Origin of the sequence: Bacillus ndiopicus, from assembly GCF_000612805.1 — a bacterium.
Classification (GTDB): domain Bacteria; phylum Bacillota; class Bacilli; order Bacillales_A; family Planococcaceae; genus Metasolibacillus; species Metasolibacillus ndiopicus.
In genome coordinates, this window is record NZ_HG964408.1 from 173015 (window position 1) to 230685 (window position 57671).

The following is a 57671-nucleotide window of genomic DNA, read 5'->3' on the forward strand; positions in this document are numbered from 1 at the left end:
ATTGAGAAAGGCTGTTATGTTGTTGATAATCATTGTGTGCGCACAGTACACGCAGAAACAAACGCCTTATTGCAATGTGCTAAATACGGTACGCCAGCGAATGGTGCAGATTTATATGTAACTCATTTTCCATGTCTGCCTTGTACGAAAACGATTATTCAAGCCGGTATAAAAAATGTCTATTACGCAAAGGATTATAAAAATAATCCTTACGCATTGGAGCTGCTAGCAAAAGCGAATGTCAATGTGAAGCATATCCCGTTCGACGAAGCGAAAATTGACTTTTTGCAGGATGAGAAATTGCAGTTGCTTATAGAGATGCTTGAAAAATTACGTAGCTATGGTGCTTCTCCAGAGGAATTAGGTCCCTTAGAGGAGAAGATAAATGAACTTTTTGGTCAATTACTTAAAAAATAAGTGGTTATATTATGCCATGGTAGTTCTCATTGCTGAAGGTGCAGCATTTGAATCACCATGGCTTTTTCTATGGCTAGCTGTACTATTAGCTTTTTGTTATTATAAGCGGCTACCGTTCATTCATTTAAATGCACTAACGATTGTTTGTGGAGTTGTTTATTGCTACACAGTATGGCAAATAACTATGCTCTATGAGCCCATTACAATGCCTATAGAGCTTAATTGGACGAGCGAATATAAGATAGACGGGGCATCCTTACGCGGCTTTATGAGGGACGAGAAGGGGCGTAAAATCTATGTGCAGTATACTTTTATTAGCGAGCAAGAAAAGCGTGATTATAGTGAACAGTCTTTAACTGGACAACGCTTTCTAGTAGAAGGTGTGTTAGTAACACCTTCAATGCCTGCACACGCTTATAGCTTTGCTATGGCTGACTACTTACGTAGCAAGCATGCGCGTGGGGTTTTGGAAATTTCCTCCCTGCACTTTATTGAAAAGCAGTATTCTTTAACAAGCCTTTTAGCACAACAGCGCTTTCAAATGCTGCGACATATTGAAAAAAGCTTTCCTCCATCACTTATTGCAGAGACACAAGCTTTATTAATCGGCTCACAGGAGCAGGTAGAAGTAGATTTGAATCGAGCTTATCAAAAGCTTGGCATTACCCATCTATTCGCAATTTCAGGCTTGCATGTTGCGCTTATTTCTATGTTATTTTTTGAAGCTTTGTTACGTTTACGTATACGCAAGGAACTAGCGACTTTATTGTTAATAATTATATTACCTGCATATGCACTAATAGCAGGTGGAGCACCATCCGTTTGGAGGGCAGTCCTTGTTGTAGAAGTCGTTATGCTAGCACGTTATTTAAAATGGCGACTGGGTGCTTTAGATGCACTCTCTATATGCTTTATTGTTTTTGTTCTTTGGGAGCCAGGTGCATTTTATCAAATCGGCTTTCAATTATCTTATTTAGCAACGTTAAGTTTAATTTTATCCTCCAGATTGCTAGCATCGATGCAAGGGCTACTTATGCAAACTTTTATGATGACATGTGCATGCCAGGTGCTCGTCTACCCGTTATTATTGCTTCATTTTTATGAAATCAGCTTATCCTCCTTTGTTGCTAATATTTTATTTGTACCATTATTCTCCTTTATTATTTTACCTATTAATATTTTATTGCTTATGATGACATATATTTGTAAGCCTCTTGCCACACTGTTATTTTGGATGTATGAGCCATGCCGTATGTTTTTGACGGAGTTTATTCTTTTTTTGCAAAATATGCCGTATCAAATGTGGGTTGCGGGTAAGCCATCTATAATCATCTTTCTTATGTTATTTTGTAGCACCTGTGCAACCTTGTATTATTTTCAGTTACAGAAATGGAGGTTTGCTTTGCTGTTGCTTATAGTACCAGCTCTTTTTACGCAAATGCTACCTTATACGAATAAACAACTGCTTGTGTCCTTTGTTAATGTAGGACAGGGTGACTGTGTTGTAATTGAGCTGCCTTATCGAAGGGCGGTATATGTTATAGATACAGGTGGTTTGCTGCGATTTGAGCAGGAGGCGTGGAAGCGGCGCAGCAACGAGTATGAAGTTGGTCGCCAAGTCGTTGTGCCATTTTTAAAAGGTAAAGGCATCGGAAAGGTCGATAAGCTTATTTTAACGCATGCTGATGCTGACCATGTTGAAGGGGCAGAGGAAATATTGCGCGAAATTGCAATACAAGAAGTACATGTATCACCTAGCTCATTGGAAAAAGTGGTAATGACTGATTTTTTACAGGAGGCAGGTAAGCAAAAACTGTTAATTCGAGAACAAATAGCAGGCGATGCTTGGCAAGTAGGTAAAGCCAGTTTCCGCTACTTATGGCCAAACGATGTTGATTATGAGGGCAATAATGATTCACTCGTCCTATTGATGGAGTTTGATGCTTTAAAAATATTATTGACAGGAGATTTAGAGCATGAAGGTGAAATGGCGCTAGTGAAAATTGCTGGTGATAAAATTCGCGATGTTAGCATATTAAAACTTGGTCATCATGGTAGTAAAACATCGAGCATTGAAGAATTTATTGAAGTGACCAATCCTCAACTAGCAATTATTATGGCTGGGAAAAACAATCGTTACAATCATCCACATCCAGAAGTAGTTGCACGTTTACAAAGCAATGATATTGCTTATTTAATAACAGGTGAAGTAGGCACGGTGACAGTGCAATGGGACGGTAACCAGCTCACATACGACACAATGTCGATGTATTTTCCAGAAAATTAAAACCAATGTTTTTAATATTTCAATAGAGCAGTAAAAAGTTGCCCAGAAAGCGGCACACTAGCCAGCTTTCTGGGCAACCATTTGCTTTGTGAATTAGCGTGTAGCTACTTCTACAATCATCGCGATGATGAACATTATTGTGAATACTCCGAAAGGTACAGCGAAGCCAATACCAGCGTCAATAGCATCATTGCGTTGAGAAGCGCGACCGCGGCCTTCGAATGGGTTTTCAGTAACGTAATTTGGATCGTTATGTCCTGCCATATATATCCCTCCTACTCTTTTTCAATTATAAGTCAAGCTATTGTAAAAATCTATATGCAATACAATTTTCATCGGCATAGTGTATGTTAAATTGTCGTAATTTAAACACATTCATTTAGCGGCTGTTTGATAATCTGTGACATCCATTAAATTGAGATAAGTGCTATACTAGAAAGGAAGAAGTAAAAGAGGAGTTTCGCGATGATTACAAAAATTTGGCAAGATATAAAGAAGGGCAATATTGCACCTGTCTATTTAATTGTTGGCGAAGAAACATATTTTATAGATGAAACGGTTAATCGTTTGAAGGAGGCCTTAAGCGGGCAAGAAGAGGTTGAGCTGATACCTTTTGACTTAGCTGAACGGCCTGTAGATTTTGTAATAGATGAGGCAGACACAATACCATTTTTTACAGATAAAAAGCTTATTATTGCTAAAAATGCTTCATTTTTAAAGGCGACAGAAAAAGGAAAAGAAAAAATAGAACATGATTTAAAGCGTTTGGAAACTTGGTTGTCTTACCCAACTGATACTGCGGTAACTGTTTTTATAGCGCCGTATGAAAAATTGGATGAGCGAAAAAAAGTAACAAAGCTAATGAAAGAAAGCTCTGTTTTAATTTCGGCAGAAACACCGAAAGAACAGGATTTATATGTTTGGATTAAGCTTGAAGTAGAAGCTTCTGGGAAAATAATCGGGGACAGTGCTACAGCGAAGCTTTTGGAAATGGTCGGTGCAAATATGCTGCAGTTAAAAATGGAGCTTGAAAAAATGGTGCTTTATTTAGGTCAAGAGCATGAAATAACAGAAGAGCTAGTCGAAGAGCTTGTGGCAAAAACATTGGAGCACGATGCTTTTAAAATGTTGAACGCTTATTTAGGGAATCGACAAGCGGAGGCATTAACGATTTATCATGATTTATTGCGTCAAAAAGAGGAACCAATTATGCTTGTCGGTTTACTAGCATCAAATATTCGCACGATGAGCCAAGCGTTCTATTTATTGACGAAAGGCTACCATCCGCAGCAAATTGCCAAACAGTTAAAAGTACATCCATATCGTGTGAAAATGATACTTGAACAGCGCAACCGCCCAGCAGCGGAGCGATTATTACAAGCCTTGAATGCATTAGCGACCGTCGATTTACAATTAAAATCTACGAGCAGCAACCGAGCTCGAATTTTAGAGCTATTTTTAATGAAGCCTCTTCTTTAAGGAAGAGGTTTTTTTGTTAGAAATTTGTGAATCGCTCGAATAGCAGAGAAAATCGCTCAAATAAGGTGGAGAATCGCTCGAATAGCAAGAGAAATCGCTCAATTAGGATAGAGAATTGCTCGAATAGCAGAAGAAGCCACTGAGATAAGAGAAATCGCTCAAATAGCCAAATCACCCAGCAGGTGATATTTCAAGCATAAAACGAAAAAAGGTCAGCAATGAATGCTGACCAATGTTTCATAACTTACGCTTTTTTAGCTAAACGTGATTTTGTACGAGCAGCCGCGTTTTTGTGGATAAGACCTTTACCAGCAGCTGTATCCACTGCTTTTGAAGCAGCAACTACTAATTCTTGTGCGTTTTCAGCACCAGCAGTTAAAGCTTGTTCAGCTTTTTTCACAGCAGTACGCATAGCAGATTTCGCTTGAGAGTTTGCTTCGTTTGCTTTTGCGTTTACTTTAACGCGTTTAATAGCAGATTTAATATTTGGCATAACTTTCACCTCCTAAATATTAGGTACGAGATGAGTATCTTCTCACTTAGTTCATGTGTCAATACAACAAAAATCATTCTACCAAACAGTAGCCGTAATTGCAATACATAAATGCAAAGAATATTTACTTGACAGTTTGACCACACTAAAAAATGAGGTGAAAATATGGAACAAGTACATTGGGGTAGAACAGATTTAGTAGATGAAACAGACGAAGTGTTAACGTATGAAACGCAGCAACAAAAGGAAAAGACGGCACGTAAAAGTGGCATTTTGATGGAGGAGCTGCGAGAACAGCGCGTTGAAATTACTAAAGTAACAGTATCGAAAGAAGGGGAACAGCAAATTGGCAAAAAGCAAGGTACCTATATTACTTTGTCTATTCCGACACTTTACCCGAGCGATACAGATGGTTTTACACAATTGCAGCAAGTTTTGCAAAAATATATTGCCATGCTACTAAGCGAGATTAATTACAAATCTCCAAATAAAATACTTATTGTTGGGCTCGGTAATAAAACAATTACGCCAGATGCAATTGGACCAATAGCAATTGATGAGCTACAAAGTGCATTTTCTGAGAATCCTAATGAACAGTTCGTTATGTATGCACCAGGGGTAACAGGGCAAACGGGTTTTGAAACGAGTGAATTTGTAAAGGCGTTAGCAGAAAAAATTCAACCAGCAGCGGTCATTGTTATTGATGCACTTGCCACAAGAAGCAGCAAACGTCTATGTCGCACAATTCAGCTAACAGATACAGGTATTCATCCAGGCTCAGGTGTTGGCAATCAACGCGCGGAAATATCTAAGGAAGTACTAGGTGTGCCTGTGTTAGCAATTGGTATTCCAACGGTTGTAGAAGCAACGGTGCTAATAGCAGATGCTGTCGATACAGTATTTCGTTCAATAGCATCGCGTATTAGCGAGCGTGAAAAACCATCAGGTAAGCTTTCTGTAACAGGCTGGCGATCTGATACAAAAGATGCTGATTTAACATTAGTAAAGCCAATTTTCGGTGAATGGTCGACATGGTCTATTGAAGATAAAAGGAAGTTATTTGAAGAAGTGTTCCATGCACAGGAGCGCTTTATCGTTACACCGAAAGAAGTCGATATATGGCTTATGCAGTACGCATTATTAATTTCAAACAGTTTATTCCATTTAACGACAACCGATTCATAAGTTCTAAACATTCCCCTCCCTCCATAGAGTAGTGGAAGGAGGGGATGCAAGCTATGAAAGTTATGCAACGCTTTATCATACTGCTCTTTGCTTTATTTTTGCTACCAATTATTATGGGACAGCTTCCTTTTCCGAATAATCAAGTAGTTGTAAAGGAACCCACATCTACACCTGTACCTGAAAAGGCGGTTGTTTATGCTGCTGCCACAAATGTAAATCCGCGTCCCATAAATACCACAACGAAACCTTTAGAAGTGCTTTTTGTTTACACACATTCTCATGAAGCCTATAAGCCTGCTGTTGAAAATAAAACAGGAATGCAGGCAGTATATGATGAGCAAACGAATATTTTTACTATGCAACAGGCAATGCTCAATCATTTTCAACTGAATAATTTGCAAGGAACGGTGTTAGATGTTGATGTGATGAATGTAATGAAGCAGCAAGGTGCGGATTTTCCTCAAGCATATCGGGTTGTACGCCCATATATTCAGGAGGAGCTTGCAACAAATTTATATGATTTAGTTATCGATTTTCATCGTGATGCGGTTGGTAGAAAGGCGACAACGTTAGAAACACCTGAGATGAGCTTTGCTAAAGTCGCATTTGTTGTCGGCTTAGATCATCCAGGCTACAAGGGAAATTTAACATATGCAGAGGCGCTTCATGCAGCGATGGATAATATTGTACCAGGTATTTCAAGGGGCGTGATGAAAAAGTCAGGTGCGGGCGTAGATGGCGTGTATAATCAAGATTTATTTAATAAAATGCTACTAGTGGAGCTTGGTGGCATAGATAATACCGAAGAAGAAATTTTGCGTACAGTGGCAGTGTTAGCACAGGCAATTGCGAAAATCAATGCCAATGAACAAATATAGCATGCGGGGCTATACGACGAAGGGTTTGCCAAGGGGGATGAAGTCCCCCTTGGTTTTAAGTATTCAATAATCCCTTAACTCCCGGTTAATTTCTAGTTGAGCTTTAGAGCTATTAGCAAAATTAAGCCAATTATCCAAATCAGTATTCTCCTTATCGGCAACTAAAAGCTCTACAACATCTAAATTCGAAACATTTGTTGAGAGCGGTTTTTCCATACCGTTAATTTTAGCTTTAAACATACACTTAGCAAGTGTAGAGTCAAGAGCGAATGCAAAGTCAATAATAGTTGAGCCCTGCGGTATATGGATAGGGTCTAATTTAGGTGTAAATACAGTTATTGTGTCTTGCAATAATTCTGAAGTGATTAAATCATAAAATTCAAGAACATCTTGTGTAAGCAGATGATTTGTTTGTATAAATGTATTCATCATATGCTGGGCATTTTGCTCCGTTGCATTGTTTGTAAGGAAGTAAAAAACGCCTTTTTTCCTTCTAAGACGATTTTCTGCCGTTTCAATAAATATGGCCACTTGATGATGGTTGATTGTAATCACAGTTTTTAAATATTTGTTTAATGAGTCATTGTCGATTGCCATGTTATTTTCAAATTGATGAGAAATTGGTTGATATATTTGATGGATAAGACCTAGTATTTTATAGCAATTTAAAGAATTAGAAGTAGTAAGGATGAATTTAGATATGGCTTCTAAATTCTCGCTATCCTTTAAGTTTGAATATGCGCTATACATAGGCTCCATTTCATAATTTACGGTTAAATTTATATTTGGCTCGAGTGATGTTTTTAGTGTTTGAAAAATATTTTGAGACAAGCTTTCTAAAAGCTGTTCGTATTGCTTTAATGTAAATATAACCCGATCATATTTTGAAGGCTTGAGGTATAAAAAACTTAAATCCTCCAATTCGTGTTGGATATCGAATAATTTTAATTTTTTACATAAGGGAGAAAAGATTTTCAATGTTTCGCTTGCATAAGGAACTTGCTTTTGCGCGGTTTTTACTTGTAAAGTCCTCATATTATGAAGGCGGTCTACCACTTTGATAATGGCTACCCGTACGTCTACTTGTGTAGCTAATAATAATTTTTTTAAATTGACAGCTTTATATTCATCTTGCCCAGCAATGTCTTTCTTATCAACTTTTGTTAGGCCATCGACAATATTGGCTACTTTTGTGCCAAATAGCTTTTCTATTTCTTCGCTTGTGTGATGCGTATCTTCTACTACATCATGCAGTAATGCGGCAATTAAAGTGGTAATATCAGCTTTATAATCTAGCAATATTTCTGTGACAGCAAATGGGTGAATAATATATGGCTCCCCACTGATTCGGTACTGTCCAGCATGGGCTTTCTCTGCAAAATCCATAGCCTTTTGCAGCTCTTCCATTTCTGCTTGGCGAATATAGGAGGCTTTTTTCAATAATACTTCTTTCATAATTTTCACCTTCTTATTTAATTTTTAAATTCATATTTATCATGCTTCTAATAAGTAAGTCAATAGACTCTCTATTTTTTATAATAGAGCAAGGCTATTATATGTAAATGCAGTGGAATATAGCTTTATCTCCATGTTTTGTCTATGTTACTATTTGAGTACAATGAAAAGAAAGAAGGTCCTACCATGGTTTTTAGCATAGAGCTTATACTTACAATCATATCTCTAATCATGATGGGGACTATTTTTATCACCCTTTATCGCTTTAGAAAAGTACCTGGCGTTGTATATATGATGAGCATTGTTATTTGCAGAATCGTATATGCTAGCAGTTTGATTTTAGAAAAAAGCAGCTATTTGCTAGCTGAAAAGATTTTTTTCCGTAATATCCAACAAACATCGCTTGTGTTAATGATTCCTTGCTTTGTGATGGCTGTCTATTTATTAATTAATCGTCAAAAAACGCCTAAAGCTGGGTGGAAAATCGCGCTATTTTCCATTTTCATCTTTTGGCTCTTGCTAATATGGTTGAACCCTTATTTACATATTGTGTATCACACAAGCACATTAGTAGATGGTCAGTTACTAACAGTTAGAACGTTGTATGCGAGTAGCTTTAATATTTTTTGTTATGCGATTTTAACGATTTGCTTCTATCACCTCTATAGTTATGTCCGGACGATTCGCAGCGACTTTCGCAAGCCAGGCATGTTTGTACTATTGCTAACTTCCTTGCCGTTTGTGCTGGAAATGATTCGCTTTGCTAACCCAAAGTGGTCAACACAGCTAGGCACATTGTCTACTTTTTGCAGTGTAACGGGTTTATTAATTTTGATTATTATTTTAAAAACAAAATTTTTTGCCATTGTGCCAATTACAAAGCATATTGTCTTTGACCGTTTCCCAGAAAGCATTATCATTATGAATGCTTCTAGTGATGTGATGGAGAGCAACGTAGAGGGAATTCAATTTTTTAAGGATTTGGGCTATAGCGATATTTATAATCAAAAGGCTTCAGAATTACTTACACAGTGGCCGGCATGGTATCGATTAACGCATGAAATGCAGCAAGGCGTAGTCGATATAGAAGTTTGGGTACATAAGGTCAGGAAAATATATCGCGTTCATGTTTATCCATTGCAAATAGGGCAAGGTAGTGTGTCACTCCTTATAGATATAACGGAACAACAGCAGCAAGCAGAGGAAATTGCTTATTTAAACAAGCTGAAAGACCAGCTTGTTGCGGTCGTGTCGCATGATATACGTAGTCCATTAGCGATGCAATATCAATTAATCGAGTTGCTAGAGGAAGATCGTGCGCATTTTGCTACAGACCATCAAGAAATTATTACAAAGCTTGGCGAACAAATCCGACATACACTTGATATGTCCAATAATTTACTAGAGTGGTTTCGCAGCCAGCGAGACGATGTCGCATTGCGTCCACAAACGCTCCAGCTAGCAAACGTCGTGGAAGAGTGTTGCCAATTAATTGCGCTACACTGTGAGATGAAAAATTTACATGTAGTGAATAACATCGTAAAAGATACATATGTGTATGCGGATAGAGAAGTAGTATCGCTCGTCCTTCGCAATTTACTGTCCAATGCAATTAAATTTACACAAGCTGGTGGAACGATTCATATCAATGCTCAATTATCTGGAGAAATGGTTATCGTATCTGTTCGAGATAATGGGCTGGGCATGGAACAACAGCAGCTTGAACAGCTATTCAACGGTCATCAAATACCTTCGACGGTGGGCACTGCTGGCGAAAAAGGTGCCGGTCTAGGCTTATTAGTGAGCAAGCAGTTTATTCAATTAAGTGGCGAAAGTATATGGGCAGAAAGTAGTGTAGGGCAAGGCAGTGTCTTTTATTTTACGCTAAGGGGTGGGGAATAGAATGAGAGTATTGATTGTAGATGATGAACCAATTATGTTGCTAACAATGAAACGGATGTTAGCTAGCATAGAGGGCGTGGAGCTTGTTGGTAGTTTTCAGCAAATGAATGAGGCATTGACTTTCCTTCGCCAGCATGAAGTTGACATCGCCTTTTTAGATATTGAAATCGCTGAAGACAATGGCTTAGAGCTAGCACATAAGTTGCGCTCACACAATAGTGACCTTGATATTGTTTTTACAACCTCACATGCGGATTACGCGATGCAGGCATATGATGTTTACCCACTGGACTATATGCTAAAGCCTGTGTCAAAAAGCCGCCTGAGTCAAACGATTGCGAGAGCCTACAACAAACGTCATCGTACCTCTGAAGAACCTATGCTAAATCGCTTAAAGGTGCAAGCGTTAGGCTGCTTTGAAGTTAGTAGCTCACAGCAAGGAGAAGTAAAGTGGATATCAAAAAAGAGCAAGGAGCTATTTGCTTTTTTGCTCATACATAGAGGGAAAAATGTCGGGAAAATGAAAGTAATAGAGGCATTGTTTCCAGAAATGCCTTTGAAAAACGCGGAAACTTATTTGAATACAGCTGTTTACCAATGTCGAAAAGCGTTAAGTGAACATGGCTTTAAAGAGCAGCTAATAACAGCGCAGGAAAAATATCGCTTAGCGCTAGATCACATGGAAATCGATTTTGTGCAATTGGAGCAGGGGCTAGACCTACTTGCACAAATTAACAAAAATAATGAACAGGCAGCACTAGAACTGGAAAAGCAGATGGTGGGTGAGTTATTTGAGGAACAATCCTTCTTATGGGCAGCTTTAGAACAGGAAAGCTTGAGCTTACTTTACACAACTTTTGCTAAACGTCTTGCACAGTGGCTTTGGCGCTGTGAAAACTATAGTAAGGCATTAGAGATAACGAAGAAAATAGGAAAACGTGATGGGTTTGATGAGGAAGCTAATCAGCTTTTGCTTAATATTTACGGAGCGATGGGCGATAAGCAAGCTCTTCACCAACATTACCATCAGTATGTAGAGATGATGCAGCGAGAGTTTAATCTGCAACCATCAATGGCAATGCAACAGTTGTATCAACAGTATAAGTGATGACATGCTAGTTACTCAACATGGTTTGGGTAACTAGCGTTTTTAAATTCTTTCATTTTTCTTTCATTGGCATATGGTAGCCTTTTTTATAGCCTCGTAGGTTAGAAAAAGAAGGAGGGGATTTGTATGAAAAAGTTTGGGCTATTGCTCACGATGCTATTAATTATGCTATATGGGAACAGTTCACCTGTTGATGCAGCAGAAGAAAATGGCTTTCATTATGACATTATTGGTGGGGAGGTAGTGATTACAGCTTATCAAGGACCACCAGGAGAGATTGTCATACCAGCTACACTTGGTGGAGAACCTGTTGTACGCATTGGAGTAAAAGCATTTCTAAATAAGGGATTAACGAAGGTGGAATTGCCAAATACAGTTAAAGCGATTGAGATGGAGGCATTTGCTAAGAATGAACTAACAACAATTATTCTTCCTGACTCTGTAGAAATTTTAGATTCAGATGCATTTCGAGAGAATCAGCTAGAAACGGTACAGCTATCCACTAAACTAACAGCGATTGGGATATATGCCTTTGATGATAATATGCTAACGACTGTGAAGATTCCGCATGGTGTTACAGTCATAGGGGAAGGTGCGTTCAGGGATAACCCTCAATTAACAACAATTACATTGCCTGACACGCTGACAACGATAGGGGGAAGTGCTTTTTCTAACTGCGGATTAATGGAACTTGAACTTCCTAGTAGTGTTGAAACGATAAAGGAGTATGCGTTTTACGGGAACGATTTAACAACACTAACTCTTCCTGATAGTGTTACAACAGTGGGAAGTTACGCATTTAAGAGTAATCAATTAGCAACTGTCTATCTCTCCCCAAATATAAACACTATAGATGTAGAAGCCTTTTCTGAAAATAAACTAACAAGCGTGGTGATTCCAGCAGGTGTTGAAATAATAGGGAACGGTGCGTTTTTAAAAAATGGTATAACAAATATCGATTTGTCAGCAAATACTGTGAAAGAGATAAGAGAAAACGCGTTTCTTAATAATCAGTTATTGGAGCTTACTCTTCCTCCGAGTGTCACAACTTTGGGGGCTAATGTGTTTATGGGGAACCAACTAACAACTGTTAATTTCTCGCCAAATCTCAAAAAAATTGCACCGTATGCTTTTCATAATAATAAACTAACGAACATAGCGCTTCCAGAAGGTGTGGAAATAATAGATCAGGCCGCATTTGCAAGAAATATGATAACGAATGTCGATTTTTCAAATACTATTCAAACAATAGGGCAAGCTGCATTTAGTAATAATTATTTAACAAACATAATTTTCCCTAGTTCTTTGAGTAATTTAGGGCATTGGGCATTTCAAGAAAATAATTTGGACACAGTGATATTTAATAGTAATCCATCTATTGGTCAGGAGCCTTTCCAAAACCAAGGAAGAAGCGGTGCAGGGGAAATATACAGTGGGATGTTTACAGAAAGAGAATTTATAAATCAATGGGATTCTACAGCTTCGTTTACTCCACCATTAACAATTTATGCAAAATATGAATTTCAGGTTTCCTTTGATTCACAAGGAGGAACAACAATCAATCCGCTGTATATAGTTTCTAAAGGGAAAATAACAGAGCCAGTTGCACCAAGCAAAACAAATCTAATATTTGATGCTTGGTATAAAGATATGGTATTTAACGAAAAATGGGATTTTGCGACAGATATTGTAACAAAGCCATTGACACTTTATGCGAACTGGGTTCCTCAATATAGTATTACATTCGAGACTGATGGGGGCTCCACTATTGTTTCACAAAATATTGCACAAAACGGAAAAATTGCATTACCTGCACCGCCCACGAAGGAAGGATATACATTTGAGGGGTGGTACAAGGAAGCAGGATTGAACACAAAGTGGGATTTTGCAAATGATAAAGTAACAGCGAATATGACGCTCTATGCCAAATGGTTATTAAATACTTATACAGTAGGCTTTAATACAAATGGCGGATCTTTGGTAGCAAGTCAATCTGTTGCGTATCAACAAAAAGCAACAGAACCTGCAACGCCAACAAGAACAGGCTATACTTTCGCTGGTTGGTATAAAGATGCGCAATTGACAGAGCAGTGGAATTTTACAACGGATGTTGTAACGCAAAATATAACATTATATGCAAAATGGACAGCAAAACCTATAGTAACACCTCCAGTTAGTGGAGGTGGAGGTAGCACCCCGTCAATTACGTATACAGTTCAATTCCAAACAAATGGTGGTACAGCAATTACGGCACAGACAAAAGACTATAATGATAAAATTGTTGAACCAGTCCCACCAACAAAAGAGGGCTATACATTTGTAGGCTGGTATACAGATAGCGCTTTAACAAAGAAATGGGATTTTACTAAAGATACTGTCCAAGGAAATATGACATTGTATGCAAAGTGGATTGAAAATGTAGAAGATACGACTATACCAGTAGAAAATCCGGATAACACAACTGAGCCAGAACAAGAATTACCTGCATGTACAACTCAATTTACAGATATTGTGACGCACTGGGCAAAGGACATGATTGAAGATATTGCAGGACGTTGTTGGATTAAGGGCTACCCAGATAGCACATTCAAGCCAAACGACCCAATTCAACGTCAGCATGTAGCTGTGATATTTGCCCGAGCATTTGATTTGCCAGCAACTCGTGAGATGCAGGACTTTACAGATGTTTCAGCAAATCACCGCTATTACGATGCGATTGCGAAAATGTATCAAGCGGGAGTTTTTGATGGGGTAGATGGCAAATTCAAACCAGAGGCACCAATGACACGTGCGCATATGGCAAAATTACTTGTGGAAGCATTCGATTTAACATCGGATGGCACTAGTACATTCCAAGATGTACCTGCCACACATTGGGCAAAAGATTATATCGCTATACTAGCAGATAATGAAGTCGCGTTAGGTGATAATGGCAACTTTAAGCCAAATGACCCTGTGACACGCGCTCAATTTGTAGCGTTTATGTATCGAGCATTACATTTATAATTTAAAATAGCTACTCTAGCGATTTTTTTGCTTGAGTAGCTGTTTTTATGTAATTCGATTCTTTCATTTTTCTTTCATTTGCATATGATATCTTCTTTTTGAAGTGATGATTGAACTAAAGGGGGAATGGATATTGTTCCACATGGATAAAGAAAGTGATTGATAACGAATGGATGAGGAGGAAGAGGATGAAAAAATCATTGCATCAAACTGTATTGAAGCTATTAGTTTGTCTATTAGTGGCGCAGGCTTTTTTTGGTAGCCTTCCAATGGAGGCGGCTTCTGTACTAACAGTGGAATTACAAACAAATGGGCAGCCTTACTATGAAGAAGAAGTTGCAACAGATCCAGTGACTATTTATGTTACTGTTAGTACTTCAGACAGTGCCAATGTGCAAATTTCACAGGATTTAGGTGCATCATGGCAGCCATTTGATCGCAATTTACCACTGATACTAGAGGAAGTAGGAACGCATTATATATGGCTACGAATTGAGGGGCAAGAAGAGGTGGAAAAGCGACAGGTTCGTATCGCTCCATCCCCAAAGGCATTGGCAGCACTAGCTACTGTGGTTGTTTATGTGGATGCAGATGCAAGTGGAAATAATGATGGATCGAGCTGGGCAAATGCCTTCACAGATCTACAGAGTGCTTTAGCATCAACTGTAGGGGGTGAAGAAATTTGGATTGCTGAAGGGATATATAAACCAACAGCAGGTGTAGATCGCGGAATTTCTTTTAAAATGAAAGATAATGTAGCTATTTATGGTGGATTTGCAGGGACAGAACAAATTAAAGATGAGCGCAATTTGGAAGATCATCCAACGATTTTAAGTGGAGATATTGGCGTAGCGAATGATAAAACTGACAATAGCTACCATGTGTTTCATAATGCCTTATTAAATGAAACAGCTATACTAGATAGCGTCATCATTAGAGACGGCGTAGGAGAATTAAATGGAGGAGGCATTAATGCTCGTTATGGGGGCGGTATGTTCAATGAGACGAATAGTAGCCCCACATTAAACAATGTTCAGTTCGAAGACAACGAGTCTTTATGGGGGGGAGGTATAGCTAATTTGGATGCCAGCAGCCCATCATTGAACAATGTTCGATTCAAAAATAATAGAGCTAGTTATGATGGGGCCGGTATGCTTAATGAGGATTCTGGCAACCTAATATTACAAAATGTTCAATTTGAGGATAATAGAGCTTCGAATAGTGGGGGAGGCATAGCTAATAAGGGAGACTCTAATCTTACACTAATGAACGTCCAATTTAAAAATAACCAGGCAAGTGGAAACGGAGGTGGCATACTTACCGCAGGTGATAGCTTAACGTTAATTAATATACAGTTCGAAGCCAACACAGCTTATAATGGCGGTGGTCTAATTAGTTTTGGTAGTGGTGATTTAGATTTAACAGAAGTCTTCTTTGAAAATAATACAGCCATTAGGGATGGAGGCGGTATGTATAACGGTAATCTTGGCAATTCGAAATTAGTAAATGTGCAATTTAAAGGCAATGAGGGGGATAATGGTGGTGGTATGTATAGCGGTTATGGTTCCCCAAAGCTAATAAATGTGCAATTTGAAAACAATAAGGCTGCTAACGATGGAGGCGGCATGTATAACGAGGGTAGTAGTCCAGAGTTAGATAATGTCCAATTCAAAAATAACGTATCTGACGAGGATGGGGGCGGTATGTTTAACCGCAATAGTAATCCAGTGTTAGAGAATGTCCAATTCGAAGGTAATACGGCCGTTGAAGATGGGGCAGGTATGTTTAACACTGATGCTAGTGAGTTGACATTAACCGATGTAATGTTTAAAGACAACGTAACGAACCTTAATGGAGGCGGCATCTATAATCGTGAAAGTAATCTAAAGTTAGAGAACGTGCAATTTAAAGACAATATGGCTGATGAAAGTGGAGGCGGCATATTTAACACTAATGTTAGTGAGTCAACGTTGATTCATGTAATGTTTGAGGGAAACAACGCTAACCTTGATGGAGGGGGCATTTCTAACGAGAGTAGTCATCCTACGTTAATAAATGTGCAGTTCAAAAGCAACACAGCTACTGATTATGGAGGCGGTCTAAATAATATTGACAGTAATCCCGTACTAATCAATGGGTTATTCCAAGAGAATACGGTTTTAAATGGTGAGGGAAATGCCATATTTAATGCTGGAAATAGCAAAACTATATTAACCAATGTGACGATGACTCATAATGGTGCGCAAAATAACACATATGCAACGATTTATAGCAATCCTGCTAGTGTTACAGACATTCGCAATAGCTTGATTGTAGGAAATAACGGGGTAGCAATAGATGGTTCAACGACAATGGCTTATAGCATTGTCGGAGATGCTGAAGATGCTATATTCTATGATGCAATAGGTCAGGTTTCTGGGGAAGTCTTTAAAGCAACAGAGATTTTTCGAGATTTTGCACAGGTTGATTTGCGTTTGCGTGAAGGCTCTCCTGCGATTAATAAAGGCAACAATGCCTTCAACAGTGAATTAAAAGACCTTGCTCGCAATCCTCGTGTGCAAGGAGCAAGTATTGATTTAGGCGCATATGAAACTGCCCTCTATACAATTATCTATGATAAGAATGGTGCAACGAGCGGGGACGTACCAACTGATGCACATGAGTATGTTACAGATGCTAGCGTAATTATAGCTGATAATATAGGGCAACTGAGGAAAGCAGGATTTATTTTTGCTGGATGGAATACAAACAGGGATGGTAGTGGCGTGGATTATAAAGCTGGTGACACATTTAACATGGGTGTAGCCAATATCACACTCTATGCAAAATGGGAAGTAGCCTACCATACACTAGCCTTTGCTACAAATGGCGGATCTGTGATAGCAAGTCAATCTGTTGCGTATCAACAAAAAGCAACAGAACCTGCAACACCAACAAGAACAGGCTATACTTTCGCTGGTTGGTATAAAGATGCGCAATTGACAGAGCAATGGAATTTTACAACGGATGTTGTAACGCAAAATATAACATTATATGCAAAATGGACAGCAAAACCTATAGTAACACCTCCAGTTAGTGGAGGTGGAGGTAGCACCCCGTCAATTACGTATACAGTTCAATTCCAAACAAATGGTGGTACAGCAATTACGGCACAGACAAAAGACTATAATGATAAAATTGTTGAACCAGTCCCACCAACAAAAGAGGGCTATACATTTGCAGGCTGGTATATAGATATTGCCTTAACAAAGGAATGGCATTTTGATACAGATGTTGTGAAAGAAAGTATGACATTGTATGCGAAATGGGTGAAAAACGCGGAGGATGAAGTGGAACAAGTAGAGCCGCCAATCGAAAAACCACCAGTGTCTACATGTCCGATTCAATTTATCGACATTGCTACGCACTGGGCAAAGGACATGATTGAAGATATTGCAGGACGTTGTTGGATTAAGGGCTACCCAGATAGCACATTCAAGCCAAACGACCCAATCCAACGTCAGCATGTAGCTGTGATATTTGCCCGAGCATTTGATTTGCCAGCAACTCGCGAGATGCAGGACTTTACAGATGTTTCAGCAAGTCACCGCTATTACGATGCGATTGCGAAAATGTATCAAGCAGGAGTTTTTGATGGGGTAGATGGCAAATTCAAACCAGAGGCACCAATGACACGTGCGCATATGGCAAAGGTACTTGTGCAAGTATTCGATTTAACATCGGATGGCACTAGTACATTCCAAGATGTACCTGCCATACATTGGGCAAAGGATTATATCGTTATACTAGCAGATAATGAAATCGCGTTAGGTGATAATGGCAACTTTAAGCCAAATGACCCTGTGACACGCGCTCAATTTGTAGCGTTTATGTATCGAGCAATGCACATTATCGAAAAATAAAAAAACTGTCGGGGAAGCATTTAGTAGCTTTCTCGGCAGCTTTTTGCATTTTCACGCTATCGAAGTGCTTGATATTCTAGCATGTATTTAATACTTGTCGTATACTAAAATAGAAAAATGGTATCTGGAGGAAGTATGAAAAAGAAAAATAGTAAATGGAAATTTGTTAGTTTAGTCGCGATGATTTTTGCTTTATGTCTATCAACAATCGCCGTTAACCCAGCAGCAGCAAGCACTGCACAGCCGAAAAGGGAAATGCGTGCTGTCTGGATTTCAACGGTGCTAAATATTGATATGAAAGCAGGTATGAATAAGGAGCAATACACAGCTTGGGTGCGTAAAACATTAGATAAGTTAAAGGCAAGCAAGTTAAATACAGTTATTTATCAAGTAAGGCCGACAAATGATGCGATGTATCCGTCAGAGCTCGCACCATGGTCTTCATACATAACGGGGAAAAAGCAAGGAACAAACCCGGGCTACGACCCGCTTGCAATTATGGTAGAGGAAGCACATAAGCGAGGCATGGAGTTACATGCATGGATGAATCCGTATCGTGTTACAATGCCTAGCCAAAAATTAACAGACTTAGCTTCAAATAATGTGGCAAGAACAAATCCAAGCTGGGTTGTTAAATATGGCAAGCAATATTATTTAAATCCTGGTTTGCCAGAAGTGCAAAACTATTTAGTGGAAACGGTAAAAGAGCTAGTAGCCAATTATGATATCGATGCAATCCATATGGATGATTATTTTTATCCATACAAAATTGCGAAAGAAGCCTTCCCAGATCAAGCAGCCTATAAAAAATATGGTGGTTCCTTTAAAAAAGTGGAAGACTGGCGACGAGATAATGTCAATCAGCTCGTAGAAAACCTGTATACAACTATTAAAGAGACAAAGCCACATGTACAATTTGGTATTTCACCATTTGGCGTATGGCGCAATAAATCTCTGGATAAAACAGGAAGTGATACGAAGGCAGGCGTCAATAATTATGACGATTTATACGCGGACGTAAGAACATGGATTAAAAATGGCACGATTGATTACATTACACCACAAATTTATTGGTCAAGAACGTTATCTGTTGCGAAATATGGGACGTTGCTAGATTGGTGGAGCCATGAAGTGCGAACTTATGCAAAGGTCCATCCAGTTCAATTGTATATTGGTCTTGCTGATTACAAAGTTGGCAATGACAGTGATGCAGCATGGAAAAATAAAATGGAATTGCCAAGTCAAATAATAGCGAATCGCTCGGAAAAGACAGCAGCCATGGGGCAAATGCATTTTTCTTTAAAAAGCATACAAAACAATAAATTAGGTTATGCAACGATTGTCAACGAGCAGCTATATAACTATACAGCGTTGACACCAGGGACAACTTGGGATAATGAAACAGCACCAACAGAGCCAACTTTTGTGCAAGTGACGAAGGAAGCAAGTGGTCGCAAAATTGAAATTATAGATGAAAACACGACACAGGCACGCAAATATGTGATTTATCGTTTTGAAGGGGATGTTGAAGGGGCTTACGATGACCCTAAAAATATAGTGGATGTTGTTTATAATATGAATGGTACTACTACGTTTGTGGACAAGACAGCTTCTGCTAAAAAAAGCTACACATACGGCATTACAGCTATATCTGCTACAGGTGTTGAGAGCGAAGTGGCTTTTGTAGTGTCAGAAGGCAAGTAGTTAGGTCCTTTATCAAAAATCATTAAAGCGCTTGAAATGGATACAGGAATGGCTGGAAATTTTAAATGCCGGCTATTCCTGTATTTCTTATGAAAGGAGAACATATGATTATTTGGCTTAATGGAGCTTTTGGCTCAGGTAAAACGACGGCAGCCTATGAGTTAAACAAACGCCTGCCAAACTCTTTTGTGTATGATCCTGAAAATGTTGGCTATTTTTTAAATAAAAATCTACCAAAAGCAATGTTGAAGGATAACTTTCAAGATTTCAAAGAGTGGCGTTCAATGAATGTGGATATGCTGAGATTATTCCTGAGGGAATATGAAGGGCCTATTATCGTGCCAATGACAATTATAAAAAAGCAATATTATGATGAAATCATAACCCAGCTGCAAGAGGAGGGTATTACAATTCATCATTTTATTTTATATGCAAATAAAGCAACTTTGACGAAAAGGTTAAATACAAGATTAGAATTGCCGAATAGCTGGCCTCGACAACAGATAGCTGCCTGTCTACATGGCTTTGAGTATGAGGTGACAGAAAAGAAAATAGTGACGGACAACTTAACAGTCAATCAAGTAGTCCAAGAAATAGCACAGTTAGCGAATTTAGAGCTACTTGCTGATAATCGAAGTAAATTTCAAAGAAAAATAGAGCACATTAAAATATTATTAAAGCATATTCGGTAATTTACTTACATGCTATATTACAAACTATTTAGGCTTTGAATTGGACATATTAGTGCCATATATGGCTCTGAAATGTTGATACCATGGCATTTCTATTCAGTCTAATGTTGTGCTTTGTGTATTATTCATAGTATAATTTAAAATAGTTTACATTTAGGAGAGAACATACTATATGAACCGAGAAGAACGTTTAAAACGACAAGAAAATATCCGAAATTTCTCGATTATTGCCCATATTGATCACGGGAAATCGACATTAGCGGACAGACTTTTAGAAGCAACGCAAACAGTGACACAGCGCGAAATGAAATCACAGCTACTGGATTCAATGGATTTAGAGCGTGAGCGCGGCATTACGATTAAATTAAATGCTGTACAATTGAAATATTTAGCAAAGAATGGAGAAACATATACATTCCATTTAATCGATACACCTGGGCACGTCGATTTTACCTATGAGGTATCACGTTCCTTAGCTGCATGTGAAGGGGCTATTTTAGTAGTTGATGCGGCGCAAGGTATTGAAGCGCAGACACTTGCGAATGTTTATTTAGCATTAGATAATGATTTAGAAATTTTACCTGTTATTAATAAAATCGACTTACCAGCAGCTGATCCAGAGCGTGTGAAGCAGGAAATTGAAGATGTTATTGGCTTAGATGCATCAGAAGCTGTTTTAGCATCTGCAAAAGCTGGTATTGGTATTGAAGATATTTTAGAGCAGGTTGTTGAGAAAGTGCCTGCACCAACTGGTGATCCTGAGGCACCATTACAAGCATTAATTTTTGACTCTGTTTATGATGCATATAAAGGCGTTATTATTTCAATCCGAATCGTTAATGGTACAGTGAAGCCAGGCGATAAAATTCGCATGATGGCTACAGGTGCTGAGTTTGAAGTAATTGAAGTGGGAATTCATACACCAAAGGCAGTACCTCAAGCAGAATTAACAGTAGGTGATGTAGGTTACTTAACAGCATCTATCAAAAATGTAGGCGATACACGCGTTGGGGATACGGTGACATTTGCAGGTAATAAAGCGGCAGCAGAGGCATTGCCAGGTTATCGTAAGTTAAATCCAATGGTATTCTGTGGTTTATACCCAATCGATACAGCAAAATATAATGATTTACGTGAAGCATTAGAAAAATTAGAGCTAAACGACTCTGCATTACAGTATGAGCCAGAAACTTCACAGGCGCTTGGTTTCGGTTTCCGCTGTGGCTTCTTAGGCTTATTGCACATGGAAATTATTCAAGAGCGTATAGAACGTGAGTTTAATATTGATTTAATTACGACAGCCCCTTCTGTTATTTATGAAGTATTTATGACAGATGGTTCGTCAATTCGAGTGGATAACCCATCAATGATGCCTGATCCACAAAAAATTGACCGCATTGAAGAACCGTATGTAAAAGCGACAATTATGGTGCCAAACGATTATGTAGGTGCAGTAATGGAGCTTTGTCAAATGAAGCGCGGTAATTTCATGGGAATGGATTATCTTGATACATCTCGTGTCAGCATCCAATATGAAATTCCACTTTCTGAAATTGTCTATGACTTCTTCGACTACTTAAAATCAAATACGAAAGGCTATGCATCATTTGACTATGAGTTAATTGGTTACAAGCCTTCGAAACTTGTGAAGATGGACATTTTATTAAATGGCGAACAAGTGGATGCATTAAGCTTTATCGTGCACCGTGATTTCGCATACGATCGCGGTAAAGTAATTGTAGAAAAACTGAAAGAATTAATTCCTAGACAGCAATTCGAAGTGCCTATACAAGCAGCAATTGGACAAAAAATTGTTGCACGCTCTACAATCAAAGCAATCCGTAAAAACGTACTTGCCAAATGTTATGGTGGAGATATTTCCCGTAAACGTAAGCTTCTGGATAAGCAAAAAGAAGGTAAGAAACGCATGAAGCAAGTAGGCTCTGTAGAAGTTCCTCAGGAAGCATTCATGGCTGTTCTGAAAATGGATGATTCGAAATAGGAAGCGTCTCATAATTAAAAGCGAATAAAGAGTAAATTCCAATCACTTATTAAGAAGGATTGGCTAAACATTAGAAAAACCAGAATGGAGAGATTCATTCTGGTTTAATTTTCGTGTTCACTACAGTTTTGAGTGGTTTATTTAATGTTTATACCTAATAAAGTGGTAATGCAAAAAAAATTCTACTTATCCTAGGGAAACATTTGGTTTCCGAAGCCAGGAGAAAATGGCCTCATGCCTGGGAAAAACGGATTCGCACCTGGGAAAAATGGACCCATACCTGGGAAAAACGGATTCACACCTGGGAAAAATGGACCCATACCTGGGAAAAACGGGCTCATACCCGGAAAAAATGGTCTCGTACCTGGGAAAAACGGATTCATGCCTGGAAAAAATGGTCTCATGCCTGGGAAGAATTCGCGACTTTCATTAAAACGCATTGGATTTACCATTTTTTAACTCCCTTCGATTGATATAGTATAGGCTATGTTCCAACAATGAGGTGACTTAGACAAAAACACAGGTTTTGGATTTTTGCAGCGGGTGATTTTGCTTTGTTTAAAAATTGCTTCTTTTAACAGATATAGATCGATATGTTGAGCGTTAAAGGTAGTTGTTATGATTTCGTTCTAATGTATTTTAAAGTTAAGATGGAAATTTTTTTATTATCGGTGTGAGCACTAGACAAATACAATTTTTTGTTATATAATAAAATCAATAAAGTCGATAGTAAAGAAAACATGAAATCACATATTACAAAGAGTAATCGTGTTTTGATAGATACTTTTTGTAATATGTGATTTTTTTTTTCAAGTAACAAGATTTTATTGAATATGATTAATGGAGGTCATTCAAATGACACAAGGTACAGTAAAATGGTTTAACGCAGAAAAAGGTTTCGGTTTCATCGAAGTAGAAGGCGGACAAGACGTATTCGCTCACTTCTCAGCTATCCAAGGTGAAGGTTTCAAATCACTTGAAGAAGGTCAAAAAGTTGAATTCACAGTAGAAGAAGGTCAACGCGGACCACAAGCTGCAAACATCGTAAAACTTTAATTTTTAATGAAAAACCACTCTTAATTGAGTGGTTTTTTCATTCCCCTCTTATTCATGAATAATATAATGTTTCAAGATAATATGTAGCAAAAGCCATGCTAAAAATCCCCACTTTCGTATTTTTCCAATTGATGTACAATAAAGGAAGAATTTTTTTATCTTGCTTCAGCGGCAGATTTTCATTAATCCACAAAAGAAGAAGCTTGGGGTAGTATGTTTTTAAATATATTTAAGGCGTAATAATGCCTAAGAAAAAATTAAGCTATCCATATCAGTATAAGAAAAGGGGATGTGCAAAATGAAACAAATTATTGCAATGGGTGGTGGTGGCTTTTCAATGGAGCCGGATAATCCACTACTAGATCAGTATATTTTGAAGCAAAGTGGGAAAGAGATGCCGAAAGTTTGCTTTTTAGCAACAGCAAGTGGTGATTCAAAAGATTATATTGCACGATTTTATCAGTTTTTTGAGCAACAGCCATGCCAACCTAGTCATCTTTCTTTATTTAATCCATCTACAAGGGATATAGAGTCATTTTTACTTACACAGGAAATTATTTATGTTGGTGGTGGCAACACGAAAAATTTATTAGCACTATGGAAGGAATGGGGCGTAGATAAAATTTTACAAAAGGCTTGGGAGCAAGGCATCATATTAGCTGGAATTAGCGCAGGCTCGATATGTTGGTTTGAGGAAGGGGTAACAGATTCTTTTGGTGAAGGCTTGGAGCCATTACGATGTCTAGGTTTATTGCAAGGGAGCAATTGTCCTCATTATGATGGAGAAGCGAATCGTAGACCTAGTTACCAGCGATTAATTGCAACAGGGCAAATTCAGTCTGGTTATGCGACAGATGATGGTGTAGCGATTCATTTTATCGATCAAGATATACATAAAATTGTAAGCTCAAGACCAAATGCGCAAGCTTATAAAGTAGCAAATGATGGGAAAGTGATAGAAACTGCACTTCCTACAAGTTATTTGGGTATGGAGATATAATTAATTTTTTGAATAAGTCAAAAGTAACGATTCGCCCAATTAGCAGGGGAATTCGCCCGTTAAACAGATAGATTCGCCCGATTCATAGTAAATTTCGCCCGCAAGCTTAAGCAAAAGCACAATCGAATTAACAGGCGCAAGAAATCTCCATTCTAAAATGGATTTCTCGCGCCTATTAAGTGCTATCTCCATTACTTCACAAAATAAAATAAAAGTGATGACAACGCTGCTAAAATGAAAACTGTGGTGATAACAAACATATGGCGTTTTTTTCCCATAACAACAATTGCGACATATTCGCGAATCATGGCGTTTGGCCAATAATAAAAGGCCGTTTTAGCGCCGATACCTTGGCTATTTAGCCCAGCCTGTTTAGCATACAAGCCAGCTCTAAATAAATGGAAATTATTCGTAGTAAAAATACTTTTATATTTTTCATTTGGCTTTAATGAATCCATTAAGTGCTTAGAAAATAGCATATTTTCATACGTATTTACAGACTTATTTTCCTGCAATGTATGCTCCAACGGAATGCCCTTTTCCAGTGCATAGCTTTGCATTGCTTCTGCTTCGGAAAGCCCTTCATTTGGACCTTGACCACCAGAGAAAATAATTATCGGTGGCGTTGTGACCTTCGCTTGTCTATGAAAAAAATCGATTGCCTTATTAATTCTATTCGCTAATAGTGGAGGTACCTTATCATTAATTAAGCCGCTGCCCAACACGATTATGAAATCTTGATTCAAGCGCGGTCTATTAAATTGATATAAAAAATAAGCCGATAAAAAATTTGCGGCATGGAGTAAAAAGTACATAATTATCAAAGAAGCAGCAGCAAAAAATGGCTGAAATTCTAATGAGAATCGACCGGATAAGTTAAATAGCCCAATAAAGAAGTACGCGACAATTGCAATACCTAAAAGCAATGTTAAAGAATTGGCAAAGCGTCGTCCCTCTTTGCGCATTAAAGTACGTGCATTTAAAAACAATGCAACTGTAAAGGCAACCATAACAAATGGAATTAAAAGGATAAGAGCAATTGCAGGAATAACGATAATCCACTTTAATATAGTTTGCTCAGATGCTAATGATGCAATAGAGCAAAACGCCAAAAATGTAAGGAGAAAAATGTTAAATAAAAAGCCATTCACAATCTTTCTTGGGTCTATTAAATAGGAAATAAGAAAAACGATAAATAAAACGAGTGGAATAACTCCAAAATATAAATACAAAATTCGACACCTCCACTAGTTATGATGAAGGCAAAAGTGTTATTCGTCAATGGCTTGTGGTAAACCTCATAATTTAATTATCATGTTTTATCGCTGTCGTTTTTTCGTTATAATTGTAAGAACTTGAATAATTAATAAAAAGGAGTATGAGATGAAAAATAGTTTAAAGCAAATTTTTAATATTTATACGGGCGATATAAAAAATATAGCGACCAATTGGGTGGCAATTGTTTTAATAGGCGGATTAGTGTTTTTGCCATCACTCTATGCGTGGTTTAATATTTATGCCTCGTGGGACCCATATGGGAAAACGAATCAAATGCAAGTGGCAATTGTTAATGAAGATGAGGGCTCGACTGTACGTGGAGACGATATTAATATAGGGAATGAGCTTGTCGTCCAATTATCCACAAATAAAAACTTTAATTGGAAATTTACAAATCGTGAGGAAGCGCTTGATAAAGTAACGATGGGGGATTATTTTGCGGCTGTAATTATTCCTGCCGATTTTTCCTCGAAGTTAGCGTCCGTATTAGCGGAAACGCCAGAGCAGGCAACAATTGAATACTACGTAAATGAAAAAATCAACTCAATAGCACCAAAAATTACGGAAAAAGGTGCAAGTGGTATTGCTGAGCAAATTTCAAGCGAGTTTATTGCGACAGTGAATGGGACTATTTTTGATATTTTTAATGAGCTTGGTGTTGAAATTGAAAAGGAAGTACCTAACTTTGAAAAGTTTGAAGAATATGTTTTCTTAATCGAAGAGCACTTACCTGAAATTGAGCAAACGTTAAACAAATCTGCCGAGGATAGTGAAAAAGCGTCTGGGCTTATTACAGAAGGCTTAGCTATGATGCCGAAAGTACAAGAAACGACGAACAGTGGCTTGGCGACAGTGCAAAGTGCCCAGATGTTATTGCACGAGGCTGAAGTAACGCTTAATAATTTATCACCAATTGTTGAGAAGGATTTACAGAGAGTCCAAAAGATTTCGAAGGATGTCGAAAGCTTTTTATCGCAACTGGGCAATATCAATATTGATACAACAAAACTAGATAAAGCGTTAGAGGATTTGCAGAGCCGATTAACAGTTGCTCAAAAAGGTATTGATGAATTAATCACACATGTTGAAGCGATTGGAGAAATTGGGCAAAAGGCAGAAGAGACACGATTATCGCTGAAGCAAAAGATGCAGCAAACAATTAACGAATTACGCGCTCTTAACCCTATATCAGATGAGGACAAGCTTGCTAATAGTAAACTTATTCAGGAGCTTGAACGAATCGCTGAACAAGCGGAGAGCTTGCCGAATGCAAAAGAGCGCGAGCAACTGGTGTTGAATAAACTATACAACTTAAAATCAGTCATGACAGATTTCTCTCGCCAATTAGATGCGCTTGGCAATATTGATGTAAATGATGCTAAATTGAAAGAAGGTTTGAAAAGTTTACAGCAAGTAGCGGCTGACGTAGATGTTCAAATTGATAATTTTTTATCGCAATATAAAAATACACTTGAACCAAAAATAAAAAGAATGCTTGCTGATGCAAACAGTAGTTTGACTGGCGCGTCAGAAATTTTAACAAAAGTTCAAGGCTTAGTTCCCGAAGTGACGCAAATATTGAAAAATGCCGATGAATCTTTAGCAAAAGCAAACGACATGCTTGCTAAAATTCAAGCTGACTATCCTTCATTAAGCGAAAAAATTAAAGATTTAGCAGATAAATTACGAACAATTGAGAATGAAGCGAATATACATGAAATTATTGAATTACTAAAAAATAATGCTGCAGCTGAGCGCGATTTCTTTGCGGACCCTGTAAAAGTAGAAAATCATAAACTATTCCCTATCGATAAATATGGTACGGGTATGATTCCATTCTATACAGTTTTATCAATTTGGGTAGGTTGCCTATTACTGATTTCATTATTATCTGTTAATATTCATCACGGTGGAGAGTATTCGATTCGCCAAGTGTATTTTGGCCGTTTACTAACATTTGGTACATTTGCGTTACTACAAACTTTCATTATTACAATGGGTGATATTTTCTTGTTTGATGGTACACTAGCATCACCTGTCTTGTTTGTTATATTCGGGCTGTTTATTTCGAGCGTCTTTATTACGGTTGTTTATACATTAGTATCGGTATTTGGTGATGTCGGAAAAGCAATGGCCATCGTTATGCTTGTATTGCAAATCGCTGGTTCAGGTGGGACATACCCTGTTCAATTATTACCGAAGTTTTTCCAAAATATTAACCCATTCTTACCGTTCACATACGCGATTGAACTAATGCGTGAAGCGGTAGGAGGCATTATTTGGTCAACGGTTACTTTGGATATAGTAGTATTATTTGTTGGAGGAGTGCTATTCCTGTTATTTGGTACATTCTTTAAAAAGATTTTAAGCGAGAAGACAGAGGCGTTACTGAAAAAATCACGCGAGACGGATATTATCCATTAGATTTGATTCAGCAGAAGGCTTTAGCGGGTGTCCAAACGCCCGCTATGGTGGTCTGTGAATGATTTCGTAGTTCTAAGCTACAACTGCTAAAAAAAGAGGGAAGTGATTTTATTGGCAAGAGGTGTTTATATTCATATTCCCTTCTGTCATCAAATTTGTCATTACTGTGATTTTAATAAAGTATTTTTTAAAAATCAGCCAGTAGATGCATATATTGAGGCGCTTGGACAAGAAATAGCGATGACTGTAGAGCAGCATCCAGATGCTTTTAAGCAAATTGAAACGATTTTTTTAGGTGGAGGCACACCAACATCGCTATCAGCTACACAAATTAGCCGATTACTTGAAATTATTCGAAACTTTATCCCGATGCAAAACGTAAAAGAATTTACATCGGAAGCAAATCCAGACGAGTTAACGCAAGATAAATTGCAAGCGCTATATGCTGGTGGTGTTAACCGATTAAGCATGGGCGTACAGTCTTTTGATGCAAGCTTGCTAGAAAAAATCGGTCGTACGCATAGCAATGAACATGTCTACAAGGCGATTGAAACAGCGAAGCAAGTAGGCTTTGATAATATAAGCATCGATTTAATGTATGGCTTGCCAGGGCAAACGATGGAACAATGGCAGCAAACATTGCAAACAGCCTTGGCGCTGAAGCTACCGCATTATTCAGCTTATTCATTAATCGTTGAGCCGAAAACAGTATTTTATATTCAATATGCAAAAGGTAAATTACATTTACCAACACAAGATTTAGAGGCGGATATGTATGACGTACTAATGCATGAAATGGAGGTAGCAGGCTTAGCTCAATATGAAATTAGCAATTTTGCACGAGAAGGCTTTGCCTCAGTGCATAATAAAATTTATTGGGATAATGATGAGTATGCGGGCTTCGGTGCGGGGGCTCACGGCTATTTAGCGGGTGTGCGCTACTCCAATCATGGACCAATCAAAAAATATATAGAAACAGTTCAATCTGGTATGCGTCCAATAATTCATGAGCATACAGTAACGTTAGAAGAAAAAATCGAAGAGCAAATGTTTTTAGGCTTACGCAAAGTAGAAGGTGTAACATTTGAATCGTATGAAAAGAAAATGCATGAGCCGATGGAAAAGCGCTTTGGTGATGTAATTGAGCAACTTGTAAAAGAGGAGCTTTTACAGCAGGACCAACATGGAATTCGTTTAACAAGGCAAGGGCGTTTTGTAGGTAACGAGGTATTTCAACATTTTTTATCTTAAATCAGCAAATCTTTAAAGGGAGATAAAACGCCTTCTAAATAATAGAAGAATTACAGCCTCTCTAAATTGCCCGTTAGCTTGAAAAAATTCAAGTATATCATAGCTTCAGCGTATGTGACTGAAAGATGGAGCGATATGGTTGACATTAAATTAGAGATTTGTTAATTTATAATTAGTATTAGCACTCCATCGAAACGAGTGCTAACAGAGGTGATCAAAATGCTAACAAATCGTCAGTTGCAAATTTTACAAGTAATTGTAGATGATTTTGTAACTTCTGCTCAGCCTGTTGGTTCACGTCAAATATCGAAGAGAGAGGGTATTACTTATAGCCCAGCAACGATTCGTAACGAAATGGCGGATCTTGAGGAGCTTGGTTTCTTGGAAAAAACTCACACATCTTCAGGACGTGTCCCATCCGAAAAAGGCTATCGTTTTTATGTCGATCATTTATTACAGCCTCATATGATTCGTGATGAAGAAATAAGTCAAATCCAATCAGTTTTCAATCATCGCATTGGTGAAATGGAAGGACTTATTCGAGAGTCAGCTAATATTTTGTCGGAATTAACGACATATACAGCGGTTCTACTTGGTCCTGATGTACAACAGCACAAAGTGAGGAAATTTCAAATTGTGCCGTTGACAGAGCAAACAGCTGTTGCAATTGTTGTAACAGACAATGGTCATGTAGAAAATCGAGTCCTTACTTTGCCGCAAGGGTTTAGCCCTTCGGATATTGAAAAGATGGTCAATATTTTAAATGACCGCTTAATTGGTGTGCCGCTGCATGAGCTACACATCAAGCTTGAGGCTGAAGTGCTAAGCATATTAAAGCAGCATATTGCAGCAGCAGAAACTATCGTTCAATCACTAGTAGATGTTTCTATAAGTCAAAAAGAAGGAAAAATCTACTATGGTGGCAAAACGAATATGTTGAATCAGCCAGAGTTTCATGATTTAAATAAAATTCGTATGCTAATGGATTTGATGGATAAAGAAAGCCAATTGCAATCTTTATTTCAGCCAAATCAAGTAGGTATTCAAATTCGCATTGGTTCTGAAAACAATAATTTAGCAATGGAAAACTGCAGTGTTATTACAACAGCATTCTCTACAGGAGATGAGCAGCATGGTGCCATTGCGATAATTGGGCCAACACGTATGGACTATCGACGTGTCGTTACTTTATTAGAGATGATGCGAAGTGGTCTATCGAATGCTCTAACGAAACATTAGCAGCGTTTTAAGGAGGATATAGAGTGTCAGAAAAAGTGGAAAATCAAGAGCTAGAGCAAGAAAATGTGGAAGAAGTTACTGCAGAAGAAGCAGTAGTCCCACTAGATGAAAATGAGCAAAAAATAGCTGAGCTTGAAGCGAAAGTAGCAGAGCAAGAGGATCGCTATTTACGCTTACGTGCAGACTATGATAACATGTTACGCCGCAACAAATTGGATAGAGAGGCTGCAGAGAAATTCCGCGCACAAAGCCTGTTAACAGATTTAATCGCTGTACTTGATAATTTAGAGCGTGCTTTACAAGTTGAAGTAACATCAGAAGAAGCAACTTCATTATTTACAGGAGTTGAAATGGTTTATCGCCAATTTGTGGATGCGACAGCAAAAGAGGGACTTGAGGCGATTGCAGCTGAAGGTGAGCAATTTGACCCGAATTTCCATCAAGCTGTTATGCAAGAACAAGATAGCGAGAAGGAATCAGGTGTTGTTTTACGCGAATTGCAAAAAGGCTACAAGCTAAAAGATCGCGTGTTACGACCAGCGATGGTTTCAGTAAACGAATAAATTCTAACTTCATTAACAAGCGCATAATTGACAGTAAAACACTGCATATTCTTATGCGTTCATAATAAATTAATTATACTTGTGTTTAATTACTAGGAGGAAAATTTCAAATGAGCAAAATTATCGGTATTGACTTAGGTACAACTAACTCTTGTGTTTCTGTATTAGAAGGCGGAGAACCAAAAGTAATTCCAAATCCAGAAGGTAACCGTACGACTCCATCTGTTGTAGCATTTAAAAACGGTGAGCGTCAAGTTGGGGAAGTAGCAAAACGTCAATCTGTAACAAATCCAAACACAATTATTTCAATTAAATCAAAAATGGGTACTGCTGATAAAGTAACTGTTGAAGGTACAGACTATACACCACAAGAAATTTCTGCAATGATTCTTCAATACTTAAAAGGCTATGCAGAAGATTACTTAGGGGAAAAAGTAACGAAAGCTGTTATTACAGTTCCTGCTTACTTTAACGATGCACAACGTCAAGCGACAAAAGACGCTGGTAAAATTGCTGGTCTTGAAGTAGAGCGTATTATTAACGAGCCAACAGCAGCGGCACTTGCTTACGGTTTAGATAAACAAGATGAAGATCAAAAAGTATTAGTATTTGACCTTGGTGGTGGTACGTTTGACGTATCGATTCTTGAATTAGGTGACGGTGTATTCGAAGTACTTGCAACAGCTGGTGATAATAAGCTTGGTGGTGACGACTTCGATGACAAAATCATCGCTTACTTAGTTGAAGAGTTCAAAAAAGAAAATGCGATTGATTTATCAAAAGATAAAATGGCTATGCAACGTTTAAAAGATGCTGCTGAAAAAGCGAAAAAAGATTTATCAGGCGTAACATCAACACAAATTTCTTTACCATTCATCACTGCAGGTGCTGATGGTCCGCTTCACTTAGAAGTTACATTAACTCGTGCGAAATTTGATGATTTAACTCGCGATTTAGTAGAGCGTACAATTGTTCCAACACGCCAAGCATTATCTGATGCAGGTCTTTCAGCTTCTGAATTAGATAGAGTAATTCTTGTTGGTGGTTCTACTCGTATTCCTGCAGTAGTAGAAGCTATTAAAAATGCAACAGGTAAAGAGCCACATAAAGGTGTAAACCCAGACGAAGTAGTAGCAATGGGTGCGGCTGTACAAGGTGGCGTTTTAACAGGTGATGTAAAAGATATCGTATTATTAGACGTAACACCATTATCATTAGGTATCGAAACAATGGGTGGCGTGTTCACACGTTTAATCGACCGCAACACAACGATTCCGACATCGAAATCACAAGTGTTCTCAACGGCTGCAGACAACCAACCAGCAGTAGATATTCACGTATTACAAGGTGAGCGCCAAATGGCAGCAGACAACAAAACATTAGGTCGCTTCCAATTAACGGATATTCCGCCAGCACCACGCGGTATCCCACAAATCGAAGTAACATTCGATATTGATAAAAACGGTATCGTATCTGTAAAAGCGAAAGACTTAGGTACAAATAAAGAGCAAACGATTGTTATTCAATCTGATTCAGGCTTAACAGATGAAGAAGTAGAACGCATGGTAAAAGACGCAGAAGCAAATGCAGAAGCAGATGCGAAGCGTAAAGAAGAGGCGGAATTACGCAACGAAGCGGACCAACTTGTATTCCAAGTTGATAAAACAGTAACAGATTTAGGTGAGCAAATTTCAGAAGATGAGAAAAAATCTGTTGAAGATGCACGCGATGAATTAAAAGCTGCGTTAGAAGCTGGCGAAATCGAAGGCATTAAAGCTGCGAAAGAAAAATTAGAAGGCATTTTACAACCTCTAATTATGAAAGTTTATGAGCAAGCTGCTGCAGCTGCTCAGGCTGCACAAGGTGAAGCAGGTACAAATGCTGACACGAAAGATGATGGCGTTGTGGATGCTGACTTTGAAGAAGTAAAAGACGATAAGTAATATTAAGAAAAGCCAAAGACCGCTCGCGGCTTTGGCTTTTCACTGTTCAAAAACTGCAACAAGGGCTTGAGTATTTTTTCAATTGGAATGAATAAATTTAGAGCAGTTTTTGTCGTTGCATGGTAAAATAAACTTTATGCAAAAAAGATCGGAGTGTAATTAAATGAGTAAGCGCGATTATTATGAAGTGCTAGGCCTTACGAAAGGTGTAAGTAAGGATGAGATAAAAAAAGCATATCGAAAGCTGTCAAAGCAATACCACCCAGATATTAATAAAGAGCCAGGTGCAGATGAAAAGTTTAAAGAAATCGCAGAGGCATATGAAGTGCTGTCAGATGATCAAAAGAAAGCTCGCTATGATCAATTTGGTCATGAAGATCCGAATGCAGGCTTCGGCGGTGGTGGATTCAGTGGTGGCTTTGGTGGTTTCGAGGATATTTTCAGCTCATTTTTCGGCGGTGGTCGACGTCAAGACCCGAATGCACCACGCAAAGGTGACGACCTTCAATATCGTATGAATATTAACTTTGAGGAAGCAGTATTTGGGAAAGAAGCAGAAGTTGAAATCCCAAGGGATGAGCCTTGTGATACGTGTCATGGCTCGGGAGCAAAGCCAGGTACAGAGCCTCAAAAATGTTCTCATTGTAACGGAGCGGGGCAAATTAATCAAACAGTTGATACGCCATTAGGTCGTATGGTAAATAAGCGAAGCTGCCCAAGCTGCCGTGGAACAGGTAAAATAATTGTAGATAAATGTACAACATGTCGCGGAGCTGGCACAGTTCAAAAACGTAAAAAAATTAAAATAACAGTTCCTGCTGGTGTAGACGATGGTCAACAACTGCGTGTGGCAGGTCAGGGTGAGCCAGGTGTTAATGGTGGACCAGCTGGCGATTTATATATTGTTTTCTCAGTTCGTAATCATGAGTACTTTGAGCGTGACGGTGACGATATTTACTACGAATTAAAGCTAACATTCCCACAAGCATCTTTAGGTGATGAAATTGAAGTGCCAACAGTACATGGTAAAGTAAAATTGAAAATTCCAGCAGGTACACAGTCGGGCGCACAATTCCGCATTAAAGATAAAGGAATTAAAAATGTACATGGCTATGGAACAGGTCATCAGTATGTTGTTGTAAAAGTTGTAACACCAACAAAGCTAACAGAAAAGCAAAAGCAATTGTTACGTGATTTTGCAGAAATTAGCGGCGATATTCCTGAAGAGCATGGTAGCTCATTATGGGATCAGTTAAAAAAGAAATTAAAAGGTGAATAAATAAAGAGGAGTGGTTGCAAGTGAAGTGGACAGAATTGTCGATTTTAACAACGCATGAAGCGGTAGATGCTGTATCAAATATTTTGCATGAGGCAGGTGCAAGTGGTGTTGTTATAGAGGATTCAATCGAATTAACGAAGGAAAGAATAGATCAATTTGGTGAGATTTATGCACTAAATCCAGATGATTTCCCGAAAAATGGTGTAGTAGTGAAAGCTTATTTATCTGCCTCAAGCTTTTTAGCTGAAACGGTTGAAGAAATCCGACTTGCAATCGCGAATCTTGTTAATTTCAATATTAATATTGGTGAAAATTTATTAACGACGAACGAAGTGCATGAAGAGGACTGGGCAACGGCTTGGAAGCAATATTATCATCCAGTAAAAATTTCAGAACGCTTTACAATCGTTCCGACATGGGAAGACTATACACCTGTTTCGACAGATGAGTTAATTATTGAGCTTGACCCTGGGATGGCATTCGGAACAGGAACTCACCCAACGACAGTAATGTGCTTGCAGGCACTAGAAAAAGTCGTTAAAAAAGGGAACACAGTTGTTGACGTTGGCACAGGGTCTGGTGTCTTGTCGATTGGTGCTGCAATGCTTGGTGCAAAAAGTGTGCATGCACTTGACTTGGATGAGGTTGCTGTAAGATCTGCGCAAGAAAATATTCAGCTAAATAAAGTGGAAAATATCGTCGAGGTGTTCCATGGCAATTTACTGGACACAGTTAAAGAGCCAGCAGATGTTGTTGTTGCGAATATTTTAGCAGAAATAATTATGAGCTTTACGGATGACGCTTTTTCAATTGTAAAGCCTGGTGGCGTTTACGTGACATCTGGTATTATTGGAGCAAAAAAGGACGATGTCAAAGCAGCGCTTGAAGCGTCGGGCTTCCAAATCGAAGAAGTATTAATGATGGAAGATTGGGTAGCGATTATTTCCCGCAGACCATAAAAAGCTTGAAAACCAGCAGCTTGCATATGTAGCTGTTGGTTTTCTCTTCATATTAAGGAGCGATAACATGCAACGATACTTTGTAAATGAACAATTTGATGAAAATGAGCAGCTAGAAATCGTCGGGGAAATTGCTAAGCATATAAGTAAAGTAATGCGTATGCAAATAGGGGACGAAATTATTGTTGTGACAAACGATAAAGCGTTTATTAGTGAAATTATAGAAATAGAAGCAGCCGTAGTCGTTCGAAACACAGGCCGTGAAATTCCATCGCCTGAAATGCCAATAAAGGTTGATATTGCATGTGGCTTACCTAAAGGAGATAAGCTTGAGCTTATTGCACAAAAGGCCACAGAGCTAGGTATGCATTCATTGATTCCATTCGCTGCAGAGCGTTCTATCGTGAAGTGGGATGATAAAAAAGGTGAGAAAAAGACTGAGCGCCTTCAAAAAATTGCGCAGGAGGCAGCAGAACAATCACATCGTACATATGTCCCGCAAATTTGCCAGCCTATTTCATTTAAAGAGTTGCTTAAGCTAATTTCTAAGTATGATGCTGTTTTCATAGCAGATGAAGAAGATGCAAAGCAATTACAACGCACAAAGTTTGCGGATAAGCTGAAAAAAGTGTATGATAATAAATCGGAATCAATATTATGTATTTTTGGTCCGGAAGGTGGCATATCACGTCAAGAATCTGCTAGTTTACTACAAGCAGGTGCTGAAACGATGTCACTTGGTCCTAGAATTTTACGTGCAGAAACTGCGCCTTTATACGCACTTTCTGCAATTTCATATGAATTTGAATAAGAGAAAGAGGTGTCGAAGCCTTGAAAAAAGTAGCCTTCCAGACTTTGGGATGTAAAGTCAATCACTACGAGACCGAGGCCATTTGGCAATTATTTAAAGAGCAAGAATATGACCGCATCGATTTTGAACAACAGGCAGATGTATATGTAATTAACACATGTACTGTAACGAATACAGGTGATAAAAAATCGCGCCAAGTTATTCGCCGTGCTATACGTCGTAATCCTGATGCAGTTATTTGTGTAACGGGCTGTTATGCTCAAACATCACCAGCAGAAATTATGGCGATTCCTGGTGTTGATATCGTTGTCGGTACACAAGACCGCCACAAAATGCTTGGGTTAATTGAACAATATCGTGAAGAGCGTGAGCCGATTAACGCAGTGCGCAATATTATGAAAAATCGTGTGTATGAAGAATTAGATGTTCCAGCATTTACAGACCGCACACGCGCCTCGTTAAAAATTCAAGAGGGCTGTAATAACTTCTGTACGTTCTGTATTATTCCATGGGCGCGTGGCTTAATGCGCTCACGTGATCCACATGAAGTTATTCGCCAAGCGCAGCAATTAGTTGATGCGGGCTATTTGGAAATCGTCTTAACAGGTATCCATACTGGTGGTTATGGACAAGACTTTAAAGATTACAATTTAGCACAACTATTGCGCGATTTAGAGTCACAAGTAAAAGGCTTAAAGCGTCTACGTATTTCTTCTATTGAAGCATCGCAATTAACAGATGAGGTAATCGAGGTGTTACGTAATTCAAATATTGTCGTAAATCATCTTCATATCCCGATTCAATCGGGCTCAGATACTGTCTTAAAGCGTATGCGTCGTAAGTATACGATGGAATTTTTCGCGGAGCGTATTACAAAATTAGCAGAAGCATTACCAAATTTAGCAGTAACATCTGACGTTATCGTGGGCTTCCCAGGTGAAACAGAGGAAGAGTTTATGGAAACGTACAATTTTATTCGCGACCATAAGTTTTCTGAGCTACACGTATTCCCGTACTCTAAACGTACAGGCACTCCAGCAGCACGCATGGAGGATCAAGTAGATGAAGAAATTAAAAATGAGCGTGTTCACCGTTTAATTCAATTAAACGATCAACTGGCAAAAGAATATGCATCACGTTTCGAAGATGAAGTGATGGAGATTATTCCAGAAGAGCGCTTCAAAGAAACAAACAATGAAAATTTATATGTCGGTTACACAGACAATTATTTAAAAGTTGTTTTTGAAGGTACGGAAGATATGATAGGAAAGCTTGTTAAAGTAAAAATTACAAAAGCGGGCTACCCATACAACGAAGGGCAATTTGTCCGCGTGTTAGAAGAACAAATGCAATAATCAGGAGCACGGCCTACATCATGTAGGACGTGCTTTTTGTGTGCTGATAGTATGTAAAGAAAGCCGCTGATATAATTAAAAAGTTGCTGATATATCCCAAAAGTCGCCGATAAAACCAAGAAATTCGCTGATATATTTCGAAAGTCGCCGATAAAATCAAGAAAGCCGCTGATATATTTCGAAAGTCGCCGATAAAACCAAAAAAGCCGCTGATATATTCCGTAATCAGCCCTAAATATACGCAGGTTTTTTTCTTGCATGTCGCGGCTTGCCTTCTTCTCGAACATACGCTAAAGTTAGAAAGCATCAAATTTAAAGGAGGAACTTCCATGGAGCAAACGTATATTGAAATTGTCAATGCACGAGAAAACAATTTGAAAAATGTGAGCCTACAAATTCCGAAAGGGAAAATTACTGTTTTTACAGGGGTTTCTGGTTCAGGGAAATCATCAATTGTCTTTGATACAATTGCCCAAGAGGCTGGTCGTCAATTGAATGAAACTTATAGTAGCTTTGTGCGAACATTTTTACCGAGATATCGTCGACCAGAAGCGGATGCGATTCATAATTTATCGACAGCAATTGTTGTGGATCAAAAGCGCTTTGGCGGTAATGCACGTTCGACATTAGGTACGGCTACAGATATTAATTCGCTGTTGAGATTGTTATTTTCACGCTTTGCTACGCCAAGTATCGGCTATGGAAATGCTTATTCCTTTAATGATCCGAGCGGAATGTGTTTGCAATGTGAAGGCATTGGAAAAATTATTACTTTGAATATCGATACAACATTAGATAAAGAAAAATCGTTAAATGAAGGAGCTATTTTGCTGCCAGGCTTTGGACCAGGAACGTGGCAATGGAAGGCATATGCTGAATCGGGCTTTTTTGATAATGATAAAAAAATTAAAGATTATACAAAAGAAGAATTACACCAATTAATGTATGCGGAGCCGCAAAAAGTTGTCGTGACGTATCAAAACAGCGAAATGAATGCGACATATGAAGGTATTGCTGTGAAATTTATGCGTCAAAATGTCAAGACAGACAAGGATACGACAAAAGCGGCTGCAAGTAAGCTAGAGCAATTTACGACGATGCGTAGCTGCCCTACTTGTGATGGTAAGCGCTATAACGAAAAAGTGCTTTCTTCAAAAATTTTAGGTTGCTCCATTTATGATATGACCGCGATGCAGCTAGATGAGTTAACGGCTACTTTGCAAGAAATTGAAGAGCCCTTAGCGAAAGAATTAGTAGAGGGTATTACAGAAAGATTGCAAAGTTTATGTGATATTGGTCTTGGCTATATGACGCTAACGCGAGAAATGCCGACTCTATCAGGCGGTGAGTCACAGCGTGTCAAAATGGTTAAATATTTATCCAGCAACTTAACTGGTTTAATTTATATATTTGATGAACCGAGCACAGGTTTGCATCCTCATGATGTTTATCGTTTAAATGATTTGCTTGTTAAATTGCGAGATAAAGGCAATACAGTTTTAGTAGTAGAGCATGACCCTGACGTGATTCAAATTGCCGACCATGTTATTGATGTTGGTCCTGCCGCTGGTTCGCATGGTGGGCAAATTATGTTCAGTGGCAGCTATGAGGAACTTTTAAAATCCGAAACATTAACGGGACAGTATTTAAAAACGAAAGCAACAATAAAGGCAGACCCACGTCCAGTATCAGAGTTTTTAGAAAGCGAAAAAAGCACATTACACAATTTAAAAAATGTCAGCTTGCGCGTGCCGATAGGTGTATTAACTGCTGTGACAGGGGTAGCTGGTTCAGGAAAAAGTACGCTAGTGCATGAAGTATTTGCTAAAAAGTATCCTGAAGCTATCCGCATTGATCAAAGCCCTGTACATGCTAATAGTCGCTCCAATCCAGTTACTTACACAGGTGTTATGAATTCAATTCGTAAAGCCTTTTCGGATGCAACAGGCGCTGAGGCAGGTTTATTTAGCTATAATTCAACAGGTGGCTGCGAAAGCTGTGGTGGTACAGGAACGCTTGAATTAAATTTATCGTTTATGGATAAAGCTGAAGTAATTTGCTCCGAATGTAATGGTACTCGCTACAAGCAAGAAGTACTGCAATATACGTATAAAGACAAAAATATTGTTGATGTAATGGATATGACAGTGGCAGAAGCAGTGGAATTTTTCGAGGCCAAAGATATTAAGCGTAAATTAACAAGTTTAAATACAGTTGGTTTATCTTATTTAACTTTGGGACAACCATTAAACACGTTATCTGGTGGGGAATGTCAACGCTTGAAGCTGGCAAAGGAAATGTCTACAAAGGGCAATCTATACATTTTAGATGAGCCAACAACAGGCTTACATATGTCAGATGTAGCAACGATTTTAGATATTATGAACAAACTTGTAGACAAAGGCAATACAGTGATTGTTATTGAACATAATTTGGATGTCATTCGCCAAAGCGACTGGATAATTGATATAGGTCCAGAAGGTGGAATCGGGGGTGGAGAAATTTTATACGAAGGGCCACCAGAAGGTATTGCAAATTGCGAACGTTCAATTACGGCAAAGCATTTAACTGAAGAGATTAAATAAAGATAGAAAAGTGAGGAAGAAATCCTCACTTTTTTATATAAAATTGCTCTTTTATGTGCAAACTATGATATAGTTGTACGTACAACATATATTTTAAAGGAGCTATCATGATGACTCAAAATTATGCAAAAATGATTGACCATACTTTATTAAAGGCAGATGCTACGCGTGAGCAAATTGCAACGATTTGTGCAGAAGCAAAGCAATATGATTTTGCTTCAGTTTGTGTAAATCCAACATGGGTTAAGTATAGTGCAGAGCTTTTAGCAGGAACGGATGTAAAAGTATGTACAGTAATTGGCTTTCCATTAGGTGCAACAACTTCAGCAGTAAAAGCTTTTGAAACGAAGGATGCAATTGCCAACGGTGCTGGTGAAATTGATATGGTGATTAATATTGGTGCACTGAAAAATGGCGAATATGAGCTTGTGCGCGATGATATTAAAGCGGTTGTAGAGGCTGCGAACGGCACGCTTGTTAAAGTGATTATTGAAACATGCCTACTAACAGACGAAGAGAAAGTGAAAGCTTGCCAATTGTCTGTTGAAGCAGGTGCGGATTTTGTAAAAACATCAACAGGCTTTAGCACAGGTGGCGCAACGGCTGAAGATATCGCATTAATGCGCAAAACGGTTGGACCAGATTTAGGTGTAAAAGCTTCTGGAGGCGTTCGTAGCTTAGAAGATATGAAACAAATGATTGAGTACGGAGCAACTCGTATTGGGGCGAGTTCTGGTGTAGCAATTATGAATGGCTTATCTTCTAATTCTAATTACTAAATATAATAGTTTTTGTTGACTGGCTGCTAATGTTGCGTTATAATTTTTTAGTACACACCGATTAAATATTGGTGTTGTATTGACGTGTGTTCGGAGGGAGGGAAAGAGAGATGTCAAAAACTGTCGTTCGAAAAAACGAATCGCTTGAAGATGCTCTTCGCCGCTTCAAACGTACTGTATCAAAAAGTGGTACAATTCAAGAAGTTAGAAAGCGCGAGTTCTACGAAAAACCTAGCGTAAAACGTAAAAAGAAATCAGAAGCTGCACGTAAACGTAAGTGGTAATTTTTTTCCTAAAATCCCTACGTTCAAAACACGCAATTTTATGATTCACTGAGCAGACAACAATGATACGCCCCAATTTTTACATTGTAAAAATTGGGGCGTTTTGCCTTTTTTGAGCCTAAAATCACGCTTTTATGTAAAAAAACGTCTACTATATCAAGATAAAAAAATATATTTTATAGTTGTTTAATTCTATAATATTCTTGAAAATACATAATTTTTGTTCGGGAAAAATTAAATTATTATTGAAAAATGTATAGTATTATGGTTATAATAATGACAAAAATTCAGCACAATTTTGTGTATTTTGTAACAGGGGGTTTTTGGCCTGTCAAAACTAGAAAAGCTTTGCAGAAAATATACAAACCTACCAAAGGCAGATATTGCAAAGCTCCAGCAAATAGAAACTACACTGGCATATTATGCTGAATTGGCAGAATGCTATATGTTTATTGATTGTATGGTTGAGAAACAATCTCATGCTATCGTAGTAGCAGAAGCATTTCCTAAAAAACAAAATAATTTATATGAGCAATCCGTAATTGGCAAAATTGTTTTTGAAAGCTTCGAACCAGCCGTATTTTCTGCTTTTAGAAAAGGGAAAAAGGCGTCTGTTTCAAGAGCAATTACACAGGAAGGGATTACGGTAGAGCAAAACGTTATACCTATTTTTAATGATAATGAGCAAGTGATTGCAGTATTGATTAAGGAAAAGCGGATGGAAGCGAAAGAGCAGAACAATGAAGTGGTTCAACAAATGCCATTTGCATTGATTGAGCATATTGTAAAGCCTGATTTCCAACCAGTTCCTGTCGTTTCTGATTTGCTAGTAGAGTCTATTATTTTAACGAATCATGAAAATAAAGTGATTTATACAAACCCTGCTGGTTATCGTTTTATATCAGAATTATCAGGGCGTGATTCTTTTGACAATATTGCATTAAATGAGGTTTTCCCATTTTTACAGGAAGTCTATGATAAAGACGACGATGTCTTTTTCTTAGAAATTACGATTGATGGGAAATCATTTATAGTTAAAAAAATTCCGATTCGCAATCAAAGTGAAAAGGTGACATTGCTTATCATTCACGATTTAACAGAGCTTAAATTGAAAGAAAATGAGCTACTGATGAAAACCTTCGCTATTCGAGAAATTCATCATCGTGTGAAAAACAATTTGCAAACGGTAACAAGCTTACTTCGTCTGCAAATGCGAAATGCTATATCAGCTTCGCACACGGCAGCCTTTCAAGAAGCATTAAATCGAATCTATAGCATTTCCTCGGTATATGAGCTTATACTAGAAAATGAGGATAACGCAGAAGAAAAGGTAGATGTTATCGCACTAGCAAAAAAAATTGGTGACAAAATGATTGATACAGCAAATACAGCTAATGTTCAATTAAAGGTTCATCATAATAATTTACAGCTGTTTTGTCATTCTAAAAAAGCAGTATCGCTTGCACTCATTATTTGTGAATTATTGCAGAACGCATTGAAATATGCTTTTATAGGTCGTCAAGAAGGTTTAATTAATATTCAATTTTACCAAAATGATTCGGTCATTTCGCTCCATATTTCCGACAACGGCGTTGGAATGCATGAAGCGAAGCCATCATTAGGTATGGAGATTGTTACGCGGCTAGTTGAATACGACCTAGCGGGTACTTTTACGATTATCCCTAGCGATAGAGGTACACATACTCAAGTTCAGTTCCCTGTATGTGAGGAGGTATTTGTTCTAAATGACTAGGAAAGTAATGATTGTTGAAGATGAATCGCTTATTGCAATTGATTTGCAGTTTATTTTAGAAGATAATGGCTACGAAGTTGTAGCGCATGCTAAAAATGGAGAAACCGCTATTGAATTAGCATATCTCCATAAGCCGCAGTTAATATTAATGGATATTAAAATGCCTAAACTAGACGGTTTAAAAGCTAGTAAAATTATTGAGCAGCAGTTTGGTATACCTATTCTTTTTATCTCGGCTTATAGCGAAAAAGAGTTGTTATCATACATGAAGCAGGATAATGTACTTGGCTATGTAATGAAGCCTTTCTCAGAGAAAAATGTACTACCAGCGTTGGAAGTCGCTTTTCATCAAATTGAGAAATTTGACCGTTTAAATGGCAAACTGCAACAAGTCCAAAATCAAATGGAAAAACGTAAAGTCATTGAGCGAGCAAAGGGGTTGCTCATGCAGCTAGAAAATATTAGCGAAGAAGAGGCTTACAAAAAAATTAGAGATGAGAGCATGCGGACGCAGCAGGAAATGGTGCATATCGCACAGCAAATTATCGGGTACCCAACAAGTAAATAGCTAAGCAAAGGCGCTTAAAGAAAAGTATTTTCTTTAATGCGCCTTTTTTATATAGATAAAATAATAAAGGGGTGTATAAGTCTATGGAAATGATAGGAACGGTTATCGTTTATATTATTATGATTTGTGCAGTTTTAGGAGCAATCGGTGCAATCCGAGATGCTGAGTATGGGATAGGGAAAGAGTTCATGAATGGTATACATACAGTAGGTCATATTTTCGTGCCTGCAGCAGGTATTATGGCATCCATTCCATATTTAACTTGGTTTATTAGTAATTTTATTAGCCCGATATTTGAAATGATTGGTGCGGACCCAGCAATTGCTGCAACGACAATCTTAGCCTCTGATATGGGTGGTTATCAGTTAGCAAATGCATTAAAAACATCATATGAAGGTTGGGTAATGGCATTAGTTGTCGGCTTTATGTCAGGAGCAACAATCGTGTTCTCTATTCCAATGGGACTTGCCATGTTAGACAAACGCGATCATAAATATATGGCATTAGGTATCATGGCTGGGGTTTTAACAATTCCGATTGGTGCATTTATTTCTTCAATTATGATTGTGACATTTAATACGGAAGTTCGTGAAGTTATTAGTACGACAGAGGCGCCTGCATATGTCTTTGCAATTTCTGTTTTACAAATTTTAATTAATCTATTACCGCTATTTATTTTTGTTATTTTAATTGCGTTAGGCTTAAAGCTTGTACCGAATGCGATGATTACAGGATTTATGTTATTCGGACGCATCATGGATGCAGGTATTAAATTAGTTCTTGTATTCTCAATTGTCGAAATTTTCACGGGTCTTTTCTCAACAATTTTTGGCGCATGGGGCTTTGACCCAATTATGGCGGATGAAGCTGACCAATTCCGAGCATTAGAAACAGCTGGTTATATCGGTATTATGTTAGCCGGTGCCTTCCCGATGGTATATTTGATTCGTAAGTATGCAGCAAAGCCTCTAGAGTTGGTTGGTGGGAAATTAGGTTTATCATCAGCAGGAAGCGCAGGTCTTTTAGCGACAGTAGCCAATATTTTAGCGATGTTTACACTTGTGCGTGATATGCCACCAAAAGATAAAGTAATCAATATCGCATTTGGCGTTTGTGCAGCCTTCTTATTAGGTGACCATTTATCGTTTACGGCGAACTTCCAACCGACAATTATTTTACCAGTAATCGTTGGTAAGCTATTAGCTGGTATTATCGCTATTTTCCTAGCATACAAACTATCAGTACCAACTGCTTTAAGATTAGAGCAGGAAGACCGTAAAGCTGGTATCATTAAAGAAAAAGAATACTTATCTTAATTTGATAGTTTCCCTAACTCTTGGTTGGGAAATTAAACTCACATAAAATCAGGTAGTTATCATGCTTAAGCCGTGATTGACTAAATGTAAAAATAGTTAGGAGTGAATGGTGTGAGCGAGGAGAAAAAACGATTTATACAGGAATTTGTTCCTGGAAAACAGTTAACATTAAGTCATTTAATTGCGAACCCAGATCCTGATATGTTTCAAAAACTGGGCATACAGGAAGCTGGAGCTTTGGGGATTATGACTTGTACACCAAGTGAAACAGTTATTATTGCAGGAGATTTGGCAACGAAATCTGCGAATGTACGTCTAGGTTTCCTAGATCGTTTTACAGGTAGTCTTGTCATTGTTGGAAGCGTGTCAGAAGTTGAAATGGCGATGATTGAAATCAATCGATTTTTATCTGAAAAATTAGGCTACACACCATCACAAATAACGAAATCATAGGAGTGCCAATATGAAAAATCGCGTAATGATCATAGGTGGCGTTCAGGCTGGAAAATCGACGTTGATGAATGCTTTATTAGGTAAGAACAGCTCAGCAAATAAAACACAAGCGCTCGTCTATGAGGATTGGATTGTAGATACGCCAGGGGAATATATTGAAAACCCGATGTATTACAGAAACATTATGGCAACATCGTTGGAAGTAACGCATGTCATCTATTTACAGGATGCGACATCTGCCAGAAGTGTATTTCCACCCCAATTTAGCTTAGGTATTCCTAAAATACAAATTGGTGTCATTACAAAAATTGACCATCCACAGGCTGATGTTGAACGAGCAGCAAGCTTATTAAAAAATGTGATGATGCGTGGGCCTATTGTGAAAACATCAGCGCTTGAAAAACGTGGGACGGAATTCATAGCACCGCTCATTGAATTAAACGATATAGCCGCAATTAAACAATTTGTTTTAGAAAGTGCAAGTCCTTATCTCGAATATTGCGAGCCATGAATGGAGGGAAGGGTGCATTGACAACTGAAGAAATTTTGAGTGCAGGAATCGATATTGGTACGAGTACAACAAAAATGGTTGTTAGCCGCTTCTTATTACGCAACGTAGCAGGCTTAACCCATGTACCACGTATTGAAATTATTGAGAAAAAATTAGTACATCAAAGTCCAATTATTAAAACACCCTTTAAAAGCAAAGATGTTATTGATATGGAAAAGATTGAGCAATTTATTTTTGAACAATATCAATTAGCAAATATTTTGCCAGAAAACATTTCTACTGGCGCAATTATTATTACAGGTGAATCTGCGACAAAGCACAATGCAAGCGAAGTAGTACATACTATTTCAAACAGCGCAGGGAATTTCCTAGTAGCTACTGCTGGACCTGATTTAGAAGGCATTATTGCTGCAAAGGGCTCTGGCACTGTCCAGCAATCAAAGCAAACGGGGAAAGTAATAGCCAATATCGATATTGGAGGAGGCACAGCAAATATTGCAGTCGTGCAATTTGGCGAAATAATAGGCACTTGTACGCTGCATATTGGTGGACGATTAATTGAGTTCCAAAACGGTGTCATCCACTCCATATCACCACCACTGGAACGCTTAATGCAACGCTGGGACAACCCTTTAAAAATTGGTGATGCGGCTAATGACCCACGCATTGCAAAATGTATAGAGGAAATGGTGACGCTGCTTGCGAATGTACTGAGCGGTCAATTACAGGATGAGTATCACCCATTACTATTAGGGCACTTGCCGAATTGGTTTAAGCAAGTAGACGCTGTCGTTTTCTCTGGTGGTGTAGCAGCTTGTATTTACGAGGACAACTGCTCAATGCGCCAATATGATGATATCGGTGAAAGGCTGGCGAAAGCACTGCAACAGCATGATGCGCTACAATCGTTTTTATGGATAAAACCAGAAGAAACTGCGCGAGCTACTGTTACAGGAGCCGGTACACAAACAACCGATATTAGCGGTGCAACAATTCAAGTAGACGCACAAGCTTTACCGTTGAAAAATGTTCCTGTTTTTCAATGCAATATGAATGCTTCAATGGCAGATGTTCATCGCATTGTTGCAAATGCAGTTGCACAGGCCAACACATTATTTTCAGTGCAAGAAAATCCTGTACCCTTTGCTCTGTATTTTAGTCAGCTACCATACTTAAGCTTTCAAGATGTACATGAGCTATGCCAAGTTATTTTGCAGCAGTTCACCTTGAATAGTAGAAGTAACATACCGATTATATTAATTATTCAATCGGATTATGCCAAGGTAATTGGGCAAACAATTCAATCCATCAACAATGAAATTCAAATTATTTGCATTGATCAAATTAAGGTAGAAACAGGTGATTATATCGACATAGGGGAAGTACTTCCGTCCGGAGTAGTACCCGTTGTTGTAAAAACACTTGCATTCCACTCACAGTAAAGGAGGATGAACGTGAATTTATCAGTTATATTGGGTGGAGAAAAATATAATTTTAAATCGCTTAAAGATGTCATGGCGAAAGCGAATGAAGAAAAATCAGGCGATCGCCTTGCAGGAATTGCTGCTGAAACAGTGCAGGAGCGCATTGCAGCAAAGGCTGTATTAAGCGAATTATTAGTAAAGGATATTCGCGAAAACCCACTTATTCCAGAAGATGATGAAGTATCTCGCATCATCGAGCAAGATGTCAACGAACAAATTTACGGAGAAATTAAAAATTGGAGTATCGAAGAACTACGTGAATACATTTTGTCAAATAGTACAGGTGACCGAGAGCTTAAGCGACTTAGCAAAGGTATGAACTCCGAAATTATCGCAGCTGTCACAAAGCTAATGTCAAATTTAGATCTTGTGCATGCAGCGAATAAAGTTGAAGTTTTATCAACATGTAATATTACAATCGGACAAAAAGGAACATTATCTTCACGACTACAGCCGAACCATCCAACCGATAATATTGATGGGATTATCGCTTCATTAAAAGAAGGCTTGTCTTATGGAATTGGTGATGCAGTTATCGGGATCAATCCAGTAGATGATTCAGTTGAAAGCGTGAAAAGGGTGTTACATGCAACTAAAAACTTTATTAATGAATGGAATATTCCAACGCAAAACTGTGTACTAGCACATATTACGACACAAATGAAGGCAATTCAGCAAGGTGCGCCAGCAGATATGATTTTCCAAAGTATCGCAGGAACTGAAATTGCGAACCGTTCATTCGGTATTTCGGCTGATTTAATCCGTGAAGCTGAAGAGTTAATTAAAAAACAGGGCACAGGCACTGGTCCAAATTTATTTTACTTTGAAACAGGGCAAGGCTCTGAGCTATCAGCGGAAGCGCATTACGGTGTTGACCAGCTAACGCTTGAATCACGTAACTACGGCTTTGCAAGACATTTTAATCCATACATCGTTAATACCGTTGTAGGATTTATCGGTCCAGAGTATTTATACAATAATAAGCAAGTAATTCGCGCTGGTCTTGAAGATCATTTTATGGGTAAAATGCACTGCCTTCCTATGGGGGTAGATATTTGCTATACGAACCATATTAAAGCGGATCAAAATGATATCGAAGATTTAGGTGTGCTGTTAACTGCTGCTGGCGTAAACTTCATTATCGCTGCTCCAATGGGAGACGATGTCATGCTGAATTATCAATCTATGAGCTATCATGATGTAGCGACATTGCTGCAAACTTTAGGAAAAACACCAGCACCAGCCTATTTAGCTTGGCTAGAAAAAATGGGCATTTATGAAAACGGTCGTCTTTCTTCGAGAGCAGGCGATTTATCGCTGTTTGAAAGGTAGGTGGATCACTTGAATGAAGAATTAGTAGCCAAAATTACGCAATTAGTTATGGAAAAAATGAATGGCAATACAGAGCCGCAACAAGTAGCTGAGGTGCAACAAAACAATAGCACATTGAAAATTCTTGAAACGCCAGAAACATCACCAACTGACGGATCCAACACTTTAATAAAGCTGTATAACAATGCTCCGTCAAGAGAGCCAATCAATTATGATGCGCCAGCTTATACAAATACTCAGGCAAAGCCCTTCCAATTTGAAGTGGATAGCCCTTCAGAAAGTGTACAAGCAGCACGTAAAAATACACCAGCAAGAATCGGTGTTGGCAGAGCTGGAACAAGACCTAAAACAAAAACATGGTTAAAATTCCGACTGGATCATGCAGCGGCAGTTGATGCTGTTTATGGTGAAGTATCTGAAGAGCTGTTACAAAAATTAAATGTTGCAACAGTAACTACTAGAGTAACAGATAAAGAAGAATATATAACACGACCAGATTTAGGGCGTCGATTATCAGATGAATCAAAGGAATTTATTCAAGCGAATTGTAAAAGCAATCCGCAAGTGCAAATTATTATTTCTAACGGCTTAAGCGCAAGCGCTATCGAAGAAAACATTATGGATGTTTATTTATCATTACAGCAAAGCTTAAGTAATCTGAATATCGAAATCGGTACAACGTTCTATATTGATAAAGGGCGTGTTGCACTAATGGACGAAATTGGTGAAATCCTACAGCCTGAAGTAATTGTTTACTTAATTGGAGAGCGCCCAGGGCTTGTTTCTGCTGAATCAATGAGTGCTTATTTATGCTACAAGCCACGAATTGGCACAGTAGAAGCAGAGCGTATGGTAATTTCTAATATCCATAAAGGCGGTATCCCACCATTAGAGGCAGGCGCTTATTTAGGAACAGTCGTACAAAGAATTTTACAACACAAGGCGAGCGGTGTTGCACTTGTGGAGAAAGAAAGCTAGGAGGGCAATAACATGAATCCTCAAAAAATAATGGCTGAAATTTTGGCAATGCAAATTATTCCGCGCGTGAATAATGAGCTTGCTGAACAGCTGTCATTAAAGCCACATCATAATAGCTTAGGGCTAGTTACATTAACAATTGATGATGTGGGCTACGTGGCATTTGATGAAGCTACAAAAAAAGCGGATGTTGATGTTGTTTACGCGAAAAGCTTTTACGCAGGAGCAGCACATGCTTCTGGCCCATTATCTGGGGAAGTTATTGGCATTATTGCTGGTAGCTCACCTGATGAAGTGCGAAGCGGTCTAGAGGCAATTCAGCAAAAGGTGGAGTTCGACACTTATTTTGAAGCAATTCTTCAAAATGAAGGTCACGCACTATTTGCACATACTGTTGCAAGCTGTGGCACATATCTTGCTGAACAGGCTGGGGTTAAGGTTGGTACAGCACTTGCTTACTTAATTGCTCCACCTCTTGAAGCAGTTGTAGGGCTTGATGCAGCTTTAAAGGCAGCAGATGTCGAGCTAAAAGTATTCTATGGCCCTCCATCTGAAACGAACTTTGGAGGCGGGCTATTAAGTGGCTCACAATCATCCTGTCAAGCAGCTGCGGATGCATTCAGAGAAGCAATCGCCAACTTGGCAAGAAATCCAATAAGCTAGAAAGGAGGCGACGCAAGTGCCTACATTAGATAAAGATTTATTAGCAATACAGGAAATGCGTGATGCTGTTAAAAAAGCAAACGAAGCACAAGCAGCATATATGCAATTCTCGCAACAGCAAGTAGACCAAATCGTTAAAGCCGTAGCAGATGCAGCTTTTAAAGAAGCGGATCGACTTGCAAAAATGGCAGTAAAAGAGACAGGCATGGGCGTTCCTAACCATAAAAAAATAAAAAATGAAGTGGCTTCAAGAGACCTTTATGAAGACATTAAAGATTTAAAAACAGTAGGTATTGTTGGCTACGACCGAGCAGCAAAAGTGACTGAAATTGCAAGTCCATTTGGTGTTATCGCAGGTATTGTACCAACTACAAACCCTACATCAACTGCAATTTTTAAAGCAATGATTTCTTTAAAAACACGAAATGCTCTAGTATTAAGCCCGCACCCATATGCGGTAAAATGTACAGAGGAAGCTTTAAATGTTTGTCGAATTGCTGCTGAAAAAGCAGGCGCACCAGAAGGCTTATTACAATGCTTAACAATGGCTTCTATGGACGCAACACAGCAATTACTGAAGCATCCACAAATTAATTTAATTTTAGCAACAGGTGGTGGTGCATTAGTAAAGGCTGCCTATAGCTCTGGTAAACCAGCATACGGCGTTGGTCCAGGGAATGTGCCAGCATATGTTGAAAAATCAGCTAATATCTCAAAGGCCGCACAGCATTTAGTACAAAGTAAATCATTTGATAACGGTACAATTTGTGCAACAGAGCAATCGATTATTGTGGACGAAGCCGTTTCTGAGAAGTTAATTGCTGAGTTGAAGAAAAACGGTGCCTATATTTTAACTGAGGAAGAAAAGCTAACAATGGAGAAGCTAATTTCCCCTGTACCAGGTAAAGTAAACCCGAAAATTGTTGGGAAATCGGCCGCCTGCTTAGCTGACTTAGTAGGTATTTCAGTGCCGGCTGGTACGAAGGTGCTTATTGGTTTAGAAACAAAAGTAGGTAAAGAAATTCCGTTCTCACTTGAAAAATTATCGCCAATCTTTGCACTTTACACAGTAAAAGACAGTGTGGCGGCGAAGCAAGTGATGATTGATTTACTAAACATTGGTGGACGCGGGCATACATGCTCGATTCATACTGAAAATGCAGCATTAGCTGAGCAATTCGCAGTTGAGTTACCAGTATCACGTATTGTCATTAATACATTATCATCTATCGGAGCAGTTGGAGGAACGACTGGTTTAGCGCCATCCTTCACGCTTGGATGCGGCACATTTGGCGGCAATATTACGTCAGATAATGTGACGGCAAGACATTTAATCAATATTAAGCGTATGGCATATGGTACAAAAAATGTTTCAGTGCCAGAACCAGAGTATGAGCCGTTAGAGGCAATTGTTGAGAAGCAAGTTGCACAAGCTGGCGCAGTAGATACTGATATGGTGCAACAAATTGTTGATCAAGTATTAAAACAAATTACATTACAAAACAAATAATTGGAGGAATAACAAATGAACAGAGAAGGTACAGCTTTAGGAATGGTAGAAACAAAAGGTCTTGTAGGTGCAATTGAAGCAGCTGACGCAATGGTAAAGGCGGCAAGCGTTAATTTAGTAGGTAAAGTACATGTTGGTGGCGGAATCGTAACAGTATTAGTACGCGGTGATGTAGGTGCTGTAAAGGCTGCTACAGATGCTGGTGCAGCTGCTGCAGAGCGCGTAGGTGAATTATTATCAGTACACGTAATCCCACGTCCACATAACGAATTAGAATTAATCTTACCAAAGCTTGATGCATAATTAATTCAACTAGACAACGTCACAAATTTTGTATCACTTACCGTGTGATACAAAATTTGTGCGTCTTATTATAACTATAGATAGAGGTGGCTCGCTTGAACGCAGAGACAAAAACAATCCCAGTTGCGGTTTCGGCACGTCATATACATGTAAGTGAAGAAGATTTACAAGCACTTTTCGGCCCAAATGCAGCGTTAACAAAAGATTTTGACCTTTCACAGCCTGGACAATATGCAGCGAAGGAGCGCGTATCCATTGAAGGTCCAAAAGGTGCCATTCATAACGTACGTATACTAGGACCAGTAAGACCCGCAACGCAAGTAGAAGTTAGTCGAACAGATGCGGTGAAGCTTGGCTTAAATCCCCCATTAAGACAATCGGGCGATATTGAAAATTCAGCTAGCATTAAGATTAGCAATGGCGATAAAACCATTACGATAAAGCAAGGTGCAATTATTGCACAAGCTCATATTCATATGACTGAAGAAGACGCAAAAGAATTCAATGTAGAAAACAATGAAGTGGTCTCAGTAGAGGTTGAAAGTGAGCGTCCAGTTACATTGCGTGGTGTTGTGATTCGTGTATCAAAGGATTTTAGCTTAGAGATGCATATCGATACAGACGAGGCAAATGCAGGCTTCATCGAACAACAGGCAAAAGGTACAATTATTAAATCAACGAAGTAAGGAGGAGGTTTGATGCAAGAAAATTTAGTGCAAAAAATTGTTGAAGAAGTGCTACAGCAAGTGTTGAAAAATCAGCCTTCCCTTCAGCACGATAATAAAATTCCAGTCGGTGTGTCAGCGCGACATGTACATCTAGCACAGTCAGAGGTTGAGCAGCTATTTGGAGAAAACTATCAGCTTACACCGAAATTTGAGCTTTCACAGCCAGGTCAGTTTGCAGCAGAGGAAACGGTTGTTATTGCTGGACCAAAAGGCTCAATTGAAAGAGTGCGAATTTTAGGTCCAGCACGCTCTTTATCTCAAGTGGAGGTCAGCTTTACAGATGCAATTAAACTTGGCTTAACGCCGCCACTGCGAATTTCTGGAGATGTAAAAGGCTCAAGCCCTATTACATTAATCGGTCCAAAAGGAAGTGTGGTGCTGAAGGAAGGGCTTATTGTTGCAAAAGCTCATATTCATATGACACCAGCCGACAGTGCTCGCCTACAAGTTGAAGATGGACAAAGTGTTCAAGTAAAACTTGCTGGTATCAGACCGATTATCCTGTCAGATGTTATTATTCGTGTATCAGACCGTTACCGCTTGGAAATGCATATTGATACAGATGAGGCGAATGCAGGTTTAATAAAGCAAGGAACTTTAGCTGAAATTGTTCAAGCACAATCAATTGAGCAAACGAGTGTACAGACTGCACAACCAGTTGTTCAGACTGCTACGCAATTACCCGAACAAAAGTCAGTTTATCACTATACAAAAAAACTACTTTCACAAGTACAAGTAGCTGCAATTACAGAGCAAGAAATCGTCGTTTCAAAAAAGACGATTGTAACAGCATTGGCATATGACAAAATTCGAGAGTTAAATAAAACTTTAACAATTAATAAAGAATAAATGATTTAGCTAATGCAGAATAGAGGGTGAGCAAATGCTGATGGGAAGAGTCATTGGGAATGTTTGGGCTACACGCAAGGAAGAAGGATTAAATGGATTAAAATTATTAATCGTTCAACCAATCGATTCCAATCAACAACCGATACGAACTGAGCTTGTTGCTGCAGATCGCATTGGTGCAGGCATAGGCGATGATGTTCTTATTACGAGTGGAGGATCATCGCGCTATATTATGAAGGATAATCCACTGCCAATTGATGCAGTAGTAATTGGAATTATAGATTCTACAGAAGTAATGCGGGGTGAAGATAAATGAGTAGTGCAATCGGTATGATTGAAACAAAAGGGCTAGTTGGCTCTATTGAAGCAGCAGATGCGATGATTAAGGCTTCAGATGTAACAATTGTGAAGCAAGAATTTGTAGATGGCGGTATTGTCACAGTCGTTGTGCAAGGCGATGTTGGCTCTGTGCAAGCAGCAGTTGATGCGGGTAAAGCAGCAGCAATGCGTGTTGGAGAATTATTATCTGCACACGTTATTCCACGACCAGATGGTGATGTGTTCCAAATGATCAAAGGACCCGAGGCACCGAAAAAAAAGCCAGCTCCAGCACGCACTAAGAAAGCGACGGAAGTAGCTTCTACTGAAAGTGGCGGTGAAGCATAATGGCATTTCAAAAACATAAAATTGCTGTAATTGGTGCAGGCCATACAGGTGCAACATTAAGTTTATTTTTAGCACAAAAAGAATTGGGCGATGTCGTACTATTAGATATTCCTGATGCCGAAAATCCTACAAAAGGAAAGGCACTTGATTTATTACAAACAGGTCCAATTGAGAAGTTTAATGTATCTGTTAAAGGAACGAGCAATTATGAGGATATCGCAGGAGCGAGTATTGTTGTAATTACTGCTGGTATTCCACGTAAGCCTGGCATGAGCCGTGACGATTTAGTAGCGACAAATGCGAATATTATTAAGCAGGTGTCTGCACAAATTAAGCGCTATGCACCAAACAGTATCGTGCTTGTCTTAAGCAATCCTGTTGATGCAATGACTTATGTTTGCTATAAAGAAACAGGCTTCCCTAAAAATCGTGTGATTGGACAATCAGGAGTCCTTGATACTGCTCGTTTCAATACCTTTGTTGCAGAGGAGCTACAAATTGCGCCAGAGGATGTATCAGGCTTCGTATTAGGTGGGCATGGAGACGAGATGGTTCCATTAATCCGCTATTCGTACGCAGGTGGTATCCCACTTGAAAAGTTAATCCCTCAACAGCGATTAGAGCAAATCGTTGAGCGCACGCGTAAAGGTGGCGGGGAAATCGTTGGTCTACTTGGAAATGGTAGCGCTTATTATGCACCGGCTGCTGCCTGTGCACAAATGGTTGAAATTATTATGAAAGACCAGCGCAAAATCATTCCATCAATTGCCCTATTAGAAGGGGAATATGGCTACAACGATTTATTTTTAGGTGTTCCGACAATATTGGGTGGCAATGGTATTGAATCCATTATTGAGCTACAGCTTACTGCAGAAGAAAAGCAGGCGCTACATCATTCAGCACAAGCAGTAGAGCAAGTGCTTGAAATTTGTAAAAATATTTAATGTAATATGGGCTGTAGAGAAAGCAGATGAATTCTCTATAGCCTATTTTTTTATGCTTAATGCGCAAAATAAGATATACTTTAAATTAAAGTAAAGTTTTTATAATTTTTTTGAAACTTTTATGTATATGAACCGTATAAACAGTTAATCAAATTTTTAGAAAGGAGATACGTGATGAAAAGGACGCGAATACTTAGCTGGTTAGTGTTGTTTATGTTGTCAATCGTCTTAGCATTTCCTTCACAAGCTTTTGCCGAAAACAAAGTATACCATGTGCCGATTGAAAAAAATGTGGAAAAAGGGTTAGCAGCTTTTTTACAACGTGCATTTCAAGATGCAAAGGATAATAATGCAGAAGCAATCGTACTTGAAATACATACACCGGGTGGCTTCACAGATGCAGCAGAAGATATAGCGAAAATCATTAAGCAATCCGAGATACGCGTCATTGCTTTTATCAATACGAAAGCGCATTCAGCAGGGGCATTTATCGCACTAAATGCAGATAAGATTTATATGACACCTGATGCCACAATCGGCTCAGCAGGGGTTATCGATGGAGCTGGTAATGCAGCGGAGCTGAAGGCGCAAAGCGCTTGGATTGCACAAATGATGTCAGCGGCAGAAAGTACAGGTCGAGACCCAGAATATGCGCAAGCGATGGCTGACCCAACGATCGATATGAGTGAATACCGAGCACCAAAAGGCAAGTATTTAACATTGTCAGCAGCTGAGGCATTGAAGGTGGGCTACTCCAATGGCACTGTGGCAGATTTGCAGGAAGTGTTGGCAAAGGAAAATTTAGCAGATAGTAAAGTCATTGATGTCAACCCGACAATTGCAGAGCAAATTACACGCATTGTCACAAATCCAATTGTTATACCGATTTTATTATCGATTGCAAGCCTTGGCTTAGTTATTGAGCTTTATTCGCCAGGCTTTGGTGTATCAGGTATTATGGGCTTATCCGCACTTGGCCTATTCTTCTTTGGGCATTTAATTGCAGGATTCGCAGGTTATGAATCGATATTATTGCTATTTATTGGTATAATTCTTATAATTGTGGAGTTTTTTGTCCCCGGAGGCATTGTTGGTATAATAGGTGCAGTATTCATATTATTAAGCTTGCTCTTAGCAGGTGCTGATTTTGTCCAAATGGGGTATTCAATTTTAATTGCGATGTTAATCGCAGTTATAGGAATGGTGGTACTTATGAAATTCTTTGGCAAAAAATTGCATATGTTTAACAAGCTCGTGTTAAAAGATGCAACGACGACAGAGGAAGGCTATGTTTCTAATGTCAATCGACTTGAGCTTATTGGCAAAAAAGGGATAGCTGTGACACCATTTAGACCAGCAGGTGTTGTTTCCATTGATGGAGAGCGTATTGATGCGGTGTCAGATGGCAGTTATATCGATGCCAAAAAGCATGTAGAAGTTATTAAAGTAGAAGGCTCACGCATTGTTGTGCGAGCGGTATTAGAAGAAACGGAGGAATAATATTATGTTTGTTGAAGCAGGAGTAATTGGTTTAACGATTATTATCGTAGCTATTTTTATCTTCTTAGCTATCTTTTTCACATTCGTTCCAGTAACGTTGTGGATTAGCGCATTAGCTGCAGGAGTTCGTGTAAGTATCTTCACGTTAATCGGGATGCGTTTACGCCGAGTAATCCCATCACGTGTTGTAAATCCATTAATTAAGGCGCATAAAGCGGGTATTGATGTAACGATTAATCAGTTAGAGTCCCATTATTTAGCAGGTGGTAACGTAGACCGCGTAGTAAACGCATTAATTGCAGCACACCGTGCAAATATTGAACTAACATTTGAGCGTGCAGCTGCGATTGATTTAGCAGGTCGTGACGTTTTGGAAGCCGTACAAATGTCTGTTAATCCAAAAGTAATCGAAACACCATTTATCGCAGGTGTGGCAATCAACGGGATTGAGGTAAAGGCAAAGGCACGTATTACAGTACGTACAAACTTAGATCGCTTAGTCGGTGGTGCTGGTGAGGACACAATCATTGCCCGCGTAGGTGAGGGGATTGTTTCGACAATTGGTTCTTCAGCATCGCATTCAGTTGTATTAGAAAACCCAGACCTAATTTCACAAACAGTATTATCAAAAGGGCTAGACTCAGGTACAGCATATGAAATCTTATCGATTGATATTGCAGACGTTGATGTAGGCAAAAACATCGGTGCAGAATTACAAATTGAGCAAGCACAGGCTGATAAAAATATTGCACAGGCAAAAGCAGAAGAACGTCGTGCGATGGCTGTTGCTACTGAGC

At 38.7% G+C, this 57671-nt stretch carries 49 protein-coding genes (2 of these 49 running past the window's edge); 44 read left to right on the plus strand and 5 right to left on the minus strand.

From position 1 onward, the window contains the following. Positions 1 to 417 carry the 3' portion of a ComE operon protein 2 gene (locus TY13_RS16045; RefSeq protein ID WP_042478153.1) on the plus strand. It extends 159 nt beyond the left edge of the window, so only the last 417 of its 576 coding nucleotides appear in the window; the start codon falls outside the window, past its left edge; it ends in the stop codon at positions 415 to 417. Next, positions 386 to 2704, plus strand: a complete 2319-nt coding sequence (locus TY13_RS16050) for a DNA internalization-related competence protein ComEC/Rec2 (RefSeq protein WP_042478155.1) — start codon at positions 386 to 388, stop codon at positions 2702 to 2704. The genes TY13_RS16045 and TY13_RS16050 overlap by 32 nt, the downstream gene beginning before the upstream one ends. A gap of 93 nt (positions 2705 to 2797) precedes the next feature. On the opposite strand, the gene TY13_RS20275 is transcribed toward TY13_RS16050, so the two are convergent. Continuing rightward, complete coding sequence (locus TY13_RS20275; RefSeq protein ID WP_074432974.1) at positions 2798 to 2968, minus strand: YqzM family protein; 171 nt, start codon at positions 2966 to 2968, stop codon at positions 2798 to 2800. 201 nt (positions 2969 to 3169) lie between these two features. Between TY13_RS20275 and holA the strand changes: the two genes are divergently transcribed. Beyond that, a complete protein-coding gene (holA, locus tag TY13_RS16055; protein ID WP_042478157.1) occupies positions 3170 to 4183 on the plus strand; it encodes a DNA polymerase III subunit delta in 1014 nt (337 codons plus the stop codon). 244 nt (positions 4184 to 4427) lie between these two features. Here the strand turns inward: holA and rpsT are convergent, their stop codons facing one another. Beyond that, positions 4428 to 4676: a 30S ribosomal protein S20 gene (gene rpsT, locus TY13_RS16060; RefSeq protein ID WP_042478159.1), complete on the minus strand. Its 249-nt coding sequence runs from the start codon at positions 4674 to 4676 to the stop codon at positions 4428 to 4430. 165 nt (positions 4677 to 4841) lie between these two features. Here rpsT and gpr point away from each other — a divergent pair, with 165 nt between their 5' ends. After that, positions 4842 to 5861 carry a GPR endopeptidase gene (gene gpr / locus TY13_RS16065; protein ID WP_042478161.1) on the plus strand — a complete coding sequence of 340 codons (1020 nt, stop codon included), beginning with the start codon at positions 4842 to 4844 and terminating at the stop codon, positions 5859 to 5861. 53 nt (positions 5862 to 5914) lie between these two features. Then, complete coding sequence (gene spoIIP / locus TY13_RS16070) at positions 5915 to 6739, plus strand: stage II sporulation protein P (protein ID WP_052344366.1); 825 nt, start codon at positions 5915 to 5917, stop codon at positions 6737 to 6739. A gap of 63 nt (positions 6740 to 6802) precedes the next feature. Here the strand turns inward: spoIIP and TY13_RS16075 are convergent, their stop codons facing one another. Next, positions 6803 to 8194 (minus strand): HD domain-containing protein, encoded by a 1392-nt coding sequence (locus tag TY13_RS16075; protein ID WP_042478166.1) that lies wholly within the window; start codon positions 8192 to 8194, stop codon positions 6803 to 6805. Positions 8195 to 8380: 186 nt separating this feature from the next. Here TY13_RS16075 and TY13_RS16080 point away from each other — a divergent pair, with 186 nt between their 5' ends. The 7 genes from TY13_RS16080 to lepA all read left to right on the plus strand — a co-directional run bounded on the left by TY13_RS16080 (position 8381) and on the right by lepA (position 22510). Then, entirely contained in the window at positions 8381 to 10096 is a 1716-nt protein-coding gene (locus tag TY13_RS16080; protein ID WP_042478167.1) for a sensor histidine kinase, read from the plus strand. Between the two features lies 1 nt (position 10097). Then, positions 10098 to 11204, plus strand: a complete 1107-nt coding sequence (locus tag TY13_RS16085; RefSeq protein WP_042478169.1) for a response regulator — start codon at positions 10098 to 10100, stop codon at positions 11202 to 11204. 126 nt (positions 11205 to 11330) lie between these two features. Next, complete coding sequence (locus tag TY13_RS16090) at positions 11331 to 14210, plus strand: leucine-rich repeat protein (protein ID WP_042478172.1); 2880 nt, start codon at positions 11331 to 11333, stop codon at positions 14208 to 14210. A 188-nt stretch (positions 14211 to 14398) separates the two neighbouring features. Then, complete coding sequence (locus tag TY13_RS20455) at positions 14399 to 18112, plus strand: InlB B-repeat-containing protein (RefSeq protein WP_052344367.1); 3714 nt, start codon at positions 14399 to 14401, stop codon at positions 18110 to 18112. A 135-nt stretch (positions 18113 to 18247) separates the two neighbouring features. Continuing rightward, positions 18248 to 19816, plus strand: a complete 1569-nt coding sequence (locus tag TY13_RS16105) for a glycoside hydrolase family 10 protein (protein ID WP_042478173.1) — start codon at positions 18248 to 18250, stop codon at positions 19814 to 19816. Between the two features lie 104 nt (positions 19817 to 19920). After that, on the plus strand, positions 19921 to 20508 hold the full coding sequence (locus tag TY13_RS16110; protein WP_042478174.1) for an AAA family ATPase: 588 nt from the start codon (positions 19921 to 19923) through the stop codon (positions 20506 to 20508). Between the two features lie 172 nt (positions 20509 to 20680). Continuing rightward, positions 20681 to 22510 carry a translation elongation factor 4 gene (gene lepA, locus TY13_RS16115; RefSeq protein ID WP_042478175.1) on the plus strand — a complete coding sequence of 610 codons (1830 nt, stop codon included), beginning with the start codon at positions 20681 to 20683 and terminating at the stop codon, positions 22508 to 22510. 191 nt (positions 22511 to 22701) lie between these two features. Here the strand turns inward: lepA and TY13_RS16120 are convergent, their stop codons facing one another. Then, positions 22702 to 22962: a hypothetical protein gene (locus TY13_RS16120; RefSeq protein WP_042478176.1), complete on the minus strand. Its 261-nt coding sequence runs from the start codon at positions 22960 to 22962 to the stop codon at positions 22702 to 22704. A 403-nt stretch (positions 22963 to 23365) separates the two neighbouring features. Here TY13_RS16120 and TY13_RS16125 point away from each other — a divergent pair, with 403 nt between their 5' ends. Both TY13_RS16125 and TY13_RS16130 read left to right on the plus strand, forming a co-directional pair. Then, positions 23366 to 23566: a cold-shock protein gene (locus TY13_RS16125; protein WP_004225195.1), complete on the plus strand. Its 201-nt coding sequence runs from the start codon at positions 23366 to 23368 to the stop codon at positions 23564 to 23566. Positions 23567 to 23864: 298 nt separating this feature from the next. Next, positions 23865 to 24566 carry a Type 1 glutamine amidotransferase-like domain-containing protein gene (locus TY13_RS16130; RefSeq protein ID WP_042478177.1) on the plus strand — a complete coding sequence of 234 codons (702 nt, stop codon included), beginning with the start codon at positions 23865 to 23867 and terminating at the stop codon, positions 24564 to 24566. A 191-nt stretch (positions 24567 to 24757) separates the two neighbouring features. Here TY13_RS16130 and TY13_RS16135 read toward each other — a convergent pair whose 3' ends face one another. Continuing rightward, positions 24758 to 25798 (minus strand): YdcF family protein, encoded by a 1041-nt coding sequence (locus TY13_RS16135; protein ID WP_042478179.1) that lies wholly within the window; start codon positions 25796 to 25798, stop codon positions 24758 to 24760. Positions 25799 to 25949: 151 nt separating this feature from the next. Between TY13_RS16135 and TY13_RS16140 the strand changes: the two genes are divergently transcribed. The 30 genes from TY13_RS16140 to floA form a co-directional block, all read left to right on the plus strand. Continuing rightward, complete coding sequence (locus TY13_RS16140; RefSeq protein ID WP_052344368.1) at positions 25950 to 28268, plus strand: YhgE/Pip domain-containing protein; 2319 nt, start codon at positions 25950 to 25952, stop codon at positions 28266 to 28268. Positions 28269 to 28379: 111 nt separating this feature from the next. Then, a complete protein-coding gene (gene hemW / locus TY13_RS16145; protein ID WP_042478180.1) occupies positions 28380 to 29519 on the plus strand; it encodes a radical SAM family heme chaperone HemW in 1140 nt (379 codons plus the stop codon). Positions 29520 to 29738: 219 nt separating this feature from the next. Then, the gene (gene hrcA, locus TY13_RS16150) at positions 29739 to 30758 is read left to right on the plus strand and encodes a heat-inducible transcriptional repressor HrcA (RefSeq protein ID WP_042478182.1); all 1020 of its coding nucleotides are present in this window, start codon (positions 29739 to 29741) and stop codon (positions 30756 to 30758) included. A gap of 23 nt (positions 30759 to 30781) precedes the next feature. After that, positions 30782 to 31321: a nucleotide exchange factor GrpE gene (gene grpE / locus TY13_RS16155; RefSeq protein WP_042478184.1), complete on the plus strand. Its 540-nt coding sequence runs from the start codon at positions 30782 to 30784 to the stop codon at positions 31319 to 31321. A 110-nt stretch (positions 31322 to 31431) separates the two neighbouring features. After that, the gene (gene dnaK / locus TY13_RS16160; RefSeq protein WP_042478185.1) at positions 31432 to 33264 is read left to right on the plus strand and encodes a molecular chaperone DnaK; all 1833 of its coding nucleotides are present in this window, start codon (positions 31432 to 31434) and stop codon (positions 33262 to 33264) included. 163 nt (positions 33265 to 33427) lie between these two features. Beyond that, on the plus strand, positions 33428 to 34543 hold the full coding sequence (gene dnaJ, locus TY13_RS16165) for a molecular chaperone DnaJ (RefSeq protein ID WP_042478187.1): 1116 nt from the start codon (positions 33428 to 33430) through the stop codon (positions 34541 to 34543). 20 nt (positions 34544 to 34563) lie between these two features. Beyond that, entirely contained in the window at positions 34564 to 35502 is a 939-nt protein-coding gene (gene prmA / locus TY13_RS16170) for a 50S ribosomal protein L11 methyltransferase (RefSeq protein ID WP_042478189.1), read from the plus strand. Between the two features lie 67 nt (positions 35503 to 35569). Next, positions 35570 to 36313 carry a 16S rRNA (uracil(1498)-N(3))-methyltransferase gene (locus tag TY13_RS16175; RefSeq protein ID WP_042478191.1) on the plus strand — a complete coding sequence of 248 codons (744 nt, stop codon included), beginning with the start codon at positions 35570 to 35572 and terminating at the stop codon, positions 36311 to 36313. 20 nt (positions 36314 to 36333) lie between these two features. Continuing rightward, a complete protein-coding gene (gene mtaB, locus TY13_RS16180; protein ID WP_042478193.1) occupies positions 36334 to 37668 on the plus strand; it encodes a tRNA (N(6)-L-threonylcarbamoyladenosine(37)-C(2))-methylthiotransferase MtaB in 1335 nt (444 codons plus the stop codon). Positions 37669 to 37997: 329 nt separating this feature from the next. Further along, a complete protein-coding gene (locus TY13_RS16185) occupies positions 37998 to 40253 on the plus strand; it encodes an ATP-binding cassette domain-containing protein (protein ID WP_042478195.1) in 2256 nt (751 codons plus the stop codon). Positions 40254 to 40363: 110 nt separating this feature from the next. Beyond that, positions 40364 to 41032, plus strand: coding sequence for a deoxyribose-phosphate aldolase (deoC, locus tag TY13_RS16190; RefSeq protein WP_042478197.1), 669 nt, complete (start codon positions 40364 to 40366; stop codon positions 41030 to 41032). 110 nt (positions 41033 to 41142) lie between these two features. Next, the gene (gene rpsU, locus TY13_RS16195) at positions 41143 to 41316 is read left to right on the plus strand and encodes a 30S ribosomal protein S21 (RefSeq protein WP_004227078.1); all 174 of its coding nucleotides are present in this window, start codon (positions 41143 to 41145) and stop codon (positions 41314 to 41316) included. A gap of 328 nt (positions 41317 to 41644) precedes the next feature. Continuing rightward, a complete protein-coding gene (locus TY13_RS16200) occupies positions 41645 to 43069 on the plus strand; it encodes a sensor histidine kinase (protein WP_042478199.1) in 1425 nt (474 codons plus the stop codon). Continuing rightward, positions 43062 to 43637, plus strand: coding sequence for an ANTAR domain-containing response regulator (locus TY13_RS16205; protein WP_042478201.1), 576 nt, complete (start codon positions 43062 to 43064; stop codon positions 43635 to 43637). The genes TY13_RS16200 and TY13_RS16205 overlap by 8 nt, the downstream gene beginning before the upstream one ends. An 83-nt stretch (positions 43638 to 43720) precedes the next feature. After that, positions 43721 to 44953, plus strand: a complete 1233-nt coding sequence (eutH, locus tag TY13_RS16210) for an ethanolamine utilization protein EutH (protein WP_042478203.1) — start codon at positions 43721 to 43723, stop codon at positions 44951 to 44953. 111 nt (positions 44954 to 45064) lie between these two features. Beyond that, on the plus strand, positions 45065 to 45406 hold the full coding sequence (gene eutS, locus TY13_RS16215) for an ethanolamine utilization microcompartment protein EutS (protein WP_042478205.1): 342 nt from the start codon (positions 45065 to 45067) through the stop codon (positions 45404 to 45406). A 10-nt stretch (positions 45407 to 45416) separates the two neighbouring features. Then, entirely contained in the window at positions 45417 to 45917 is a 501-nt protein-coding gene (locus TY13_RS16220; RefSeq protein ID WP_042478207.1) for a EutP/PduV family microcompartment system protein, read from the plus strand. A gap of 17 nt (positions 45918 to 45934) precedes the next feature. After that, positions 45935 to 47359 carry an ethanolamine ammonia-lyase reactivating factor EutA gene (locus TY13_RS16225; RefSeq protein WP_081797027.1) on the plus strand — a complete coding sequence of 475 codons (1425 nt, stop codon included), beginning with the start codon at positions 45935 to 45937 and terminating at the stop codon, positions 47357 to 47359. A gap of 6 nt (positions 47360 to 47365) precedes the next feature. Further along, a complete protein-coding gene (locus TY13_RS16230; RefSeq protein WP_042478211.1) occupies positions 47366 to 48733 on the plus strand; it encodes an ethanolamine ammonia-lyase subunit EutB in 1368 nt (455 codons plus the stop codon). A gap of 9 nt (positions 48734 to 48742) precedes the next feature. After that, positions 48743 to 49711, plus strand: coding sequence for an ethanolamine ammonia-lyase subunit EutC (gene eutC, locus TY13_RS16235; protein ID WP_042478213.1), 969 nt, complete (start codon positions 48743 to 48745; stop codon positions 49709 to 49711). A 12-nt stretch (positions 49712 to 49723) separates the two neighbouring features. Then, positions 49724 to 50374 (plus strand): ethanolamine utilization microcompartment protein EutL, encoded by a 651-nt coding sequence (gene eutL, locus TY13_RS16240; RefSeq protein ID WP_042478215.1) that lies wholly within the window; start codon positions 49724 to 49726, stop codon positions 50372 to 50374. Positions 50375 to 50390: 16 nt separating this feature from the next. Further along, the gene (locus tag TY13_RS16245; protein WP_052344369.1) at positions 50391 to 51884 is read left to right on the plus strand and encodes an aldehyde dehydrogenase family protein; all 1494 of its coding nucleotides are present in this window, start codon (positions 50391 to 50393) and stop codon (positions 51882 to 51884) included. Between the two features lie 15 nt (positions 51885 to 51899). Beyond that, positions 51900 to 52187 (plus strand): BMC domain-containing protein, encoded by a 288-nt coding sequence (locus tag TY13_RS16250; RefSeq protein ID WP_042478217.1) that lies wholly within the window; start codon positions 51900 to 51902, stop codon positions 52185 to 52187. A 95-nt stretch (positions 52188 to 52282) separates the two neighbouring features. After that, positions 52283 to 52873, plus strand: coding sequence for a phosphate propanoyltransferase (gene pduL / locus TY13_RS16255; protein ID WP_154661625.1), 591 nt, complete (start codon positions 52283 to 52285; stop codon positions 52871 to 52873). A gap of 12 nt (positions 52874 to 52885) precedes the next feature. Next, positions 52886 to 53764, plus strand: a complete 879-nt coding sequence (locus tag TY13_RS16260) for a phosphate propanoyltransferase (RefSeq protein WP_042478222.1) — start codon at positions 52886 to 52888, stop codon at positions 53762 to 53764. A gap of 34 nt (positions 53765 to 53798) precedes the next feature. After that, positions 53799 to 54080 (plus strand): EutN/CcmL family microcompartment protein, encoded by a 282-nt coding sequence (locus TY13_RS16265; protein WP_042478223.1) that lies wholly within the window; start codon positions 53799 to 53801, stop codon positions 54078 to 54080. Further along, the gene (locus TY13_RS16270) at positions 54077 to 54430 is read left to right on the plus strand and encodes a BMC domain-containing protein (RefSeq protein WP_042478225.1); all 354 of its coding nucleotides are present in this window, start codon (positions 54077 to 54079) and stop codon (positions 54428 to 54430) included. Before TY13_RS16265 ends, TY13_RS16270 begins: the two co-directional genes overlap by 4 nt. Then, positions 54430 to 55374 (plus strand): malate dehydrogenase, encoded by a 945-nt coding sequence (gene mdh / locus TY13_RS16275; protein ID WP_042478227.1) that lies wholly within the window; start codon positions 54430 to 54432, stop codon positions 55372 to 55374. The genes TY13_RS16270 and mdh overlap by 1 nt, the downstream gene beginning before the upstream one ends. Before the next feature lie 174 nt (positions 55375 to 55548). Next, positions 55549 to 56874: an NfeD family protein gene (locus TY13_RS16280; RefSeq protein WP_042478228.1), complete on the plus strand. Its 1326-nt coding sequence runs from the start codon at positions 55549 to 55551 to the stop codon at positions 56872 to 56874. A 4-nt stretch (positions 56875 to 56878) separates the two neighbouring features. Next, on the plus strand, positions 56879 to 57671 hold the 5' portion of the coding sequence (gene floA, locus TY13_RS16285; protein ID WP_042478230.1) for a flotillin-like protein FloA. 200 nt of this gene lie beyond the right edge of the window; only the first 793 of its 993 coding nucleotides appear in the window; the start codon lies at positions 56879 to 56881; the stop codon falls past the right edge of the window.

Bases quoted from the DNA above. Each gene is read 5' to 3' on its own strand.
- TY13_RS16265 (WP_042478223.1), top strand. From the start codon at position 53,799: ATGCTGATGGGAAGAGTCATTGGGAATGTTTGGGCTACACGCAAGGAA.
- TY13_RS16110 (WP_042478174.1), top strand. From the start codon at position 19,921: ATGATTATTTGGCTTAATGGAGCTTTTGGCTCAGGTAAAACGACGGCA.
- gpr (WP_042478161.1), top strand. From the start codon at position 4,842: ATGGAACAAGTACATTGGGGTAGAACAGATTTAGTAGATGAAACAGAC.
- TY13_RS16105 (WP_042478173.1), top strand. From the start codon at position 18,248: ATGAAAAAGAAAAATAGTAAATGGAAATTTGTTAGTTTAGTCGCGATG.
- TY13_RS16250 (WP_042478217.1), top strand. From the start codon at position 51,900: ATGAACAGAGAAGGTACAGCTTTAGGAATGGTAGAAACAAAAGGTCTT.
- TY13_RS16205 (WP_042478201.1), top strand. From the start codon at position 43,062: ATGACTAGGAAAGTAATGATTGTTGAAGATGAATCGCTTATTGCAATT.
- dnaK (WP_042478185.1), top strand. From the start codon at position 31,432: ATGAGCAAAATTATCGGTATTGACTTAGGTACAACTAACTCTTGTGTT.
- rpsU (WP_004227078.1), top strand. From the start codon at position 41,143: ATGTCAAAAACTGTCGTTCGAAAAAACGAATCGCTTGAAGATGCTCTT.
- TY13_RS16125 (WP_004225195.1), top strand. From the start codon at position 23,366: ATGACACAAGGTACAGTAAAATGGTTTAACGCAGAAAAAGGTTTCGGT.
- TY13_RS16140 (WP_052344368.1), top strand. From the start codon at position 25,950: ATGAAAAATAGTTTAAAGCAAATTTTTAATATTTATACGGGCGATATA.
- holA (WP_042478157.1), top strand. From the start codon at position 3,170: ATGATTACAAAAATTTGGCAAGATATAAAGAAGGGCAATATTGCACCT.
- TY13_RS20275 (WP_074432974.1), bottom strand. From the start codon at position 2,968: ATGGCAGGACATAACGATCCAAATTACGTTACTGAAAACCCATTCGAA.
- TY13_RS16075 (WP_042478166.1), bottom strand. From the start codon at position 8,194: ATGAAAGAAGTATTATTGAAAAAAGCCTCCTATATTCGCCAAGCAGAA.
- TY13_RS16230 (WP_042478211.1), top strand. From the start codon at position 47,366: ATGAACGTGAATTTATCAGTTATATTGGGTGGAGAAAAATATAATTTT.
- TY13_RS16260 (WP_042478222.1), top strand. From the start codon at position 52,886: ATGCAAGAAAATTTAGTGCAAAAAATTGTTGAAGAAGTGCTACAGCAA.
- mdh (WP_042478227.1), top strand. From the start codon at position 54,430: ATGGCATTTCAAAAACATAAAATTGCTGTAATTGGTGCAGGCCATACA.
- dnaJ (WP_042478187.1), top strand. From the start codon at position 33,428: ATGAGTAAGCGCGATTATTATGAAGTGCTAGGCCTTACGAAAGGTGTA.
- TY13_RS16280 (WP_042478228.1), top strand. From the start codon at position 55,549: ATGAAAAGGACGCGAATACTTAGCTGGTTAGTGTTGTTTATGTTGTCA.
- hrcA (WP_042478182.1), top strand. From the start codon at position 29,739: ATGCTAACAAATCGTCAGTTGCAAATTTTACAAGTAATTGTAGATGAT.
- eutL (WP_042478215.1), top strand. From the start codon at position 49,724: ATGAATCCTCAAAAAATAATGGCTGAAATTTTGGCAATGCAAATTATT.
- lepA (WP_042478175.1), top strand. From the start codon at position 20,681: ATGAACCGAGAAGAACGTTTAAAACGACAAGAAAATATCCGAAATTTC.
- TY13_RS16085 (WP_042478169.1), top strand. From the start codon at position 10,098: ATGAGAGTATTGATTGTAGATGATGAACCAATTATGTTGCTAACAATG.
- TY13_RS20455 (WP_052344367.1), top strand. From the start codon at position 14,399: ATGAAAAAATCATTGCATCAAACTGTATTGAAGCTATTAGTTTGTCTA.
- TY13_RS16120 (WP_042478176.1), bottom strand. From the start codon at position 22,962: ATGGTAAATCCAATGCGTTTTAATGAAAGTCGCGAATTCTTCCCAGGC.
- TY13_RS16175 (WP_042478191.1), top strand. From the start codon at position 35,570: ATGCAACGATACTTTGTAAATGAACAATTTGATGAAAATGAGCAGCTA.
- deoC (WP_042478197.1), top strand. From the start codon at position 40,364: ATGACTCAAAATTATGCAAAAATGATTGACCATACTTTATTAAAGGCA.
- rpsT (WP_042478159.1), bottom strand. From the start codon at position 4,676: ATGCCAAATATTAAATCTGCTATTAAACGCGTTAAAGTAAACGCAAAA.
- TY13_RS16220 (WP_042478207.1), top strand. From the start codon at position 45,417: ATGAAAAATCGCGTAATGATCATAGGTGGCGTTCAGGCTGGAAAATCG.
- eutH (WP_042478203.1), top strand. From the start codon at position 43,721: ATGGAAATGATAGGAACGGTTATCGTTTATATTATTATGATTTGTGCA.
- TY13_RS16050 (WP_042478155.1), top strand. From the start codon at position 386: ATGAACTTTTTGGTCAATTACTTAAAAAATAAGTGGTTATATTATGCC.
- spoIIP (WP_052344366.1), top strand. From the start codon at position 5,915: ATGAAAGTTATGCAACGCTTTATCATACTGCTCTTTGCTTTATTTTTG.
- TY13_RS16080 (WP_042478167.1), top strand. From the start codon at position 8,381: ATGGTTTTTAGCATAGAGCTTATACTTACAATCATATCTCTAATCATG.
- TY13_RS16185 (WP_042478195.1), top strand. From the start codon at position 37,998: ATGGAGCAAACGTATATTGAAATTGTCAATGCACGAGAAAACAATTTG.
- TY13_RS16090 (WP_042478172.1), top strand. From the start codon at position 11,331: ATGAAAAAGTTTGGGCTATTGCTCACGATGCTATTAATTATGCTATAT.
- TY13_RS16270 (WP_042478225.1), top strand. From the start codon at position 54,077: ATGAGTAGTGCAATCGGTATGATTGAAACAAAAGGGCTAGTTGGCTCT.
- TY13_RS16130 (WP_042478177.1), top strand. From the start codon at position 23,865: ATGAAACAAATTATTGCAATGGGTGGTGGTGGCTTTTCAATGGAGCCG.